Below are 55,335 nucleotides of genomic sequence, written 5' to 3'. Positions count from 1 at the left end.
CCAGGGTGGAGCTCAGCACGTTCACCGGCTGCGGCCCCTCCGACGAGATCACACAGGCTCGTGCTCCGCTTCCGATGAGCGCGCTCGGTGGCACAACGTAGGCGGAGATTGGCTCAGCGAGCGATGCCTGCGCGGTGATCTTGACCTCCCCTTCAGTGCTTTTCCACGCGGAGTACTGGGGAGAAGACTGAATCGCTGCCAGGAGTTGAGGGTCTGTGGCGTCGAGGTTCGCATCGTTGAGCGGGACCGCGGCGGACTCGAAAACCAGCGTTCGTGGTCCGGGAGCGGCCTGGCGATCGAGTCCATCGATAGCCACTGACACGAGGCCAACCTCGGTCTGCGCGATCTCGCCAGGAGCGGTGATCTCTTGGCCGAGCTGCGCGGTGCACGTCGCGACGGTAACGCTGGAGGCGGGGATCCACACGATGTCGCCGCGGCGGATGCCGTCCGCTTTATCGGCCAATCCCGCCCGCTGCTTGAAGGCAGAGATGGCGCGCGCTGTCGCTTGACCGTATTCGCCGTCTGCACTGACGTCGAAACCCAGCGCGCCGAGAGACTCTTGAAGTGACTTGACGTCATCGCCTTTGTCCCCCACGGCGAGGTCTCGCCAAAGGGGCACACGAAGTGCGAGGTACGGGATGGGTTGGCCGTCGACGGCGACTGCGATCTCGCCCGAGGAGACTTTCGTCCCCGGTGTGCAGCGAGTCTCGGTGACGACGCCAGCGCGGTTCACGGTGAGGGATGTGGCGACACCCGCGGAAGGAATGAGAGTCACCTGCCGGGGATCGTCGAAGGTGAGAGGGGTGACCGCGACATCGGATGCACCGGTGTCGGATGCGAGGCTCCCCGGAACCGGCGACGGCGCAACCATGTATCCCACGCCGAAACCGACACACACCAGAGCCACGACCCCGACAACGGTGACCCCGGCGTACCGCCACCTAACCATTGCCGCCTACTCGAAGCATTTCGCGGAATCGGGATTGGTGTTGGGGTCGAAATCGTAACCCTCCCACTTGGAACCTGGCTCGTTCGCGGTACGGAGCCCGTCCGGATTGTCGATAACGAGGTCTAAGAAATCCTGTGCGGTGAAGTTGCTCGGCGCAACACCCTTCTCGATGAAGCACTTCGCGATCCGCTCCTCCGCGGAGATGTTCTCCGGGTTGAGAAGCTGATCCACGTACAACGGCTCGATCAACTCCATACTCCCGACGCGGCACTCATCCTGCATGCTGTCGTACAGCTCCAGGTCGCCTGACGCTTCGTAACTGTAGTAGCCGCCGTCTTCGATGAGGGAGACCGTCGCGCCAGCTTCTGTGAGGCAACGGATGTATATCTGCGCCGCCTCCTCATACTCCGCTCGGCTGATCCCACCGTCCTCGAAGACGCGCTTCTCGAAGTCACTCCGAGCACTGTCCTTTGCCGAAGCGAGTTCCGCAGCCCACGGATCTTTCTCAGATTGGTCAGCGGCACATCCGGCCACGCTCAGCGCAGCCACAACGAACGCAACCGCGCTGAGCATGCGTCGCATCAGATGGAGGTCCAGTTAGTGGTCGCGCTGCCGGTGTTCAAGCGGTAGTAACTACCGGCATTGGTGCCGACCGACGACGAAGCGGTGGCCTTCGTGGTGCTCCAGCCGCTGTCGTAGTACTTGACACCGGACGACGTGTACCGAACGTGCCGGGCTTGCACTTTGCTGCAGGAGACGTTGTAGCCCTCCGCCTTGGTCTCATACTTCAGGCCGTACCCCGTGCACGTTGCGGCCTGAGCACTCGAAGCACATACGGGGATCACTGCGAATCCTGCCACCAGAAGTGTTGCGGCGGCCGCGGTGGCGAGCCGACCACGAATCGCCTTCGTCATGATCGTCATTCCTGCTCCATCGGTCGTAACTGTCTTGCGGACCCGCAAGCAGGCCCACACTGGCATAGACGGCGAAGGAGTGCTGTCGCGGCATGTGGATAACTGAACTGGGTCGGGAGCTGCGGGTAGCCGCTCTCCAGGATCGAGACCGCGGATAGGCGGGGGAGTGACGGCCCGCGTCATCGCGACCGGCGCGTAGAGGTCGTCCGTGAAGGTGGACTACGCACGAACACCGGGATGGCCCCGCGTTCTCGGTCGTCGACGAGCTACGTGAGGGGGAAGGCGCTGATGCCCGTGAACAGGCTCACTCAGAATCCCTCGGGCTCGCGCGGTGTGTAGGCGCCCTCCAGCTCGGCGAGCTCGCGCTCCTCCAGGCGGATGCCGGCCGCGGCGACCGCATCCTCGATGTGCTGCGCGCGCGTGGCCCCCACGATCGGAGCGGTCACCGCCGACTGCTGCGCGACCCACGCCAGGGCGATCTGCGCCCGGGAGACTCCGCGTCCGTGTGCGACCCGGGCGACGGCGTCGACGATCGCGCGGTTGGAGTCCGCCTCGCGCTGGTAGAGCGTCGATCCGAAGGCGTCGGTCTTGGTGCGGTCGGTGGTCTCGTCCCAGTCGCGCGTGAGCTTGCCGCGCGCGAGCGGCGACCAGGGCAGCACTCCGACTCCGGAGTCGAGGCAGTACGGGTGCATCTCCCGCTCCTCCTCGCGCTGCAGGAGGTTGTACTGGTCCTGCATCGACACGAACGGGGTCCAGCCCTTCTGCGCGGCGACGTGCTGCGCCGTCGCGAACTGCCACGCCCACATCGACGAGGCGCCGATGTACCGGGCCTTGCCCGAGCGCACGACGTCGTGCAGCGCCTCCATGGTCTCCTCGATGGGCGTCTCGGGATCCCAGCGGTGGATCTGGTACAGGTCGACGTGGTCGGTGCCGAGGCGTCGCAGGCTCGCGTCGATGCCCGACAGGATGTGCGCGCGACTGAGGCCCGCCTGATTCGCACCGGCGCCCATGCGCCCGTGCACCTTGGTCGCGATGACGATCTCGTCCCGGTTCGCGAAGTCGTTCAGCGCGCGGCCGACGATCTCCTCGCTCGTGCCGTCGGAGTAGACGTCCGCCGTGTCGAAGGTCGTGATCCCGGCCTCGAGCGCCTGCCGGATCAGCGGCCGGCTCGTCTCCTCGTCGAGCGACCACGGGTGCGTGCCGCGGTCGGGGGCGCCGAAGCTCATGCATCCGAGCACGATCTTCGAGATCTTCAGGCCGGAACGGCCGAGCCTCACGCTGTCATCTGCCTCGAGCATCCGTCATCCTCCCGTGTCGGTGTCTGTTCGATGCTCTCACGCGGAGCACGGTCCGGGCACTGTGGCGGGCACCGGGCGCCCCGCACCAGTAGCGGTGCTCAGGAGGGCCGACGTCGTGCGAGGAGCAGCGCGGCGCCGCCGCCGAGAACGAGGACAAGGCCGGCGCCCAGGATGCCGAGCGGCAGCGCACCACCCGTCGTGGCCAGTCCCTTGACGGCAGGAGAGGCGTCGGCCGTCGCGCCGCCGGTTCCGACGTTCGTCGAGCCGCCCGGAGTGGAGACGGGGAGGAGCGCTGCGGACGTGAGCGAGACGTCACCGGACCCTGCCGCGTTCAGCGCGGTCACGCGGTAGTCGTAGGCCTGTCCCGGCACCGCGGCTGTGTCGCGAAAGCTCGTGGCGGTCGTACCCGTATCGGAGATCAGCACCGTGAAGACGCCGCCGACGGCACGCTCGATGCGGTAGCCGGTGACGGGCGTGCCGCCGTCGGAGGCCGGTGCCGTCCACGTCAGGTCGATGCTTCCCGCTCCCGGAACGGCAGTGAGCATGGTCGGGGCGGACGGCGTGAAGACGACCGCGTCGAGCGTCAGCGTGTAGGCCCGAGACGAGGACGCCGCGATGCCGCTGACCGTGCTCGACGCCGTCACGGTGAAGGGGAAGGCGCCCGAGACGGTCGGCGTGCCGGCCAGGACGCCGGTCGCGGGGTCGAGGGTGAGGCCCGCGGGCAGTGCGCCCGTCGTGACGGCGAAGCTCGGTGCCGGTGTCCCGCTCGCGGCGATCGTCGTCGAGTAGGGGATACCACCCGTGCCGGAGGGAAGGGAGAGGGTCGTCAACTGGGGGAACGTGTCCAGGGCGATGACGGCGACGTCGTTCGATCCGAGCATCGCGTACAGCGTGCGATCGTCGGGGGAGATCCGCAGCGACCACGGCTGGCCGACGGTCGGGATGGTCGCGGTGCGAGTGCCCGTGGCGGTGTCGACGACCGAGATCGTGTTCGACAGCCGGTCGGCGACGTAGGCGCGGCGCCCGTCGCTCGTGAGCGCGACATCGACCGGGGTCGATCCCACCGTGGCGACGAATTCGACGGCTCCGGTCGCGGTGTCGATGGCGTTCAGGGAGTAGCCGCCGACGCCGTAGAGCGTCGACCCGTCGGGCGACACGGCCATCCCCTCGACGCGTTCCGAGACGAACTCGCGGGGCAGCGGTGCGAGGACGGAGCGCGTGGTCGCGTCGATCACCTCGATGTCGTAGTCGTTCGGCGCGGTGTGGCTGACGTAGGCGATCGCTCCGTCCGGCGAGAACGCGATGTCCCGTCCGCCGTCCCGGCCGGCGATCTGACCGGCGACGGTGTCGGTCGCGGTGTCGATGACGGTGATCGCGTTCGCGGCGTCGGCGTAGCTAGCGACCCAGATCTCCGAGGTCCCCGGCCGCAGCGTCGCCGCGAACGGGCTGTTGCCGACCGGCACACCGGTGATCTGCGCCAGCGTCTGCGCGTCCAGCACCCGCGCTTGGGGAGCGGCGCTCATCAGGTCGACCGCGTACACCTTCGATCCGTCGGGCGAGACGGCTGCCCCGGTGAAGACGCTCCCGGCGAAGCTCGTCGTGGCGACGATCGTGTGTGATGCGGTGTCGATCGCCGTCACGGTCCCCGATGTCTGCACGACGTAGAGGCGCGAGCCATCGGGAGACAGCACCGAGCCGTATGCCGTCGAGCCGACGGGCACATCCTCGATGAGGTCGATCTGTGCATCGGCGCTCGCCGCGGTCGCCGGCGCGGCGGCGACGACGCCGAGCGCGAGAACACTCGCGATGACGAGACGGGCGGAGAGCGCGCGGAGACGGAGGTGGCGCGTCGTGGGTGCGGGCATGACGTGAATGATCGAACTCCCGTTGTCCGGTCGGAGGAAGGACGCCGGTCGTCGACCACAGCATCGGTCGATGCGCATCCCCGCCCAATATATCGGGTATCGGACAGCACTCTCAGAGACGGTCGAAAGCGTCCTGGATGGCGACCGCCGCCGCGCCGCGCGCCCAGGCCGTGAAGCCTCCCTCGTCGACGTGGAGGCGAACCGCGGAGGCGCGCGGATCGCGACCTTCGGCGATGGCGGAGCGCACCTCGTCTTCGGCGACCGTGAACAGCCGCATGCCCTCCCCGGCGAGCACGATGTCGGCGTGCAGCGTGAGGTTGGCTGCGAGTGCGATCAGCCGGCCGAGAGCGCGAGCGCTCGCGCCGACGATGGCGGAGGCAGCGGGGTCTCCGGCGGCGGCGAGATCGAGCACCTCGTCGTAGTCGACGGGGTGTCGCAGTGCGGTCGTCGCCTGGGCGGCGATGGAACCCGAGGTCAGCATCGCCTGAGAGCATCCGCGATGCCCCTCCTGACACAGCGGTCCATGAGGTTCGAGCGGGATGTGCCCGCCGAGGCCGATGCCGGCGTCGACGGTGCGGACCACCTCGCCGTGCGCGATGAGTCCGTAGCCGACGCCCGCGCCGATCGTGATCACGGCGAAGCCGTCCAGCCCGCGCCCGACGCCGAACCAGCGCTCCGCCTCAGCGAGGGCGACGATGTCGTTCTCCAACCGCACCGGCAGGCCGGTCGCGTCCGCGACGAGGTCGCCGATCGGCACGGACTCCCAATCGAGGAACGGGGCGTACGTCGCGATGCCGCCGTCGGTCTGGCCGCCGATGCTGATCCCGATCCCGACGAGCGGGGCGACGGAGGTCGCGAGCCTTTCTCGACCGGCGACGATCGCCGCGACGATCGCCGACGGCTCATGCGAGGGAAGGGGTACGACGATCTCGTCGAGCAGTCGGGCGCGCACATCGGTGAGCACGACGTGCGCGTCGTCGGCGGTCAGCTTCACACCGAGGAAGGAGCCGAGCGAGGGCGACACGTCGAGGGGTCGCGAGGGGCGACCCACGCCGTCGACGACGTCGTCGAGCTCGATGAGGATCCCGCGGTCGACATAGGGCTTGGTGAGGCGGGTGAGGCTCGCGGGCGAGAGGCCCAGTCGCACGGCGAGTGCCGATCGGGAGATCGGTCCGTGAGTCAGGACAGTGCGCGCCACGGCGGCGTCGGTGCCGGTGTTCATATCCCTCCCTATTGATTCCATCCTGGCAGATATCCAGGGGCGCCGTCGGCGGGAAGGCCCTCTTGACCCTGCTTTTATTTCCGTGTTAAAACTAATTCATGCATTCCAACGATGTGAGCACAGCGGCCACCCGCGCCGGCGGCGACCGGACCCGCGAGGTCCTGCACCTGCGCCGCGGCGGCACCAGCGTCGTGATCGACCTGGCCTCACCGCCCGTGATCGTGCACTGGGGGGAGGACCTCGGCGACGTCTCCTCCGCGACACTCGACGCACTCGCGGTCGCCGCCACGCCGCAGCGCGTCTCCGGCGGCCTCGACGTCACCCCCGTGCTCTCGCTCCTGCCGACGCCCGGTCACGGCTGGCTCGGCACGCCCGGCCTCGAAGGACACCGCTCGGGCACCGGAGTCTCCGCACGCTGGCAGCTCGCCGCCGTCGATGCGACGGGAGACACCGCCCGCATCTCCCTCGTCGACGACGAGAGCCGGCTCGCCGCCACCGTGGAGCTGTCGGTCGGCGTGTCAGGTCTCTTCCGCCAGCGCCTCACGCTCCGCAACAGCGGCTCCAGCGACTACACGGTGCAGCGACTCACCGCGGCGTTCCCGCTGCCGTGGGACGCCACCGAGATCCTCGACACCACAGGGCGCCATCTGCACGAGCGCTCGCCGCAGCGCCACGATGCGACCTTCGGCACCTACGTGCGAGAGTCCCGTCGGGGTCGCCCCGGGGCCGACGCGACGCTGCTGCTCACCGCGGGACGCCCCGGCTTCGGGTTCGAGAGCGGTCGTGTGCACGGCATCCACGTGGCCTGGAGCGGCAGCCACACCACACTCGTCGAGCGCGTTCCCACGGGTGAGGCCTTCCTCGCGGGCGGCGAGCTGTACGGGCCGGGCGAGATCGTGCTCGCGCCGGGCGACGCCGTGACGACGCCGTGGGTGATCGGCTCCTGGGGCGACGGCCTCAACGAGCTGTCCTGGCGCTTCCACGACGAGCTGCGCTCCCGTCCGCAGCATCCTCGCCGCCCCCGGCCCGTCACACTCAACACCTGGGAGGCCGTGTACTTCGACCACGACCTCGGCCGCCTGACGGCTCTCGCCGACGCCGCGGCCGAGGTGGGCGTGGAGCGCTTCGTGCTCGACGACGGCTGGTTCCTCGGCCGCCGCGACGACACCGCGGGGCTCGGCGACTGGCACGTCGACACGTCGGTCTGGCCCCGAGGCCTGCACCCGCTGGTCGACCACGTCCGCGGGCTCGGAATGGAGTTCGGGCTGTGGGTCGAGCCCGAGATGGTCAACCCCGACAGCGACATCGCGCGGGAAAACCCGGACTGGATCCTGCGCTCGCGCGTCGACCTCCCGCCGGTCGCCCGGCAGCAGCAGGTGCTCGACCTCTCGCACCCCGACGCCTACGCCTACATCGTGGCGCGCCTGCACGCCCTGCTCGACGAGTACCCGATCGCCTACCTGAAGTGGGACCACAACCGCGATCTCGTCGACGCCGGCGGCGGTCCCGGCGCGGGCTCGCACGTGCACGCGCACACCCTCGCGGTGTACCGGCTCATCGACGAGCTCAAGGCCCAGCATCCAGGTCTCGAGATCGAGAGCTGCGCCTCGGGAGGAGCGCGCGTCGACCTCGGGATACTCGACCGCACCGATCGCATCTGGACCAGCGACTGCATCGACCCGCTCGAACGTCTCGACATCCAGCGATACACGGGGCTCCTCGTGCCGCCGGAACTGATGGGCGCCCACATCACCAGCGACGTCGTGCACTCCACCGGCCGCACCGTCGATCTGGACCTCAGCGCGGGGATCGCCGCGCTCTCGCACTTCGGCATCGAACGCGACATCAGCACCGAGACGGATGCCGATCGCGAGCGGATTCGCGCATGGGTGGCGTTCGTCAAGCGGGTACGGCCGCTCGTCGCCACGGGACGCGTCGTGCACGTCGACGGCACGGATGCCGGGATCGACGTGCGCGGCGTGGTCGCGGCCGATGCGACGCACGCGGTGTTCACCGTGACGCAGGCGGCCACGTCCGTCGCCTACCCGGCGGGGCGCGTGCGCCTCCCCGGACTCGACGACGACCGCCGCTACCGGCTGCGCGTGAGCGCACCCGCGGGCGGGGTCTCCGATGCCGGTCAGTCCCCGCTCCTGTGGGCGCAGAGCGACGGCATCGTGCTCACCGGCCGGCAGCTCGCCGTGACCGGCATCCGTCCGCCCGTGCAGCACCCGGGGCGGCTCACCCTTCTCGAACTCACCGAGGAGTCCTGAACTCTCAGGACTCCCACCGGGGCGGCCCGTCCGCCCACTCGCGCAAGGAGGCGCACATGAGATCCATCCATCCGGTCCGCGTTGCCGTGGCGGTCGTCGCCGTCGCCGCACTCGTCGGGACGCTGGGAGGCTGTTCCGCGACCGCCGACTCCGGCGTCACCACGCTGAACTTCTTCCAGTTCAAAGGTGAGGCCCGCGAGGACTTCGACGCGATCATCGAGAAGTTCGAGGCCGAGAACCCCGACATCCGCGTCGTGCAGAACCAGGTGGCCGATGCCGACACGATCATCCGCACCCTGCTCGTGAAGGACAAGGCGCCCGATGTCATCACCCTGAACGGCAACGGCAACTTCGGACGGCTCGCGCAGGCGGGGGTGTTCTACGACTTCTCCGACGAGCCCGTGCTCGACACGATCAACCCCGCGGTGCAGGACATCCTCGCCGACCTCGGGAACAAACAGGGCGAGGTCAACAGCCTCGGCTACGTCAACAACGCGAACGGCATCATCTACAACGCCGACATCTTCGCCGAGCAGGGCATCGAGGTGCCCGAGACCTGGGACGAGCTCATCGCCGCCTGCGAGCAACTGCAGGATGCCGGCATCCAGCCGATCTACGCCACGCTCGCCGACTCCTGGACCTCGGTGCCCTCGTTCAACGGGCTCGGCGCCTACGCGGTGCAGGACGGATTCTTCGACGAGATGCGCTCCGAGGGAGAGGACGTCGGTCCCGACTCGCCCGCCTCGTTCGAGCAGGACTTCCAGCAGCCGCTCGACCGCGAGCTGCAGCTGTACTCCTACGCGCAGGACGGCTACCGCGGCGCGACCTACGACGACGGCAACGGGGCATTCGCGCGCGGTGAGGCCGCGATGCTGCTGCACGGCATCTGGGCCGTCAACGGCATCAAGCAGGTGAACCCCGACATCAACGCGGCGATCTTCCCGTATCCGACCGACTCGGCCGATGACCGGCTCATCGTCTCGGGCGTGGACGTCACGGTCACGATGGGCCGCGACACCCCGCACCGCGAGGAGGCGCTGCGTTTCATCGACTTCCTGTTCCGCCCCGACATCATCGAGGAGTTCGCGGCCTCGCAGAACATGATCCCCTCGGTCGAGGGCGCACAGCTCAGCGACGATCTGTCGCTGCAGTCGGTCAAGCCGTTCTTCGACGACGGACGGATCACCGGCTTCCTCGACCACCAGATCCCACCCGGCATCCCGCTCGCCGAGTTCGTGCAGGAGTCGATCTTCACCGGCGACGCGGACGCGACGCTCGCCACCCTCGACAACGAGTGGCGCAAGATCGCCGCTCGCACGATCCCCGTGACGGAGGACTGACATGAGCACTCTCACCGAAGCGGTCCGCTCATCGACCTCGGGCGGCGGACGTCGGCCCCGCGCGGTGCGCACGCGCACCACCTCGCGCCGCGCCCTGTCGGCGTACTACTGGATGATCTGGCCGTGCGTGATCGCGTTCGCGGCGTTCCACACCGTCCCGATGCTCGTGGGCGTGTTCTTCAGCTTCACGAACTACGCGGGGTACGGCGACTGGAACTTCGTCGGCATCTCCAACTACCTCAATCTGTTCAAGGACGACCGGGTGTGGGGGGCCTACGGGTTCTCGTTCCTGTTCGCGATCGCGGCCACCGTTCTCACGAACGCCATCTCCCTCGCGATCGCGATGGGGCTGAACGCCAAGATCAAGGCTCGCAACTTCTTCCGCGGCGTCTACTTCGTGCCGTACGTGCTCGCGATGCTCGTGATCGGCTACGTGTTCCAGTACCTCTTCACGAACTCGCTGCCGAAGCTGTTCCCCGGCATCCCGCTCCTGGCCGACAACATCCTGTCGAATCCCGATTGGGCGTGGACCGCGATCGTCGCGCTCGCCGTGTGGCAGGGATGCGCGTTCACGATCATCATCTACCTGTCGGGTCTCCAGACGATCCCGTCGGAGCTGTACGAAGCCGCCTCGCTGGACGGCGCCTCGACCTGGCGTCAGTTCTGGTCGATCACCTTCCCGCTGATCAGCGCGTTCTTCACGATCAACGTCGTGCTGAGCCTCAAGGGCTACCTGCAGGTCTTCGACCCGATCGTGGCCCTCACCAACGGCGGCCCCGGCACGTCGACCGAATCGGTCACGATGCTCATCTTCAAGGGCGGCTACGCGGGCGGCGAGTTCGCCTACCAGACGGCCAACGCGGTGATCTTCTTCATCGTGATCACGGTCGTCTCCCTCCTGCAGTTCCGAGTCCTCCAGCGCCGAGAGGCGGATGCCTGATGTCCACCACGACCACACCGCAGATCGCCCCGTCGACGGCCGCGATCGTCGTCCCCTCCCGTCGCCGCCGCCGCTCGGCCGTCGACGACGGAGACACCCGCCGCACCAACTGGTGGGCCACCGCGGTCATCGCCGTGTGCGCGCTGACCGTGCTGATCCCGCTCTACCTCGCCGTCGTCGTCGCGCTGAAGAGCCCCGACCAGCTCGTCGGCGGTACCGGCTTCGAATGGCCGAACCCCGTGCGCTGGGAGAACTTCGCCGAGGCCTGGGAGCGCACGCAGTTCCCCCAGGCGCTCATGAACACGGCGCTCATCACCGTCGGATCCGTCGTGTTCACGATGTTCACGAGCTCGATCGCCGCGTACGCCCTGGCCCGCAACATGCACCGCCCCTTCTTCAAGGGGGTGTTCTACTATCTGCTCGCCGCCCTGTTCATCCCGTTCCCGATCATCATGCTGCCGCTCGTCAAGCAGACCGCGCTGCTAGGGCTCGACAACCAGGTCGGCGTGATCCTCCTGTACACGATCTACGGCCTGTCGCTGAACGTGTTCATCTACTCGGCGTACATCCGGTCGATCCCGATCGAGCTCGAAGAGGCGGCGCGCATGGACGGCGCCTCGACCTGGCGGGTGTTCTGGCAGGTGATCTTCCCGCTCCTCACCCCGATGAACGCCACGGTCGGAATTCTCACCTGCGTGTGGGCGTGGAACGACTTCATCCTGCCGCTCGTGGTGCTGACCGACCCCGGGGCGCGCACCCTGCCGTTGGCGCAGTACGTGCTGCAGGGGCAGTACAACACCGATTACACGGTCGCGTTCGCGTCGTACCTCATGGCGATGGCACCGCTGCTGATCGTGTACATCTTCTCGCAGCGCTGGGTGATCTCCGGCGTCACCCGCGGATCGATCAAATAGCGGGCTACCGGGGCGCAGGGCGGCTGTCAACCGCCCTGCGCTCGCCGCGGAGTCGCGGGACGATGGAGCCTCGAACCGATCGAGGAGGACATCATGTCGAACATCGACGCACTCGCGAACAGCTTCGAGCCGGAGATGCAGGGGGTCCCGCGCGTGGACGAGCCGGCGAACAGGTTCCCCACCGACACCGCGCAGCCCGAGACGCAGGGCGAGGAGCCGCTGAACGCCGAACTCGGCGACGACGGTCAGGGCGACCTCGCTCCCGAGGACGAGGGAGCGCAGCACAGCGGCGAGGCCCCGGCGGATCTCCGGGACGGCTCGGAATGACTCGGGCCGACGGCATCCCCGGGGGCGAGTCGGATGCCGAGGAGAGCATCGCCGCGCACCTCGCGGAGCGGGGCGGGGACGACGCCGAGGCACTCGGCGACGTGCCCGCCGGCGGTGCCGGCGCGGACTCCGGCGGTGGCAGCGCGGTGCGCGTCGATCCGGCATCCGAGTCCGAGGTGAAGGACGAGTCGGTGCACAACGACGAACCGGGGATCGGAACCCGTCGTTCCTGAGTCTGTGGCGCAGTACGCTGACCCGGTGACAGACGCACTGGACGACGGACCCTTCTTCCATGGCACCAAGGCTGATCTGCAGCCCGGTGAGCTTCTGACCGCGGGCTTCCGGTCGAACTACCGACCGGAGATCGTCATGAACCACATCTACTTCACGGCGCTCCGTGACGGGGCCGGCCTCGCGGCCGAGCTCGCTCCCGGCGATCGGGAGCCCCGTGTCTACGAGGTCGAGCCGATCGGCGACTTCGAGAACGATCCGAACGTGACCGACAAGAAGTTCCCCGGCAACCCGACCCGGTCGTACCGCAGCGCCGAGCCGCTGCGGGTCGTCCGCGAGGTCCTCGACTGGACCCGATTGTCGCCCGAGGCGCTCGCCGACTGGCGCGAGAGGCTCGCCGCCCTGCACTCCGACCCGCGCGCCGAGATCATCAACTGACGCCGGGGCGGGGTTCGGCTTGGAGGTCGTTGAGCGAGGAGCGCAGCGACGAGACGAAACGCGTCAGCGGGCGCGGCGGGCGAGGACGCCGAGCACCCGGTCGACCACGACGTACACGAATCCGACCGCGACGAGTGCGACCGTGAGCGCGGCGATCCAGGTGAGGACTCTGCCGATCCCGAGGGAGTCGACGTCGAGGAATGGATACGGATACCGGTCGCCGCCCACGAACTCGCCGCCGAGAGCGCCGTAGATCACAGACCACGCGAGGTACGCGAACGGGATCAGCGTCCACAGCAGCGGGTCGACCCAGCGGAACGCGCCCTTGGGGACGAACAGCAGCCAGTCCGCGATCAGCAGGGCCGGCGTCACGATGTGGATGAGCGTGTCGGTGAGCGAGTAGATGTCGGTGTCGCCCGCGTCGATCCGCGTCGGCACGAGCACGACGACGTAGATGAGCATCGTCACGGTGATCGCCATCATGACGGCACCGCCCCAGCGGGCGCTCGGCGTCGAGGTGCCCCGAGGGCCGGAGCTCCGCAGATCGCGCGCCGTGCGGAGGACGAGCAGCAGCATCCACACGAGGCAGATCAGGTCGCTGATCATCGTGAAGTAGAGGAAGCTCGTCCACGACGGATCGCCGGTGAGGAGGTCGGCGTTGCGCACGACGCCGGTGAGGATGACGACGAGCGCGACGATCCGGTAGGCGAGCGCCAGCGGGCGCAGGTTCACGGCGGCTCCGGCGAACAGACCCGGCCGCTCCCGGGATGCTGGAATATCGGTGGCCGTGGGCGGAGTGGCGACGGCTTTCGACATGCTTCGAGGCTACGCGCCTTCGGGGTGGACCGCGCACTCGGTGCGGACCCCTTGCGGACCGTGGTTCAGGCGGCTACCGGCGGTTGACCTGAGTTCGGAGTCCTGAGCGCGCCTCGCGTCGGTCAGCGCCGCACACCGGCCCCGACGCCCGGGACGATGACGCACTTCAGGACCTTCTCCGCGCGGGAGGCGAGCAGGTCGAACGCGTGAGGTGCCTCGGTCAGCGGCACGGTGTGCGTCAGCAGATCGGCCACCGAGATCCTCTCCGTCTCGATGAGCTCCACGGCGCGGCGGAAGTCCCGAAGGGTATGCGAGAGGGATGCGCGGATGGAGAGCTCGCGCTCCATCAGGCGCCACGCGTCGATGCGAACGGGTTCGCCGCTCACGCCCAGCACGATCACGCAGCCGCCGGGTGCGACGACGTCGACGGCATCCTCCACGGCAGCCGCATGCCCGGCTGCCTCGAACACGACGTCGAGCCGTCCCGCCCACTCCGTCGCCTCGTCGAGTTCCGCCGTCGACGCGAAGGCCGCGAACCCCGCATCCTGCGCGATCCGCCGTCGGAACGGGTCGGGTTCCCGCAGCGCCGCCCGCACGCCCCGTTCGGCCAGAACGCGCAGCAACAGCTGCCCGATGGCGCCGCCGCCGATGACTAGCGCGCGCGAACCTGGCCGCGGTGCTGCCAGGTCCACGGCATGAATCGCCACGGCGAGGGGTTCTGCGAGAACGGCGTCGAGGTCGCTCGCCGGGCCGGACAGCCGCACGCATGCGTCCGCCGGAGCGACGAGCATCTCCGCAATGCCTCCGTCGTCCTGCAGACCCAACGCCACGGTGCGTCGACAGACGTTGGACCTCCCCCGTCGACACAGATCGCACTCGTCGCAGGTGAGATTCACCTCGACCGCCACGCGATCCCCGGGTGAGAGCGAGGCAACGTGCGGCGTGGTCTCGACCACCTCGGCGAGGATCTCGTGACCCAGCGTGACCGCCTGACGGCCCTCAGGGACCCGCACCGAGACAGGGCCCTCGAGCCACTCCTCGAGATCGGTGCCGCAGATCCCCGCGGCGAGGACACGCAATAGGACATCTCTGCGATCGTCGAGCGAGGGGACGGGCACGTCGTCGAGGCGGATGTCACGTCGACCGTGCCAGCGGAGCGCGAGCACGGATCAGACCGCCGAGGTCCGGATCGACGTCCCCGGGGAGTGGAGGAAGTCGGGGCGCAGCGTGATGCCGTGCCCGGGCCCGCGGCTCGGGCGGATCATCCCGTTCTCGATCTCGGGAAGACCGTCCGCGATGTCCCGATACCAGCCGTGGTAGAACGCGCGGGCGACCTCCTGCACGTGGCCGTTCGCGACGCCGGTGACGAAGTGCGTCGCCACGGCGAGCGACACGGGCCCCGTGCAGTCGTGCGGTGCGACCGGGATGCCGGCCTGCTGAGCGAGTGCCGCCACCTGCAGCCCGGCGGTCACCCCACCGCCCCAGCCCAGATCGAGGATGGCGACGTCGATCGCGCTCGCGTCGAGCAGCGGCTTGTAGGCGTTGAACCCCGCCCCGACGTTCTCCCCGACCGCGATCGGCACATCGGTGTCCGCGCGTAGCCTTCCGAGTGCGGCATAGTGGTCGGGACGGATCGGGTCCTCGGCCCACGCAAGGTCGAAGCGCTCGAGTTCTTTCAGCAGACGGGTCGCGCCGCGAGGCGTCCACAACGAATGCAACTCGACGTACAGATCGAGGTCGGCACCCACCTCGCTGCGGATCTCGTCGAGCACCGAGAGTCCGAATCGGAGATCGGCCCGGTGATCGCCATGACTGCTCTCGGCCGCCAGGTCGAACGGCCATACCTTCATGCCGCCGAATCCCGCATCGACGAGCTCGCGGGCGAGTTCACCCGGTCGGTGCAGGAACGACCACAGGTCTTCGTAGGGTCCCCGGGCTCGGCCGTCGCCGATTCCCCAGTTCGTCGAGGACTGGCGTGACTCGGCGTTGACGTAGTCGGTGCCGGCGCAGGTGTTGTACGTGGCGATCTCGTCGCGGTACGGCCCGCCGAGCAGCTCGCGGAGCGGGACGTCGGCTCGGCGGCCGAGGAGGTCCCACAGGGCGATGTCGATCGCCGAGTTGCCGCGCACCTCAGCCCCCGACCCGGAGTATCCGACGTAGCCCGCGAGCAGGCGTGCGATCGGACCGGGAGCGGCATCGTGATGACGCAGCAGCGCGGGCGCCGCCACGTCATGGATGTACGCCTCGACCGCGGACGCCCCGTAGAAGGTCTCGCCGATGCCGACGGTTCCATCGCTGGCGTGCAGCACCACCAGCGTCACATTCGACTGGAGGGACGTGCGCAGTGTGTCGATCCGGACGATCCGCACGGGACCGATCTCGTGTGTCTCGCCGACCAAGGATGCGGATGCCTGGGCCATGGTGTCCTCCTTCATGCGGTGCGCTTGGTGGCGGCCGAGCGCCTCGCTGCCATGCTGAACATCTGCTTGCGGCGCAGCACATCGAGACCGGCGGCTGCGACGAGCACGAGTCCGATGACGAAGTTCTGCCAGATCGGATCGACGCGCAGCAGCACGAGGCCGTTCGTCAGGACACTGAGCAGGATCGCGCCGAGCACGGCTCCCGGAACGGTGCCGATCGCGCCGTAGATGCTGGTGCCGCCGATCACGGCCGCGGCGATGACCTGCAGCTCGTATCCCTGCCCGAAGGTCGGCGAACCCGCACCGAGCCGGGAGGCGAGCAGTGCTCCGGTCAGCGCCGCCGAGGCGCCGCCCAGCACGTACACCGAGATCGAGATGCGTCGCACGCTGATGCCGGCGTTGCGGGCCGCGTTGATGTTCCCGCCGGCAGCGCGGATGCTCCAGCCGTAGTTGGTGAGATTGAGCGTGACGTGTGCGACGAGGATGATGACCACGCCGACGAGGATGATGACGGGGAACCCGCCCACGGAGCCCTGGCCCCAGTACGTGAAGTCGTCGCCGAGCTCGCCGATCGGGTTGCCGCCCGTCGACGCGACCACGGCCGCGCGCACGGCGAACAGCGAGCCGAGTGTCGCGATGATCGGCGGGATCTTCCAGAGGTTGATGATCAGTCCGTTGACGAGTCCGATCGCGGCGCCGACGACGGTGCCGAGCGCGAACGCGACGACGAAGTTCATCCCCGCCGCGGAGGCTGCCGCCGAGGTCATGGCGCCCGCGACGAGCACGGAACCGACCGAGAGGTCGAGGCCGCCGTTCACGAGAACGATGCAGGCGAACGCCGCCGGGATGGCGATGAACGTCGCGTCGCGGAGGATGTTCACCCAGGCTCCCGCGCTCAGGAACTGCGGCGACTGGGTGGCGCCGATCAGCACGAAGAGCAGGATCGCGACGCTCAGCGCGAAGGACGGGCTCATCAGCAGCCGGCGGACGGCGGAGAGCTGGGTGTCGGCCTTCAACACGTCCGTCGGGTCGGGCAGCGCAGGCACTGGCGCTGCGGTCGAGGATGTGGATCTCATGGTCATTCCTTGTCCGTGCTCGTGCCGTCGCCGGACGGCTCGTCGTCGGCGGCCATCGCTCCGGTGATGAGGGCGACGACCTCGCTGCGGTCGGTGGAGGCGACGGAGCGCACTCCCTGGGTGGCCCCGAGACGGAGCACGTGGATGCGGTCGGCGACCTCGAAGATGAACTCGAGGTCGTGGCAGACGAGGATGACCGCCTTGCCGCGCCCCTTGAGGGTGCGGATGATCTCAGCGACCTGCGCCGTCTCCCGCACCCCTAGCGCGGCGGTCGGCTCGTCCATGAGGATGATCGGGTTGTCCTGCCTCACGGCGCGGGCGATGGCCACGCCCTGCCGCTGCCCGCCGGACAACTCGCCGGCGGGCACGCGAACGCTGGGGATCCGCACCTGGAGATCGCGCAGGATCTCCGCGGACTGCGCGAGCATCTGCTTGCGGTCGGCGAACAGCCCGAAGCGGCGCAGCGGCTGGCCGAGGAACATGTTCGCCGCGATGTCGAGGGTCTCCACGATCGCGAGGTCCTGGAAGACGGTCGACACGCCGTGCGACCGCGCCCGGCGCGGGTCCGCCTTCTCGATCCTCTCCCCGTTCACGAAGAGCTCGCCGCTGTCGAGCGGGTAGACGCCCGACAGCAGCTTCACGAGAGTGGACTTCCCAGCGCCGTTGTCACCGACGATGGCCAGCACCTCGCCGCCCGCGACGTGGAGGGACACGTCACGCACGGCCGAGACATGCCCGAAGCTCTTCCAGGCGTGCTCGATGCGCAGTTCGGCGGGCGGGTCCGCCACGGGCGGGTGTTCGGGTGCTTCTGCAGCAGTGCTCATGGTGCGATCCCCTTGACTCAGAGCGACGGGATGACGTCGGCGGGGCAGCCCGCGTAGGGCAGGTCGTCGGCCGTGACCGGGTCGACCGCGATGCCCCACGACTGCGGGGCGTCGTCCTTGCCGGACGCTTTCGCCTTGATGAGGTCGGTGGCGAGGGTCGTCGCGTCGAACCAGCACTGGTTCAGCGAGGCCTGGATCCATCCGTCCTCGATCGCGCTGATGGTGGTCTCGACCGTGTCGATGCCGAGCACGAACACGTCGCCCGGCTCCTTGCCGGCCTCGCCGAGCCCGGTCGCGACGCCGCCGGGGCACTGGCCCTCGACGCACCAGATGGCGGTGATGTCGTCGTTAGCCTGCAGCATGCCGGTGATCTTCTGCGCGGCCACGGCCGAGTCGGAGTTGTCCGACTCCCATGCGGCGACCTTCATGTCGGGGTACGTCTTCGCGATGTAGTCCTTGAACGCGGTCACCTGGGCGAGCTGGTTCGGGGTGGTCTGGTCCGTCGAGACGATGCCGACGACGGCATCCTCGCCGACGCCCTCGGCGATGGTCTGAGCGGCGGTCTCGCCGAACAGCACGTTGTCGGTGCCGATCGAGTAGTCGGACACCTCGTCGACGCAGCCGATCGTGACCATGACCACGCCGGCGTCCTGGGCGCGGGTGATCACGGACTCGAAGGATGCGGGGTCGGTGTTGCAGAAGATCACGCCGTCCGCGCCGTCGGTGATGGCCTGCTCGATCTGGCTCACGTTAGTGGCGGTGTCGAGCTTGGTGGGTCCCACGCCGGTGGCGCGGTAATCGCCGTCGGCTGCCTCGTCTTCGAACTTCTGCATGGAGTCGGCCCATGCGGGATACGACGTCAGCGGGTTGACGTACCAGATGTTGGTCTCGCCGCTGGAGTCCGGGCCGCCGCCGGCCGAACAGCCTGCGAGCGCCACCCCCAGAGCGGCGGTCACGAGCACGGACGTGATGATTCGGGTCTTCATCGGGGCCTCCTTTGGCACCTGTTCTCGTCGGGATCGACCGCGGCGGGAGGAGAGCGCAAGTACTCCGGCCCCGCCCGCGGAACTGGTATGACATGTCGTACCAGTGGTATGATCCATTCTCTGAACACCCATGTCAACGGTGCTGTACCGGAATATCGCTCAAAGAGGAGAGATCGATGACAGAAGCCGCTTCACCGCGAGGCGAGACCAGGCCCATGGCGCTCATCACGGGCGGCGCCGGCGACATCGGACGAGCCACGGCCACGGCGCTGCTGGCCGACGGCTACGACTGCACCCTGATCGACCTCCTCGACACCGATCGCGGTGTGGACATCGCTCGGGCCATCGCCGCGGGCCACCCCGACGGTGCTGTGGAGTACCGCCAGGCCGATGTCACCGATGCCGCGGCCCTCGGCGACCTGTTCACCGACCTCCCGCGCATCGACCTGGCGGTCTGCAATGCGGCGATCGTCACGGCTCAACCGTTCCTCGACGTCGACGCGAGCGAGTGGCGCCGCCAGATCGACGTCAACCTCACCGGCGCGTTCCTGACGGCGCAGGCGGCGGCGCGCCGCATGGTCGCCGACGCCGTTCCGGGGGCCATCGTGTTCGTCAGCTCCTGGGTGGCCTCGCGTCCCTGGCCCGAGATCGTCAGCTACGCGACCTCGAAGGCGGGAGTGGAGCAGCTGATGCGTCAGACCGCGCTCGAGCTCTCCGCCCACGGCATCCGCGCGAACGCCGTGTCGCCCGGGATCGTGAGGGCCGGCATGGCGAAGATCCAGTACGAGACGGAGCCCGGCTATGCCGAGCGCGCTGCGCGGTCGAGTCCGTTAAACGTGATGCAGGAGGCCGCCGACATCGCCCACGCGGTAGCATTTCTCGCATCGCCCGGGGCGCGCATGATGACCGGTTCGGTGCTCCTGATCGACAGCGGAAGCTCCCTCGGGACGCTGTGATCGGCGCGACCGCGGACGCTCAGTGACAGTTCCGATGAGAAGGGATCGCCCGTGACGACGACCTCCGCGACGCGCGGTACCTTCGGGACCAAGTCCGGCATGCTCAGCGCTCTCGAGAGCCAGTTGGTGACCGGGCGTATCGCGCCAGGCCAGAAGCTCCCGTCGGAGCGGGAACTGGGTATCGAGTACCGCGTCTCCCGCACCGTGGTGCGCGAGACGCTGAGTGGACTGGCAGATCGTGGGTACATCGAGATCATTCCGGGACGAGGGTCGTTCGCCCGCCCTCCGGAGGCCACCGATCTCGCGCAGCCCATGGTGCGCATCGCACAGCAGGAGGGCGTGACCTCGCGGGATCTCGTCGAGGCGCGCAAGGTGCTCGAGTGCGCGGCCGCATCCTCGGCGGCACACTCGGCCACAGCCGACGACATAGCGACGCTGAACGAGGCGCTGGCCGCCCATCTGCGCGCCGACGGCCTCGACCAGCGTGTGTCGACCGATCTCGCCTTCCATCGCGCGATCGCTCGCGCCAGCGGCAATCCCGTGCTCGAGGTCATGTTCACGGCCATCGGAGAGCTCGTGTCCGACCTCATGTATCGCAGCCACAGCGATCCGCAGGTGCACGCCGCCGGAGACCCGCTGCACGACGAGATCCTCGCGTGCATCCGGTCACGCGACGGAGTCGGGGCTGCGGAGGCGATGCGCCGTCACCTGGACCTCGCGCTCCAGCTGTACGGCCCGGATGTCGACGAGCCCATCCGGGACGTCTTGCGGCGTCGGGGAATCGCCTCCGACCATACGGGCGACTGAGCCTCTCTGATTAGAGGGCGGCCTGCGGCGGTCAGCGCTGCACGGGATCGCCGTCGCCGCCCGAGAGGAAGCGGTCGAGGTCGCGACGCGTGGGCGCGGCCTCCCAGTCGCCGGGCACGAGGCAGGCGAGGGCGCCGGAGGCGTTCGCTCGTCGCAGCGTCTCGGCCGTGTCGAGTCCGTCGAGCAGACCGCTGAGGTAGCCCGCGACGAACGCGTCTCCGGCTCCGACCGTGTCCAGGGGTTCGATGCGGAAACCGGGCGCTTCGACCACGGCGTCGGCCGTGACGACCGCGGCGCCCGCAGGGCCGAGTTTCACGACGGTCGTGGCGCATCCGGCCTCCCGCAACCGGGTCGCGGACTCGGCGGTGCTCGTGCCGGGGTAGAGGATCGCGAACTCCTCCTCGCCGCCGAACACGATGTCGGCGCGCTCGGCGATCGCGCGCAGGATCGGACCGGCGACCTCGGCGGCGGCGAGCTTCGAGCGGTAGTTCACGTCGAAGGTCACGCGGACGCCGGCGTCACGCGCCCGGTCGATCGCGGCGTGCACGGCATCCGCCGCCGACGCCGAGAGCAGCGGGGTGATGCCCGTGACGTGCATCAGCTCCGCCGATTCGACCCAGCCCTCGGGCAGGTCGTCGGGATGCAGACGCGACCCGGCGGAGCCGGCCCGGTAGTAGTGCACGGCGGTGGATGCCGCGGAGGGGCGCTCCTTCACCATGAGTCCGGTCGCGGCCGCGGGGTCTATCACAGCGCGCACGTCGACGGCCTCCCCGCGGATCTCGCGGACGACGCGCTCGCCGAGGGAGTCGTCGCCGACACGGCCCAACCACGACGAGGAGTGGCCCAGGCGCGAGAGCCCGATCGCGACGTTGCTCTCCGCGCCGCCGATGCCGAGCGCGAGCGCGTTCGCGTGCTTCAGCGACCCGATCTCGGTCGAGCGGACGAGCGCCATGGTCTCGCCGAACGTCACCACCGCGGCGACAGGCGAGCCGCTCACCGGGCGCAGACCTCGACGAAGGCGGCGGCGCGGTCGCGCAGGGCGCCGAGGTCGCCGCCCGTGAACGCGTCGCCGAGCAGCGGACCGCCGACGCTCACCGCCGCAGCGCCGGCCGCGAGCCACGCCTCGGCCCCCGCGAGGTCGACGCCGCCGGAGGGCACGACCTGGATGCCGGGGAACGGCCCGCGGAGGTCCTTGAGGTATCCGGGACCCACCTGGCCCGCGGGGAACACCTTGACCGCCGAGGCGCCGGCAGACCACGAGGCGAACAGCTCCGTGGGCGTGAGCCCACCCGGGACGATCGGCACACCGGCATCCCGGGCCTGCGTCACGAACGAGCGGTCGGTGATCGGCGTGACGATGTACGCGGCTCCCGCGGCGATCGCCCCGCTCAGCTCCTCGGTGTCCGTGACGGTTCCCACGCCGAGGTCGACGACGTCGCCGAAGCGCTCGATCAACCGCGGCAGGTGCGCGAGGGTGTCGGGTGTGGTGAGCGTCAGCTCGACGCTGCGGATGCCGGCATCCACGAGCACCTCGAGCACGGCGTCGTAGTCCGCGGCGCGCTGTGCGCGGGCGACGACGACGAGCCGCGACTCGAGCGTGCGCGCCGGAAGCGCCACGCGGCCGGCCTCACCAGTCATGCACGGTCCCGTCGAGCAGACGGTTCACCGGCAGGTACGCCTTCGTGTACTCGTGGCCGGCCGCGGCCGTCTCGTCGAGCTCGACTCCCAGGCCCGGCGTCTCGCCCGGGTGCAGGAAGCCCTGGTCGAACGTGAACGACGTCTGGAACACCTCGAGCGTCTGCTCGTTGTGGGGCATGTACTCCTGGATGCCGAAGTTGTGGATCGCGAGGTCGAGGTGCAGCGCCGCCGCCATGCCGACCGGCGAGATGTCGGTCGGACCGTGGATGCCGGACTTGATGCCGTAGACCGCGGCGAAGTCGAGCAGCTTCTTCATGGCCGTGATGCCGCCCGTGTGCGTCACCGCCGAGCGGACGTAGTCGATCAGGCGCTCGGTGATGAGCGCCTGGTAGTCGAACACCGAGTTGAAGACCTCGCCGATCGCGAGTGGCGTGGTGGAGTGCTGACGCACCAGGCGCAGAGCCGTCTGGTCCTCGCCGGGGGTGCAGTCCTCCAGCCAGAACAGGTCGTAGGGTTCGATCTCCTTCGCGAAGCGTGCGGCCTCGATGGGCGACATGCGGTGGTGGCCGTCGTGCAGGATGCGGAGGTCGGTGCCGAAGTCCTCGCGGATCTGCGCGAAGATCCCGGGCATGTGGTTCAAGTAGTTGCGGGTGTCCCAGGTCTCCTCGCTGGGGCGCGCGCCCGAGCGCTTGGCGGGCTCATAGTCGTAGCGCACGCCGGGACCGGCGTTCGAGACCCCGTAGATCTGCCCGAGGCCGGGGACGCCGGTCTGCACGCGCACGGCCGTGTAGCCGAGTTCCTGATAGCCGGCGATCGCGTTCTTGAGCGCCGCGTAGTCGGTGCCCGAGGCGTGCGCGTAGACGCGGACGCCCTCGCGGCTCGCGCCTCCGAGCAGCTGGTACAACGGCATCCCGGCCTTCTTGGCCTTGATGTCCCACAGCGCCATGTCCACCGCGGCGATCGCGGCCATGGTCACGGGGCCGCGACGCCAGTAGGGTCCGCGGTAGAGGTACTGCCAGGTGTCCTCGATACGGTCCTCATCGCGGCCGACGAGCATCGACGCGACGTGGTCCTCCAGGTAGGAGGCGACAGCGAGCTCACGGCCGTTGAGGGTCGCGTCTCCCCAGCCGACGATGCCGTCCGAGGTCGTGATCTTGAGCGTGACGAAGTTGCGCCCGGGGCTGGTGATGATGACGTCGACGAGCTCGATGGTCATGGTCTTCTCCTGGAGGTGGTGAGGGCGGAGGTGGTGGGGGCGCGGCCGTTCGGGTCGGCCGCGCCCCGGTCGGGAGGGGCGGTCTCGGTCAGACCGCGTCGCGCGGGTCGGTCAGGTCGCGACCGGCCACCTCGGGCATGATGATCGACGCCACGAGCGCGCAGAGCGTGAAGAAGCCGAGCATGACGATGATCGGGATGAACGAGCCGGTGGCGGCCGACACCCAGGCGGCGGCGATGACGGGACCGGCGCCGGTCGCGACGATCGCGGCGATCTCGCGGGCCATGGCCGTGTACGTGTAGCGGTTGCGGGCACCGAAGATCTCGGGGAGCGTGAGGTTCTCGAGCGAGGCGAAGCTCATGACCGCGAGGTTGTGCAGCACGACGTAGCCGACGAACACCTGCAGCGTGTCCTTGCTGTTGATCATGAGCATGGTCGGGACGATCACGATCAGGGCGATGACCGCCCACACCATGTACATGCGCTTGCGGCCGAAGCGGTCGCCGAGCCAGCCCGACAGCGGGACCGTGATGAACGCGACGAGCGACGACACGATGACCGCGTTGACGCCGATGCTCTTGTCGAGCAGCAGCACGACCGTGATGTAGCTGATCAGGTAGGTCTGGATCATGCCCGAGTTGCCGGCCTGGCCGAAGCGCAGCAGCAGCGCGATGACGAACGCCTTGATGGGCTTGCGCTGCATCGCCTCGAGGGTGCGGATGTCGTTGGTCTCGGTCGCGAGCTGGATGGTCTCCTCGCGCGACAGGGCCTTGCCGTCGACGACGTCCTCGCGCTCCTCGAAGACCGGGGTCTCCTTGAGGTTGAAGCGCACCCAGATCGCGAACAGCATGATGACCGCGCTGGCGAGGAACGGGATGCGCCACGCCCACTCGATGACCTGGTCCTCGCTGTACGCGACGAGGAGGATCGCCCAGATGCCCGAGGCGAGCAGCGTGCCGCAGTTGGTGCCGAGGGCGACGAGCGAGGCGATGATGCCGCGGCGCTTGGCCGGGGCGTACTCGGCGAGCATGACGCCCGCACCGGAGATCTCCGCACCCGCGCCGAAGCCCTGCGCGATGCGCAGCACGACGAGCAGGATCGGCGCGAGCACGCCCACCTGCGAGTACGTCGGCAGCACGCCGATCAGCGTGGTCGCGAGGCCCATCAGGAGGATCGTGTAGAACAGGACCTTCGTGCGTCCGGTCTTGTCGCCCATGCGGGCGAAGAAGAACGCGCCGACCGGGCGGGCCACGTAGCCGACGCCGTAGGTGGCCATCGCTGCGACCACGGCCACGGCGGGGTTCTCGGAGGAGAAGAAGAGGTCGGCGAATACGAGTGCGGCTGCCAGGGAGTAGAGCTGGTAGTCCATGAACTCGAGCGCGGTGCCGAGCCAGCCGGAGATCGCGGCACGGACGAGGTCCTTCACCGACCTCTTCGCGGTGGGATCGGCGGCCGTGGCCGTCGTCTGCTGTTCTGACATGGGAGGTACTCCTTCGGACCAGGAACGGGTGATGTGCGCGTCGGGCGCGCGTTCGGGTGTGACTAGAGGGACAGCAGGACCTTGGCCGAGGCCGAGGAGTCGCGGGCGAGCTCGAAGGCCGGGACGGCGTCGGATGCGGGGAGGACGTGGGAGATCACGGAGTCGAGGGCGTCGGACTCGGCCAGCAGGCTGATCGCGTCGTCGATCTCGGTGGAGAAGCGGAACGCCCCGCGGATCGTGAGCTCCTTCGCCAGCATCGGCGCGAGGTTCACGCCGATCTCGGAGTTCGCGAGCATCCCGACCTGCACGACCATGCCCGCGCGTCGCGCGGCCCGGACGGCCTGGGTGAGGGCGACGCCCACTCCCGAGCACTCGAACACGACGTCGTAGGACTCGTCGTCGATCGCGTCGCGGCCGACGAGGGAGACCTCGGTCGCGCCGAGCGACTGCGCGCGGGCCAGCGGCTCCTCGCGGACATCGCTCGCCCCGACGACGGATGCTCCGGCGTGCACGGCTGCCGCGACGACGAGAAGTCCGATCGGGCCCGCGCCGATCACGAGCGCACGCTTCCCCGTGAGGTCGCCGGCGAGGCCCACGGCGTGGATCGCGACGGCCAGCGGTTCGGCGAGCGCCGCGCGCTCGAGCGGCAGGGACGCCGGGAGCACGCGGATCATGTGGTCCTCGACGAGGAGGAACTCGGATGCTCCGCCCTGACGGTGCGGATGCGCGGCCGCGCTGCCGAAGTAGTCGCCGCCGGGACGCAGATGCGGACGGTCCTCGAGGCCGGGAACGGAGGGGCCGTAGCGCGCGGGGTGCACCGTGACCGGCGTGCCGGGGGCCAGACGGCCCGACGGGTCGAGGTCGACGACGCCGGACAGCTCGTGACCGGGGGTCAGCGGCTCCTGGATCGTGTACTCGCCGTTCGCGCCGTGGAAGTAGTAGTGCAGGTCGGATCCGCAGATGCCGACGTAGTTCACCCGGAGGCGGACCTCTCCGTCGCCGGGGGTCGGGACCTCGCGGTCCTCCCAGCGGATGTCCTCTTTGCCGTGGATGGCGAGAGCCTTCATGGCTGCATCTCCTTCGTGGGGGTCAGGGGCGAGCCGACCGCGGTCAGCGCGTCGTCGATCGCGGCATCCACACCCTGCCGCCGGATGGTGTCGGTCAGCGCGCCGACACGGTCGATGAGAGCATCCTGCTCTGCCAGCTCGGTGCCGAACAGGTGCAGCTCGCCGATCACGCGGCGGGCCAGTTCGCGGCCGTCGTGTGCGGTGGCGGCGAGAGCGGCGAGGCGCTCGCGCGCGGCATCCGTCATGGCGTCGGCGTGCAGGCCGGGGTCGAAGCCGGGCAGCGGGGCGATGCACGACAGGTAGCCCGCGACCGTCAGCGCGATGAGGTGCGGCATCTCGCCGCGCGACAGCGCCAGGAGGGCCGGCTCGGGGATGCGCTGGCGCAGCTTGACGGATCCGTCGGTGCCGACCTGGCTCGTGCGGTGACCGAGCGCCGTATTCGCGAAGCGCTCGAACAGCTCGTCCTCGTAGGCGCGGACGTCGACGCCCGAGGGGAGCTCGATCGACGGCTCGTACTCGTCGCGCATGATCCCGCGGGCTGCGCGATGGATGCGCTCGATGCCGACGGCCGCGGGGATCGTGGCCGCACCGCTCAACGCGCCGAGGTAGGCGATGAGAGAGTGCGTGCCGTTGAGCATCCGCACCTTCATCTGCTCGTAGCGGCCGACCTCGTCGGTGAACACGGCGCCGCCGGCTTCCCAGGCCGGACGACCGGCGGCGAAGGAGTCCTCGATCGCCCACATCGTGAACGGCTCGGCCGGCACGGGGATGTCGTCGCGCGCGCCGAGGAGCGACGCCACGCGCGTGCGGAGCTCGGGGGTGGTCGCCGGGACGATGCGGTCGACCATGCTCGAGGGGAACGTCACGGAGCGGTCGAGGAAGGCGAGCGTCTCTGCGCCCTCGGTGCCGGGAAGCTCCTGCAGGAACTCGCGCACGAGCTTCTCGGTGTGCTTGCCGTTCGCGGCGAGGTTGTCGCAGCTGAGGATCGAGATCGGCGCGCCGTCCGCCGCGCGGGCCTGGAGGCCGCGGGCGAGCTGCCCGATGGTCGAGCGGGGCGCTCCGCCGCGGAGGTCCGCTCGCACGGTCTCGTCGTCGAGGTCGAGACGCTGCGTGGCGGGGGAGTAGCTGTAGCCGTTCTCGGTCACCGTGAGGGTCACGATGCGGATGCCGGGGTCGGCGATCTGCGCCACGACGCGTTCGGGGCGGTCGGCCGCGACGAAGGCGTCGGTGTGGACTCCGGGGACCGACAGGGAGGTGGTGTCGGGCGAGATCGTGGCGACCGTGTAGAGGAGGTCCTGGGCGTGCATCGCGTCGACGACGGTGCGCGAGCGGGAGGCGACGCCGACGATGCCCCAGTCCCCACGGTCGGCCTGCAGAGCGGCGGACGTGTACACCGCCTGGTGCGCGCGGTGGAAGCTCCCGAGACCGAGGTGCAGGATGCCTGCGCGCTGCGGCCGGGGGTGATCGGCGATGATCGTCATGTAAAGAAGTGTGTATCAGTTGTACAAACTTGTCAAGCGGTCTTACATCGAAGCGCAGGACCATAGGATTGCACGAAAGACGGAGGGGCGGACGTGGCAGCGACACTGACGGACGTGGCACGACACGCGGGCGTGTCCATCGCGACCGCCTCGCGCGCGTTCGGCGAACCCGACCGCCTCGCGCCCGCGACGCTCGATCGAGTCCTGGAAGCCGCGACCGAGCTCGGCTACTCCACGCCGCAGTCCGCGGCGACCGCGACGCGTACCTTCGGTGTCATCCTGCCCGACGTCGCGAACCCCGTGTACGGCACGCTGCTCAAGGCCATCCAGGGGCAGGCCTGGCACGGCCGGCACCGCATCGTCGTGTTCGACGCCGATGAGGACCTCCGCCGGGAGCGCGAGCAGATCGAGCAGGCGCGCAAGCTCGACGGCATGCTCCTCTGCTCGCCGCGCCTCCCCGACGCCGACGTGCTCGAACTGGTCGGCGACACCCCCTGCGTCGTCGTCAACCGGCTCATCGACGGTGCGTCGTGCGTGGTCATGGACACCGAGCACGGCCCCGCGCAGGCCATCGAGCACCTCGCTGCGCTCGGCCACACGCACATCGCCTACGCCTCGGGTCCGCGTGGCTCCTGGGCCGACGTCCGCCGCGCCGACACCGTCGCAAGGGCCTGCGAGCGCCACGGCATCCGCCTCACCCGACTCAGCCACCAGGCCGCGTCGATCCAGGGCGGACGCGCGGCGGCCGCCCCCGCCGCAGCCAGCGGCGCGACCGCCGTGGTCGCCTACAACGACCTCGTCGCGCTGGGACTCGAGGCCGGGATGCTGGAGCTCGGCCGCCGCTGCCCCGCCGACATCAGCATCGTCGGGATCGACGACATCGATCTCGCGGGCGCCGTCACGCCCGCCCTCACGACCGTGCGGATGCCGATCGACCGCAGCGGAACCGTCGCCGTCGACCTGCTGCTGCAGCGGATCGCCGGAGAGGCCATCGACGAAGTGCCGCCGCTCCCCTCGCAGCTGATCGTGCGCGCGTCGACCGCCGCACCCGCCGCCTGACCAGCCGACGGAAGGACCGTCTATTTCTGCCATACGGCAGAAACAGACCGCGCATTCCTGCCACACGGCAGAAATAGACGGGCGGGAGCGGATCAGGCGTCGGCGAGCGCGCGATCGACCGCGACCTCGACGTGCAGGGCCGTGGTCGGGAACACCGGCACCGGAGAGTCCGCGGCCGAGACGAGCAGCTCGATCTCGGTGCAGCCGAGGATGATCCCCTCCGCGCCCTGCGCCACGAGCCGATCGATGACCTCGGCGTAGCGCTGTCGAGACTCCTCGCGGATCTCGCCGTGCACCAGCTCGTCGTAGATCACGGCGTGCACGAGCGCCCGGTCGTCGGCGTCCGGCACCACCACCGACAGCCCGTGCGCGGAGAGACGCTCGCGGTAGAACGGCTGCTCCATCGTGAACGCCGTGCCGAGAAGGCCGACCGTCGTCACGCCCGCCGCCGCGACGGCCTCCGCGGCGACATCCGCGATGTGCAGGAAGGGTATGCCGACGGCATCCTGGATCTGCTCGGCCACCAGGTGCATGGTGTTGGTGCACAGCACGAGGATCTCAGCGCCCGCCGCCTCCAGGGCTCGCGCCCGTGCCGCGAGGAGGTCCCCCGCGGCGGCCCAGTCGCCGCGCACCTGCATCGCCTCGATCTCCGCGAAGTCGACAGAGTCGAGCACGATGCGCGCGGAGTGGTATCCGCCGAGCCTCTCCTGCACGCGCTGGTTCGCGAGGCGGTACCACTCGAGCGACGACTCCCAGCTCATCCCGCCGAGCACGCCGATCGTCTTCATGCGCGGTCTCCCGTGTTCCCGTCCTGCGCCGTGCTCTCGCCGAACTGACGCTCCCAGTCGCGCAGTTCGCTGCGTCCGATGAGCGAGTCCAGCGACACCTGGAACAACAGGCCCTTGCGGCCGTTGACCTGCTTGATGTTGTCGACGATCTGCGTCGTGACCGCTGTGAGGGCCTCGCGCACCTCCGCGATCCGCTCGTCCGGCGCATCCCACAGGTCAGGACGGGTGAGCAGGTCGAGGAGGTAGTCGGGTTCGAGAGCCGCGACCAGGCGGGCGAGCTTGTCGGAGTACTCGGCCTCGGCCAGCACGCTCTGGTCCTCGCCCGCCCTGGCGTCGAGGCGGAGGAACAGCTGCTCGACGTGCGAGGCGAGGGTGTCGATTCCGGCGGCGGTCTCGCCCGCGATCGCGTTGCCGGAGACCGATGCGTAGGCCGGGCGCAGTTCACGGAGACGGTCGATGCGCAGACGGATGCCGGCGGGGATGGGGTCCGTGGAGGCAGCAGGAGTCGCTCGGCCTCGGCGGCGACGGATGACGAGAGCGATCGCAGCGCCCGCCGCGGCGAGGAGCACGACGCCGCCGATCAGACCCGGTACGAGCAGATCGGCGCCTCCCGTGCCGCTGCCCCCTCCCGGGGAGGTCGGCGTCTCGGCGGAGATCTCCTGCACGGTCTCGACCAGTGCGTCGGGGAGGGAGCCGGCCGACGCCTCGTTCTCGTTCGCGATGCGCAGCGCCACCTCTCCGTCGATCGCCGAGGAGTCCGCCTGCAGATCCGAGCCCACGGCGAGGATCACGGTGTCGTGATCGCCCGCGGACGTGAGGCGCTCGAGGATGTAGGTCTGATACGGGAGGTTCCGCCCGGCCGCCTCGGGCAGCACGACGACCGCGATCGACCCGTCGGAAGGAACCACGCTCGCGAGCTGATCCTGGAGCGCCGTGTGGCCTGCGACCTCGGAGTCGACGTACACGCTCTGGGTCGCGATCTGTTCCAGGGCGTCGTCGAGCCAGGGGTTGCCGGATGCGGTGACGGAGGGCATCGCGTACTCAGAAGTTGTTGATCACGGACGCGAACACCAGGTCGATCCGCTCGGCGTCGGACGCGTCGAACATCTGCCCGCCGGTCGCGTCGGCGATGCGCTGCAGCGCGGACGTGTCGGCGCCCTCTCCATACGCGATCGGGAATATGCGCACGGGAGCATCGTCGCCGCCCTCCTTCGTGCTCTTGCCGATCTTCGCGATGAGCGAGTCGAGCGACACGCTCGAATCGGTGTCCTCCCCGTCGGAGAGCACGACGATCGCGTTGATGCGACCGGGCTCGGCGCGCTCGCTCATGGCCTCGTAGGCGAGCAGGATCGAGTCGTAAAGCGGGGTGCCGTTGCGTTGCGCGTAGCGCAGATCGTCCAGCGAGGAGTCAAGCTTCTCGCCGTCCGAGCCGAGGGCGGTCACGTCGCGCAGCACCTCTATGCCTTCTCCGGCATTCGAGGAGATCCCGGTGGTGAAGGCCCACACGCCGATCTCGTCCGTGGACCGGAAGTGGTCCAGGGTCGTCTGCGCGCCCTCGATCGCGCCGTCGAGACGCGAGCGGCCGTCTCCGATCGGATCGTCCATCGATCCGGAGATGTCGATGAGTTCGAGCACCGACGAGGGCTTGCGCACCTGGGTCCACTGGTCGATGGCCGTGGAGATCACGTCGACGTCCGGCTTCGGCAGCGTGACGGCGGGGAGAGCCGGGTCGACGCCGAACTTCGCGGTGAACAGGTCGCCGAGCGGCACCGATTCGTCGAGAGGGCGGAAGCCGTAGTCGGGCAGGATCTTCTGTGCGGCGGTCGTCTGCAGGAACGCCGCGAACGCCTCACCGGCCGTGCGCTGCTCGGGCGTCACCCAGTCGGCGCCGAGCACCGTGACCGGGTTGTCCGACCACATCGAGCCGCCAGCGGGGTACACCGCCACCAGCTTCGTCTTCGGCGGGGTCAGGGTCTCGCCGGGCTGCACGGTGTGGGAGTCGGGGTTGCCCTGGTTGTAGTTGAGCAGCGAGGTCTCCTCGAGCGCCACGGCCGACACGTACGCCGACCCGTTCGACCCGTTCTGCGTCTCGTCGTAGAGCGTCGAGAGCACGTTGCCGGTCGTGTCGCCGTAGTGGATCACGCACTCCTCGAAGACCCGCGAGAAGTCGGCGGACGCGTCGACGTCGGCCGCCGTGAGCCCCTCGGTCTTGCCCGTCGCCTCGTAGGACTGCATGAGGATGGTCGACAGGCCCGTCGTCGACGTGTTCGGGTTGGTCTTCGAGATCTTGAACGCGCCCCAGATGTCCTTGCCGACGCTGCCCCAGCCGGCGGGGTCCTGGCAGAGGTTCTCGAGATCGGTGATGCTGATCGAGGTGTCCGGCCAGCCGAGCGCGGTCGCCATGGGCTCCGGCATCCCGAAGACGACGGGTGTGCGGGTGAACGACACGGGCTCTCCGACGAGGTTCGCGGAGGCCGCCGCGGCGACGCGGTCGGTCCAGACCGTGGAGGCGGGCGACCACAGCGTGGGCCACAGGGCGCGGTCGTCGCTCGGCCAGTCCTCGCCCGAGGTGAGGAAGCGTGTCGCGTTGCCAGAGGAGACGTTGGTGGGACGCACGGTCGCGCACGTGTCGAGGTCTTCATGCTCGGGCGAGTCCTTGAAGGACTTCGCGAGCTCGTCGAGCATGTTGACCTTCTCCGACGAGGTCGCGACCGTGATGTGCGTGCAGCCGTCGTCGGGGAAGGCCTGCCCGCCGCCGCCCTCGGAGCCGCCGTCGTCTCCTCCGGCCGTGCAGGCCGTGAGCACCAGCGCCACGGCCGCCGCGAGGGCGAGAGCCGCGGGCGTGCGTCGTGCGGGTGTGCGTCGTGTGGTGCGAGGCGCGCTCATGCGCCCAGAGTACCCGGTGGTCAGGCGTCGACGGACGACCCCTGCAGGGCGTGCACGACCGGCGCGAGCTCGGGCTGAGTCACGGCGTCGCCGAGCGTCCGCTCGAGCGTCTCGTCGTGGATCGGGTGCGCCTGGTCGTACAGTGCGCGACCCGCGGCGGTCAGCTCCGTGTAGATGCCTCGACGATCGTCGGCGCACAGGATGCGGGTGAGCAGGCCCCGATCCTCGAGGCGTGTCACGAGTCGCGTCGTCGCGCTCGGGCTGAGCGCGGCCGCGCGGGCGAGCTGCTGCATCCGCATGTGCCAGCCGTCCTGCCGGCTGAGGGCGTCGAGCACGGTGTACTCGACCACCGACAGACCGACCGAAGCCCCGAGTGCGCGTTCCAGCTCGGCGTCGATGATGCCGTGCAGTGCGGCGAGGGTGCGCCAGCCGCGCGCGCGTATCTCGACGGCGTCGTCCGAGATGCCCATATGTCCTCCGAGTGTGTGCGGACGCGGTTAGTTGCTTGCGCGGTATAGTTGCGTGTGCAATGATTGTGCCTCGGACGCAATAACCCGCGTCTGCAACTACTTTAGCAGAGGACCACGGAACGCACCCATGCCACTCGGACTCATCGCACTCGCCATCGGCGCCTTCGGGATCGGACTCACGGAGTTCGTCATCATGGGCCTCCTGCCCGAGGTCGCCCACGATTTCGGGGTCGCCGAAGCCACGGCAGGCTGGCTCATCTCCGGCTACGCGCTGAGCGTCGTGGTCGGCGCACTCGGACTCACGGCCGCCACGACGCGACTGCCCCGCAAGCCCGTCCTGCTCGGACTCCTCGTCCTCTTCATCCTCGGCAACGCGCTCACGGCCATCGCTCCCGACTACTCGACCGCCATGGCCGGGCGCATCGTCGCCGCCCTCTGCCATGGAGCCTTCTTCGGCATCGGCTCCGTCGTCGCGGCGGAGCTCGTCGCCCCCGCGAAGAAGGCTCGCGCCATCGCCATCATGTTCACGGGCCTCACCGCCGCGAACGTCCTCGGCGTCCCCTTCGGCACCTTCATCGGCCAGCAGTACGGGTGGCGGTCGACGTTCTGGGTCATCTCCGGCATCGGCGTCCTCGCCTTCATCGGCATCGCGGTGCTCGTGACCGCGCCTCGCAGCACCGGCGCGCAGGTCCGCCTCGGCCACGAGCTCCGCGCCTTCCGCTCCGGCCAGGTCTGGCTCTCGCTGATCGTCACGGCGCTCGCCTTCGGCGGCATGTTCGGCGCCTTCACCTATATCGCCTACACGCTCACCGGCGTCTCGGGCTTCGACGCCGCGGCCGTGCCCTGGCTGCTCGTGCTGTTCGGCGCCGGTCTCGTGATCGGCAACTGGGTCGGCGGACGCCTGGCCGACGGCGCACTCGACCGCACGCTCCTCCTCTTCATCGGGGCGCTGCTGGTCGTACTGGTGCTCTTCGGGCTGCTCGCCTGGTCGCAGCCGGCGACCATCGCGATCCTCGTCGTCATGGGCGCGTTCGGCTTCGGCACCGTGCCGGGACTCCAGACCCGCATCATGCACTACGCCGGCGGTGCCCCCACGCTCGCCTCCGGCGCGAACATCGGCGCCTTCAACGTGGGCAACGCCCTCGGCGCCTGGGCCGGAGGCCTCGGCATCTCGGCCGGTCTCGGCTACACCTCGCCGATCTGGATCGGCGCCGTGATCACGGCATCCGCTCTCGTCGTCATGGTGATCGCGGTCGTGACCGCGCGACGGCCCCTCTCGACGGCATCCGGCTCGCTGCGCACGGTCACCGTCTGAGCGCTACTGCGCGCGCATGTACTCCTCGGCCGCCTGCACCTGGGCGGCCGAGGGGCGGATGCCGGTGTAGAGCACGAACTGCTCGAGGGCCTGAAGGGTCGCGACCTCGGCTCCCGTGATGACGACCTTGCCGGCTGCGCGCCCCGCGCGGACCAGCGGGGTCTCGGCCGGAAGCGCGACGACGTCGAACACCACCGACGCCGCGGCTATCTGCTCCTCGGCGAACGAGAGCCCATGCTCGTCCGCGCCGCCGGCCATGCCGATGGGGGTGATGTTGACGATGACGTCGGCGGTGGCATCCGCGGCATCCGCGACCCAGGCGAAGCCGTACAGGTCCGCGAGCGCGCGCCCGCGCTCCTCGTTGCGCGCGGCGATCGTAACGCGGCGGAAGCCGGCGTCACGGAAGGCTGCGGCCGTCGCCTTCGCCATCCCGCCCGAGCCGCGAAGAAGGACCGTGGATGCCGGGTCGAGGGCGTTCCGTTCGATGAGCTGGGCGATCGCGCTGTAGTCAGTGTTGTAGGCCGTCAGCACGCCGTCGTCGTTGACGATCGTGTTCACCGAGTCGATCGCGGTCGCCGAGGGGTCCATGCGATCGACGAGGGCGATCACGTCCTCCTTGAACGGCATGGAGATCGCGCACCCGCGGATGCCGAGGCCGCGTACCCCGGCGATCGCCTGGGCGAGGTCCGTGGGCGCGAACGCCTTGTAGATCCAGTTCAGTCCGAGCTCCTCATAGAGGAAGTTGTGGAAGCGCGTGCCGTTGTTGCTCGGCCGCGCGGACAGCGAGATGCACAGGGTCATGTCCTTGTTCAGCATGGTCACCGAACCAGGGTAGACCGCGTCACGTATCCGGATCGCCGTCGCCGCCAGACGTGGGAGCGGTCTCATACGACGCGCGCGGGCGTCAACCCCCTATGGCGGCAGCACCGCTCCTCCCCTATGGTGAGAGTGCGTGCACAGGGGATTGATCGTCTCCGTCCACCCCAGACGACGGACTGCCTTCCCCAGAGGCAAAGGCGATCCGTGCATGCGATTGGGCCCCCTCGAGTCGCTCAGTCCCCAATGCGCCACTCGAGGGGGCCGCTATCTTCTCGGAGATTTTCGACCTTTTTTCGCGTTTGTCCCCCAAATGGGGGACAAAACGCCCTCGGAGGGGTTAGGGTGGATTCTGACGCACCCTCCGGTCGTCTTCGGCCCTCATCGCTCCCCCCGCGGTGAGGGCCACACCATTTTCCGGGCTCCGCGCCGACGATCAGCGGATGACGCTCGTGCAACATTTGGGTTACGGGCTGAAACCAGGACTTCCGCTCAGCGCGTGCTCCACTAGCGTGGAGCACGTCGGGGCATCCTGCGTCGGCTTCTTTTTCAGCAGAACAGGCAGTAAATGGCTACTCAGGGCACGGTCAAGTGGTTCAACTCGGAGAAGGGCTTCGGCTTCATCTCCCCCGACGACGGCGGCGCTGACGTTTTCGCGCACTACTCCGCCATCCAGTCTTCCGGCTACCGCTCGCTGGAGGAAAACCAGCGAGTCGAGTTCGACGTGGCGCAGGGCCCCAAGGGCCTGCAGGCCGAGAACATCCGCCCGGTCTGAGACCGGTCGACTCGAGAACTCCCCGACCGGGGCCGCAGCGATCGCGGCATCCGGCGGGGAGTTCTGTGCTTTTCGCGGGGAGTGACCCGGGTCGCGGCATCGTCGTGCCACGCGGTCGCCGGGACTGCGAGGCTCGGCGGCGACCGCGGATCGCTCAGCCGAGCAGCAGCGTGCGCAGCTCGTCCGGCGTGCTCACGCGGAACGCCGCGTCGTCGCCTTCGTGCGCGTCGCTGAAGCCCCAGTCCACGAACACGACGGGCACGCCGTTCGCGGCACCGCCCTCGACGTCGTGGTGACGGTCGCCGATCAGTACCGGACGTGAGACGTCCGCTCCGCGCTCGGCCAGACGCCGCAGCGCCTCGGCGACGATGTCGGTCTTGGAGGCCAGAGTGGCCTCGTCCGGGGTGGCGCCGACCGTCGTGAGGAAGTACGGGCGCAACTCGAAGAAGTCGACGATCGCGTCGACCTGGATCTCGGGCTTGGAGCTCGCGGTGGCCTGCGGCACGCCGGCGTCATGCAGGTCGCGGATGATCGCGGGCACGCCGGGGTACGTCGCGATGTCCGTCGTGTAGCCGTCGGCCTTGCCCAGCTCCCGATAGAAGGCGACGGCCTCGGTCGACTGCTCGGGTGTCATGCCCGCCTGAGCCTGGAACGATTCGAACATGGGCGGCCCGATCCAGTGCGTCAGCTCCTCGCGGGTGGGAGCCGGACGGCCGAAGTGCGTGAGGGCGACGTTCAGCCGTCGGAGGATCCCGACGGAGGCGTCGACGATCGTGCCGTCGACGTCCCAGAGCACGCACGAGTAGGGGGAATGCACCATGCCCTCCAGCCTATGGGCACTTCCCCTGCACAGATTCCGCTCGCACGGGCTTATCCACGGATGCCGGGATGCCGGATCTCACACGGCTACGGTCGTGACATCTCCGCGGACGCGGAGCAGGATGGGGGCATGTTCGTGTCGATCGAGGTCATCACCACGCTGGCCAGCGCCTTCGCGGTCATCGCCGCGTCGCTCGCAGGATTCGCGTGGGTCGTGAAGCGCATGGATGATCGGTTCGCGCAGCAGGACGCCAGGATCGACGCGAAGTTCGCGGCGCAGGATGGGCGGATCGACGCGAAGTTCGCTGCGCAGGACGCGCGCATCGAGGCCCGATTCGTGGAGCAGGATCACCGCATCGATGCGCGGTTCGCGCAGGTCGATACGCGGTTCGCGCAGGTCGACGCGCGGTTCACGCAGGTCGATACGCGGTTCGCGCAGGTCGACGCGCGGATCGCGCAGGTGGCTGCCGATGTCACGGCGTCTCGGAGCGAGGTCGGCGAGCTCCGAGACGACGTCGTCGAGATCAAGATCGGGATCGCGCGGCTCGAGGGGCCGCCGCGGCGGCTGCTGACCCCGGTCTAGCGGCGGCCGCGGTCAGAACAGCCGCGGGATGCCCGACTCGATGCCCTTCATGTCGTCGTAGTCCAGGACGAGGCAGCGGATCCCGCGATCCTCGGCGAGCACGCGGGCCTGCGGCTTGATCTCCTGGGCGGCGAAGATGCCGGTGATCGGCGCGAGGTGCGGGTCGCGGCCGAGCAGTTCGAGGTAGCGTGTGAGCTGCTCGACGCCGTCGATGTCGCCGCGACGCTTGACCTCGATCGCGATCGCCGCGCCCTCGGCATCCCGCACCAAGAGGTCCACGGGGCCGATCGCCGTCGGGTACTCGCGCCGCACGAGCGTGGTCCCCTCGCCGACGAGCTCCACCTGCTCCGCGAGGAGCCGCTGCAGGTCAGCCTCCACGCCGTCCTTCTGCAGGCCGGGGTCGACGCCGAGGTCGTGGTTCGAGTCGTGGAGGATCTCGTAGATCTGCACGCGCAGCGCATCGCCGGTCTTCTTGTGCGTGACGCGCCACACCTCCGTGACGCCGGCGCTGGCCTCCTCCTCCCCGGGCTCCTCGGGCGAGAGCGAGCACGGCGGGCTCATCCAGTTCAACGGCTTGTAGCTGCCGCCGTCCGAGTGCACGAGCAGGCTGCCGTCGCCCTTGTGGACGAGCAGGCGCGTGGCGAGAGGAAGGTGGGCATTCAGCCGCCCGGAGTAATCGACGGAGCAGCGGGCGATGACGAGACGCACTCGACGAGCCTAACGGCATCCGTCGTCCGCGATGTCAGGCCGCGGCGACCGGCGTCTTCTCCTCCTCGCGCAGCGGGCGGGCCGCACCCGAGAACAGGCCGGACAGCACCGCTAGCACCACGAGGATGAAGAGCGTGTTCAGGAGACCGATGTGCTCGCTGATGACGCCGAGCACCGGGGGACCGCCGAGGAAGGAGATGTAGCCGATCGTGGCGGCCGCGCTGACGCGGGCCGCCGCCTTGGCCGGGTCGTCCGCCGCCGCCGACATGCCGAGCGGGAACCCGAGCGAGGCGCCGATGCCCCACAGCGCCGCCCCGAGGAACACGAGCGGGAGAGTGGGCGCGAGGATGAACAGCAGGATGCCGGCTGCCGCCGTGAGCGCGAGGACGCGCAGCACGATCACGCGGCCGAGGCGGTCGACGAGCGGTCCGCCGAAGACGCGGACCGCTGTCATCGCGACCGAGAACGTGGCGAGGGCCGCGGCTCCGAGCGCGGTGCCGCCGCCGTGATCCTCCGCGACGCCGAGAGCGAGCCAGTCGTTCGCGCCACCCTCGGCGAAGGACATGCCGAGCATCACGACTCCGATCGCGTAGGTGCGCGGCTCTCGCCAGGCCGAGAGCGCCACATGCATGCGCTCTCGCCAGTGGGGCTTGTCGACCTCGTCCGCGCCGCGGTCGAGGGCCTCCTCCCGGCGCGGCACGTTCGCGATGCTGACGATGCCGATGGCGAGGATCAGCACCGCGACTGCGAGAGTGTGCCCGAACACGTCGATGCGCAGCTGGGCGGCGAGAGCTCCGGCCCCCGCGCCGATCACGGTGCCGAAGCTGAAGAAGGCGTGGAACAGGGGCAGGATCGTCTTGCCCGCGTGCTGCTCGATCGCGGTCGCCTCGACGTTCATCATCACGTCGATGCAGCCGTTGCCGAGCCCGAACAGCACGAGGCCGATCAGGACGACGGGGTAGGACCCGAAGACGTTCGCACCGATCCCGATCAGCGCGACACCCGAGGCGAAGGTGACGATCGACGTCATCATGCCGAGGCGCGCGCCGGTGCGCGCCATGATCGCGGGGCTCGACGAGATACCGATGATCGAGGCGATGCCGGCGCCGAGCAGCAGCATGCCGACCTGCGCCTTGTCGATCTCGAGCGCGATCTTGAGGTCGGGCACGCGGGACGCCCAGGTCGCGACCGACAGGCCGCTGGCGAGGAAGATCGCGAAGGTCGCGGTGCGCCATCGCACATACTGCGATCGGGTGAGGGCGGTGTCCATCCGCACAGCATATCGAATCGATTCGATCCTCGGGGTCGAAGTCGGGTTATCCTCGGAGTATGACGAGTCAGGAGCCCGCGCGTCGGGCCACCATCGCCGACGTCGCCCGTGAGGCGGGCGTGGCCACCTCGACGGCCTCCGTGGTCTTCAGCGGCAAGGCGAACGTCGCGCCAGCCACTCGCGAGAGGGTCCTCGCGGCGGCGGCCGAACTCGGCTACACCGGGCCCGACCCGCGCGCCGCCTCGCTCCGACGCGGACGCAGCGGGATCGTCGCCGTCGTGCTCGAGGGGCACTTGCGCGCCGCCTTCCTCGACCCCGTGACCACCGCCATGATGGACGGCCTGACCGACGGGCTCGCCGAACTGAGCGCGGGCATCCTGCTCATGCGCGACGAACCGGGCGACGACGGGTCGCCGCTGTCGAGCGCGCCCGTCGACGCGGTCGTGCTGATCGGATGCTCGGGTCGCACCCGCGCGTCGCTCGACGTCGTCCGTGGCCGGGGCCTGCCGGTCGTGGTGATCGAGGGCGACGCGGGGGAGGGCATCCCGCGCATCACCCTCGACAACTCCGCGGCGGCGGCAGACGTCGCGCGACACCTTCACGACCTCGGGCACCGCGATGTCGCCCTCGTGACGCTCCCCCTCGACCAGGAGCGCGAGCGCGGCCCGGTGACCCCCGAGCGCATCGCGAAAGCGACGGTCGACGTCACGGTCGATCGCCTCGCCGGCATGCGAGAGGTCTTCCCCGATGCGCCGGCGGTGTCGGCGGGCGGCAGTCTGATCGACGAGGGGCTCGCGGTCGGACGGTTGCTCCTCGAGGATCCGGCGACACGCCCCACGGCGGTCCTCGCGCAGAGCGACCTGCTCGCGGTCGGGGTGATCCGCGCCGCCGAGGAGCTCGGTCTCCGCGTTCCGGAGGATCTCTCGGTCGCGGGCTTCGACGGCATCGACGCCGACGGCCTCGGCGATCTCCTGCTCACCACGAGCGTGCAGCCGGCCGTCGAGAAGGGCCGGGCGGCGGGCGAGCAGGTCGCACGGATGCTGCGGGGGGACGCCGGCGTCACACTGCACCTGACGTGCCGGTTCCGGCCGGGGACGACGACGGCCGCACCTGCGCGATGAGTCGCGCCCCACGACGCGACTAGGAGTGCGTCGGCCCCAGCACCAGAGGAGTCGAAGCGAAGTCGAGGATCGTCCAGCGGCCGCACTCCACGATGCGGTCCGGCACCGCGGCCGCCGGGAGCTCCCACTGCACGGTCTGCGAATCCTGCAGCAGGAACGTCACCTCGCGCGCGTCGAAGTCGGTGCGGTTCACGAGCCAGGCGTAGCCGTCGAGCCGGTGGTCGACCTGCACCAGCTGCGCGGGGTCCTTCAGATGGAGCTTCGGTAGTCGCACGGTCCAGAACTGCCCGGCGCCGATGCGCGGGGAGGCGTCGACCCAGTCGGTCACGCACGCGAGGTCGGCATCCGGTCGCTCGACGGCACCCGCGAGTCGAGGCACGCTCAGCCCGCCGGCGACGAGGACAGCGGCCGCGGCGACCGCTGCCGCCTGCCGCCGCAGTCGAGCCGGGATGCGGAGGGTCTGCGGGTGCGCCACGAGCGCGAGCACCGGGGCGAAGGCGAGCGGCTGCAGATAGCGCGCGGCGTGGGTGCCCAGCGCGATCGCGCCGATCAGCACGACGACCGGCAGGGTCCACGACGCGACGGCGATCAGTCGCGATGCGCTGTCGGCGGCTCGCACCGTGCGGACGACGCCGAGGGCGAGAAGAGCGACCACCACGAGCAGCGCGATCACCCCGAGGGGGTCCTGCAGACGGTCCGCGAAGAGCCTGCCGTAGTACTCGATCGATTCGCGCCACTGCCCCGGCTGCACGTAACCCGCACCTGTGTTCGCGATCCATGCCGACAGGGGAATACGCAGTGCGAAGCCGGCCGCCACGCCCACGATCACGGTGACGACGAGGGCGAGTGAGCGTCGACGATCGACGGCGCGCGCTGCATCGACGAGGAGCATCGCCAGCAACGGCGCAGCGAGCCACGCTGCGTAGAGCGGATTCGACGCCGTCGATACAGCGGCGACGCCTGCGAGCAGGACCGGGAGCAGGATGCGGTGGACGCTGCCGTCGCGCATCCGCCGGACCAGACCGATCGAGAGCACGACCGCGACGACCGTGGACGAGTAGTACGTCGTGGTGAGCTGCAGCGAGGCGAGCTCGAGCGCGTCCCGTGATGCGGAGGTCTCCGTCAACGCGAGCAGTCCGAACACCGCGACGGCCACGACCGACCACGCGACGGGGGCGCGTCCATCGCGGGCGCGACCGCCAGCCGTGCGGACAGCGCCGTACAGCGCGAGCACGTTCAGCACCGCGCTGACCGCGAGAAGTGCATCGACCCCGACCGGGAGCACCGCGTCGAGCGCGGTGAACTGCGCCGTCTCGGGCAGGAACAGCACGCTCGACATCGCCCAGTCGATCGGATCGCCGGCGAGCAGCGACCGCGCCACCAGGGCCACGATCACCGAGTCCCCATCGCGGAAGAGCAGCTCGGCCCGAGCCGAGGACGCGACGGCACCGGCCGCGGCGAGGGCGATCGCGAGCGCCAGCACCCATCCGGTCAGCTCCCGCACCCACGTCCGCGTCACGGGCCTACTCTGCCACGCGACCGCCCGCGGGACCGCCCACCCGACGACGCCGGCGCCCGTGCGAGGACGTCGCCTCAGGAGGTGCGCTGCGTGGCGAGGTCCCACACCTGTTCGAGGGGGGCCGTGCCCTCGGCGCCATCGGCGTCGCGGAACAGCTCCACGAAGCGGCCGATGTCGGCCTGCCAGGCATGATCCGCCGGATCGTCGGCCAGCGCGGCGACCGCGGCATCCCAGTCGTCGCACTCGACGAGGTGGAACAGCCGGTGGCCGGAGCGCCAGATCGTCCAGTCCCGGATGCCGATGCGCGCGAACGTGTCGGCGAGGGCATCCGGGATGCGCTCGTGGTTCGTGCGGTAGTCGTCGATCGCACCTTCGCGGATCTCGGAATGCAGGGCGATGCGCATGATGAGGCCTTTCGTCAGGGGCCACGGAGAGGGCCGATATCGACCGTACGGCCTAACGGGATCCTTACGGCAGGTAAACTGGATCTCGACACCCGCCCGCCTGCGCCGAGATCTCCCGGCCGACGAGCCCCGAGGAGCCGCTTATGCTGACGCTCCTCGCCGTGTTCCTCCTCGGCTCGCTCCTGATGCCCGTGCTGGTGCGCTGGCTGGGCGCGCAGGCGTTCGCGATCGCCGCCCTCATTCCCGCAGCGGCATTCGTCCACGCCCTCGTCATGACGCCGCAGGTGCTCGACGGCCCGGCGCCGTTCGCGTCGATCTCGTGGATCCCGCAACTCGGACTCAACCTGTCCATGCACATGGACGTCCTGGGGTGGGTGCTGACGCTCATCGTCACGGGCGTCGGGGCGCTCGTGCTGCTGTACTGCCGCTGGTACTTCCACGACGACTCGGCCGGGATCGGCCAGTTCTCCGCCGTGCTGCTGGCGTTCGCCGGAGCCATGTACGGCCTCGTCCTCACCGACGACATCGTGATGCTGGTGATGTTCTGGGAGGTGACGAGCATCCTCTCGTACCTCCTGATCGGCCACTATCGCCGTCGCGCCGCGAGCCGCCGTGCGGCCCTCCAAGCCCTGCTCGTGACGACGCTCGGCGGCCTCGTGATGTTCGTCGGCGTCGTGCTCCTCGTGGTCGACGCCGGGACGACGAGCATCCGAGAGATCCTCGAGCTCGCGCCGACGGGACCGATCGTGGATGCCGCGGTCGTGATGCTCCTGATCGGCGCCCTCAGCAAGTCCGCGATCTTCCCGTTCCACTTCTGGCTCCCCGGCGCCATGGCCGCACCGACGCCGGTGAGCGCCTACCTGCACGCGGCCGCCATGGTGAAGGCCGGCATCTACCTGATCGCCCGGTTCGCCCCGATCTTCGCCTTCACCGGTCCGTGGCGGCCGATCATCATCTCCCTCGGTGTGGTCACGATGCTGCTCGGCGGCATCCAAGCGCTCCGCGAGACCGACCTCAAGCGCATCCTGGCGTTCGGAACGGTGAGCCAGCTCGGCTTCTTCGCGATCGTGATCGGCTACGGCACGCAGGCGAGCGCGCTCGCGGGTCTGGCGCTCGTCATCGGGCACGCGCTGTTCAAGTCCGCGCTGTTCCTGATCGTCGGCGTGATCGACCGTCAGCTGTCGACGCGAGACATCACCGAGTTGAGCGGCGTGGGTCGCCAGGCCCCGGTCATGGCGACCGCGGCCTTCATCTCGGTCGCGTCGATGGCAGGGATCGCTCCGACCATCGGCTTCGTCGCGAAGGAGTCGACGCTCACGGCGCTTCTCGACGACGCGATCGGCGGCTCCCCGTGGGGTCTCGTCGCGATCATCGGGGTCGGCCTCGGTTCTATTCTCACTGCGGCATATGGACTGCGCTTCCTCTGGGGTGCGTTCTGGTCGAAGCGCGACGCGATGGGTGATCGCATCCCCGACACGATCTGGCCGGATCCGCCGGTGGGCTTCCTGTCGGCCCCGATCATCCTCGCGGGCGTCACGATCGCCGCAGGCATCGGCGCTCCCGCCCTCGACAAGGCGCTGCAGGGGTACGCCCTCACCGCGACGCCGGGGCTCGACCATGAGGGCGCCGCGGTCGAGGGCCCGGGTCACCTCGCGCTGTGGCACGGCCTCGAGCCGGCGCTCGGCATCTCGGTCCTGTCGATCCTCCTCGGTGCCGCGGTCTTCCTGCTGACCCTCCGCACGGGCTGGGACCGCAAGTCCCGGCTGCTCCCGTTCACCGCCGCCGACGTCTACTACCTCGTGATGCGCGGCGTCGACCGCCTCTCAGTGCTCTCGACCTCGCTCACGCAGCGCGGTTCGCTGCCTGTCTACGTCGGCACGATCTTCGTGGTGTTCGTCGCCGCCGAGATCACCGCGCTCCTCGCGAGCGACGTCGACCGCTTCCAGCTCTCCGCGTGGCACACGCCCGTGCAGATCGTGGTCGCTCCGCTCATGGCCGCGGCCGGCGTCATGGCCGTCCGCGCGCAGAAGCGCTACACCGGCGTCGTGCTCGTCTCGATCACAGGCCTCGGCATGGTCGTGCTGTTCGCGACGAGCGGCGCTCCCGACCTCGCGCTCACGCAGATCCTCGTCGAGACCGTCACGATGGTGACGTTCGCGCTCGTGCTGCGTCGTCTGCCGGCGCGGATGGGCGAGCACAACGCCTCCGTCGGGCGCATCCCGCGGGCGCTGCTCGGCATCGGCGTGGGTCTGACGATGGCTCTCGTGGCGATCGTGGCGACGCAGTCGCGCGTCGCGGACCCGATCTCCGAGATGTTCCCGAAGCTCGCGTACGAGATCGGCCACGGCAAGAACGTCGTGAACGTCGCGCTCGTCGACCTCCGCGGGTGGGACACCATGGGCGAGCTCTCGGTGCTCGTGCTCGCGGCGACCGGCGTCGCCTCCCTCGTGTTCGTCACGCACCGCGCCGACATGCTCGCCTCGACCAAGACGCTGCCCAAGACCCGCCGTCGCCGCACGCTCAGCCGTCCGCTCGTGGAGACGACCGAGGGCGTGCGCTTCCAGACGAACGAGAACCAGAGCAGCCCGCGCGCCTGGCTCGTCGGCGGCCAGAAGATGAAGCCCGAGAACAGGTCGATCCTGCTCGAGGTCATCGTGCGCGTGCTGTTCCACACGATCATCGTGGTCTCGATCTTCCTGCTCTTCGCGGGCCACAACCTGCCGGGCGGCGGCTTCGCCGGCGGCCTGGTCGCCGGCATGGCGCTCGTGATGCGCTACATCGCGGGCGGTCGCTGGGAGCTCGGTGCCGCGGCCCCGACCGACGCAGGAAGACTGCTCGGCACCGGCCTCATCCTCGCGGTCGGCACCGCGATCGTGCCGCTGTTCTTCGGCATGGCGCCCCTCACCAGCACGTTCTGGGAGTGGGAGATCCCCGGCATCGGGCACATGGAGTTCGTCACGTCGACGATCTTCGACATCGGCGTCTACCTCGTCGTGATCGGCCTCGTGCTCGACGTGCTCCGCAGCCTCGGGGCCGAGGTCGACCGGCAGACGCAGGAGCTGCGCGAGCGGGGGGTGAGCATCTGATGGATGTCTCCCTGACCCTGATCGTGATCATGGCCGTGCTGTTCGGATGCGGCGTGTACGCGATGCTCGAGCGCAGCCTCACGCGCGTGCTGATCGGGTTCCTGCTTCTCGGCAACGCGACGAACATCCTGCTGCTGATCGTGATGGGCGTTCCGGGTCGTGCGCCCTTCTACGGAGCGGAGGGCGATGTGAGCGATCCGCTGCCGCAGGCCCTGACGCTCACCGCGATCGTCATCACGTTCGCGGTGTCGGCCTTCCTGCTGGCGCTGATCTACCGCTCCTGGCAGCTCGGACAGGCGGACACGGTCGAGGACGACGAGGCCGACATCGCACTGCGCGAGCGCACGGATGCCGACGAGGACCTCATGGACGACGAGGCCGACATCGACGACGACGAGGCCACGACGGACTTCGTGGGCGTGCAGACGGCGCCGATCACGGTGCTGCACATGCGCGACCACCCGGCGATCCACGACGACGCTCCGGTCGACCGCGCATACGGCTCGTACGCGGCGGACCGCGGCGACGGCATCGACGAGAGGCCGACGGGCGCGGATGCCGCGGCATCGATGCTCGCTCACGAGTCGGCGCCACCCGATGAACCCGACGACGACTCGGCGGCGGACGGCGAGGAGTTCCGCACGGACGCCGACGCCCACGCCTCGGACGCGCACGAGACCGACGCGGCGGACGCCGCCCGCGACACGGCGTCCGACACGGCATCCGACGACAGTGCACCTGAGCACACCGACGACAACCCTGGGGAGGATCGCTCATGAGCGCACTCGTCCCCCTGCTCGTCGGTCTCCCGCTGCTCGGCGCCGCCATCACGCTCGTGTTCGGCCGCAACGCGCGCCTGCAGGTATTCGTCACGGTTGCGACGCTCGCGGCGGTGTCGGTCATCGCGGCGGTGCTGCTCGTCGCGGTGGACGCGGGAGCCCCTCTGGCGGTCTCGGTGGGCGGCTGGCCCGTCCCCTTCGGCATCGTGCTGTACGTCGACCGGCTCGCCGCGCTCCTGGTGCTCGTGTCGAGCATCGTGCTGGTCGCCGTCCTCCTCTTCTCGATCGGCCAGGGCGTCGCCGACGGTGCCGACGAGACACCGATCTCGATCTTCAACCCCTCGTACCTGATCCTCGCCGCCGGCATCTTCAACGCCTTCATCGCGGGCGACCTGTTCAACCTCTACGTCGGCTTCGAGATCCTGCTCGTCGCGTCGTACGTGCTCATCACGCTCGGCAGCACCGAGTCGCGCATCCGCACGGGCGCGGTCTACATCGTCGTCTCGCTCGTGTCGTCGATCCTCTTCCTCGCGTCGATCGCGATGATCTACGGCGCCCTCGGCACCGTGAACATGGCCCAGATCGCCGAGCGGATGACCGAGTTGCCGCAGGAGACGCAGCTCGTGCTGCACCTCATGCTTGTGGTGGCCTTCGGCATCAAGGCGGCCATCTTCCCGGTGTCGTTCTGGCTGCCCGACTCCTACCCGACGGCTCCCGCGCCGGTCACCGCGGTGTTCGCCGGATTGCTGACGAAGGTCGGCGTGTACGCGCTGATCCGCACCGAGACGCAGCTGTTCGCCGACAACAGCATCGACACGCTGCTGCTCATCATCGCCCTCGCGACCATGATCGTCGGCGTGCTGGGTGCGGTCGCGCAGGCCGAGCTCAAACGCATCCTGTCGTTCACTCTCGTCAGCCACGTCGGGTACATGATCTTCGGTCTGGCGATCGCGACCCCCGCGGCCATCGGCGCGACGGTGTACTACATCGTGCACCACATCATCGTGCAGACGACCCTGTTCCTCGCGGTCGGACTCGTGGAGCGACGAGCCGGCAGCACCTCGATCCTGCGCGTCAAGGGACTGCTCAAGGTGGCCCCGGTGATCGCGGTGCTGTACTTCATCCCTGCGATCAACCTGGGCGGGCTGCCCCCGTTCTCGGGCTTCATCGGCAAGTTCGCGCTGTTCGAGGCCGCGGCCTCGGTGGGGACACCGCTCATGATCGTGCTGATCGTCGGCGGCATCGTCACCTCGCTGCTGACGCTGTACGCGCTGATGCGGGCCTGGAACCTCGCGTTCTGGCGCGAGGAGGAGGACTCCACCGAGACCGAGGGACGCATCTCCTACCTCGGCAACGCACCGGCCGCGGACGAGCAGCAGGAGCGTCGCCGCATCCCCAGGATCATGACCGTCGCGACGGCGGGCATGGTCGGGGTCACGGTCGCGCTGACCGTGTTCGCGGGTCCGCTCTACGCGCTGTGCGACCGCATCGGCGAAGTTCTCCTCGAACCCGTCAACCTCGTGCAGCTGGAAGGCGAGGTGGACGGATGAGCCCCGACACCGGTCGTCATCTCTGGCGCGACCTCGGCGTGCAGCTGCCGTTCCTCGCGTGGCTCGTCGTGCTGTGGATGCTGCTGTGGAGCCAGTTCACGGTGCTGGCGTTCCTCACGGGGCTCGTCGTCGCGGTCTTCGTGACGCGCGTTTTCCGGCTGCCGACGGTCGAGCTCTCCGGCCGTGTGAACGTCTGGTACGCCGCGGTCTTCGTCGTGCAGTTCCTGTGGGCGATGGTGCGCGGCGCGATCGCGGTCACGCTGCAGGTGTACGACTTCCGGCGGCTCCCGGGCACGGCCATTATCGCGGTGCCGCTGCGCTACGCGGACGATCTCATGATGACCCACGTCTCGGTCGTGTCGTCGCTGATCCCGGGGTCGCTCATCGTCGAGGCCGACCGCGACCGGCAGGTCCTGTATCTCCACGTGATCGGCGTGCACTCGATGGAGGACGTCGAGAAGCAGCGCCAGGGGGTGCTGCGCTGGGAGCGGCGGATCGTGCGTGCGCTCGGCGCTCCGTCGCAGTACCGTGCCCTCAAGGCCGACGAGCGCGCGGCGAAGGGCGGTGTCCGATGAACCTCCTGCTTCTGGTGATCATGGTGGTGTTCGGGGTCGCCGCGATCCTCACGATCCTCCGCATCGTGCGCGGTCCGTCGATCCTCGACCGCGCCGTGGCCTCCGACGTGCTGCTGACCGAGGTGCTGTGCGTGCTCGGCGCCGAGATGGCGATCAACGGGCACACGCGGACGATCCCCGTGATGCTCATCATCGCCGCGATCGGCGTGTTCGGCTCGATCGCAGTGGCCCGCTTCGTCGCGAGAAGGGACAACACGACGCCATGAACGTGTTCGAACTCGCCCTGCCGGACGCGGTCGTCGACACGACCGTGCTCGTCCTCATCCTGCTCGGCGCCCTGCTCTGCCTGTCGGCGGCCATCGGCATCCTGCGCTTCCGCGACGTGCCCTCGCGTCTGCATGCGGCGACGAAGCCGCAGGTGCTCGGACTCGTTCTGATCTGTCTCGCGATCGCGGTGTCGATGGGTACCGTCGGAGGCATCCTGGTCGGGCTGCTGCTCGTCGCCCCGATCGTGCTGATGCAGTTCGCGACGGCTCCCCTCTCCGCGCATATGGTCGGACGGCAGGCGTACCGCAACGGCACGACCGACGAGCGCAGCCTCGTGGTCGACGAGCTGGCCGAGTCCAAGCAGACCCCGCCCGCTGCGGGCTGACCAGCGCGCGCTGACCGCGCGCGCTGACCGTCCGCTGCCGGAGCCGCGGAGGCCGACCTGCTCAGAGGCCGTCGGCGAACTTCTGGATCAGCTCGGCCGCCGGCTCGGAATCGCTGATCAGCGTGCCGTGGCCGTGGTCGGGGATCACCTGCAGATCGGCGCCGGGGATCTCGTCGATGATCTCCTGGCACCAGCTCATGGGTGCGAGCGGATCGCTCTCCCCGCGCAGCACGAGCACGGGGGCGTCGATGCGGCGGAACGCCTTCTCCGGGGCGTGCGCGATCGTCGCACGCATCTTCCGGAACAGGTGCGGACCGCCGCGGAGGTATTCGCGCGCTCCGCGCCAGATCACCAGCGGACGCTCGCCGACGAGATCGGTCAGCAGGTAGCTGGCTTGAGCGGCGATGTTCCTGGCCGCCTTGTTCACGGTCGGCCCGGCGAGCACGACGCCCTCGACCAGCGACGGATGCCGTGCGGCGAGCTCTGCGGCGATCTGGCTGCCCATGGAGTGGCCGATCACGACGACGGGTCCCTCGCCGGCGTGACGCAGGTAGGCCGCGACGAGGTCGGCGTGACGTTCCATCGTGAGGGTGCGCTTCGGCTCGGGCGCCTCTCCGAAGCCGGGGAGGTCGAGCGCGATCACGCGTCCCCGCAGCCGCTGCACGACGTCGAGGTAGACGCTGCGCCCCATGCCGATGCCGTGCAGCAGCAGGAACGTGTGCGCGCCCTCGCCGAACGTCTCGGAGATCAGGGTGGCCCCGGCGTGCTCGAACTCGAGGAGCGTGACCGGGGTGCCCTTCGGGGCGAGGTAGGAGGATGCCACCTCACCACGCTAATCCAGCGCGCGGTGCGCGACCAATCGGCCGTGACGAGGGAGCGCGCCGCGGCGTGTGAGGATGGAGGGTGACCTCGCACGACCCCGTATCCACCCCGGCCAGGGCCGGTGTGCTCGCACGACTCGCGGCGGGTCTCGACGACCCGGTGCTGCGCGCCCTGGTCGCGGCGACGGCGGTGTCGCGCATCGGTCGCGGCGTGTTCTTCGCCGTCACGGTGCTGTTCTTCACGCAGATCATCGGGTTGTCCGCCGCTCAGGCCGCAATCGTGCTCGCGATCTCGAGTGGCTGCGGAGTGCTCGGTTCGCTGCTCGGCGGGTGGCTCGCCGACCGCTGGAGTGCACGGCGTCTCGCGTTCGCGTTCGAGGCGCTCGGCGGTGTGATGCTCGCGGCCTACGCGTTCGCGGGGGACTTCGTGTCGGCGCTGGTCCTCGCGAGCCTCAGCGGGTTCCTCGACTCGATGGGGCACTCGTCGCGGTCGGCGATCATCGCCCGCGGCTTCGTGCCCGAGCGGCGTGTGCATGCGCGCGCGGTGCTGCGCACCGTGACGAACGTCTCGATCGCGGCCGGGTCGGGTTTCGGCGCGATCGCGCTGGCGTTGGGCACCCCCGAGGCGTACCGGATCGTCATCGCGAGCGGCGGTCTCCTGTGTGCGCTGGGGTCGCTGCCCCTCCTCCGGCTGACCTCGTCGGTCGACGCCCCCAGCCGTGCGTCGATCCATGACGTGCGCACCGAGACCGGGTCGATCGACACGGATGCCGCATCCGCGTCGCGCCGCGACTGGAACCGCCGCTCCCCGTGGCGCGACCCCCGGTACCTGCTGTTGAGCGGGCTCTCGGCCGTGTTCGGCATGCAGTTCGGCGTGGCGGAGTTCGGCGTGCCGCTGTGGATCACCGAGTACACCGAGGCCCCCGAGGTGGTGGTGTCGGTGCTGCTGATCGTGAACACGACGCTCGTGGTCCTGTTCCAGGTGCGGGCGTCCCGGGGCACGCACGATCTGCAGGTCGCGGGCCGGGTCACCATGATCGCCGGATGGTTGATGGTCGGCGCGTGCCTGGTCTACGCGCTCGCCGCGGGGCTGCCGGCATGGGTGGCGATCATCGTGCTCGTGGTCGCGATGGTGGCGCACACCTTCGCGGAGATCCTGTCGCAGGCGGGTGCGTGGGGTCTGAGCTTCGAGCTGGCCGACCCCGTGCGCGCAGGCGCATACCAGGGCGTCTTCGGCATGGGCTTCTCGCTCGGGGCGCTCGCGTCGCCGATCGTCGTCAACGCGACCGCGATCACCTACGGGCTCGCGGGCTGGGGGATGCTCGCCGCGATCTTCCTGGCGGCGGCGGTCGGCATCTGGATGATCGCGCGCCGCGCCGCGGCATCCGTCCGCACGGCGGCCTGAGCCGCCGCATCCTCCCCGCTCAGCCGATGAGGCTGGGCTGCAGGTCGCGCAGCGTGCGGCGATGCGTCATGCGCGTGACGCCGATCGCGGCGAACACGAGCGCGCCGACGAGCCACAGGCCCAGCACCGCGAGGTCCCATCCGGCGCGGGCGAGGTCGCCCCCGTACATGAGCTGCCTCATGGCGTCGACCACGTACCCGAGCGGCAGCACGTGGTGGAGGGCGGCGAGCGGTGCGGGCAGCGTCTGCCACGGGAACGTGCCCCCGGCGGTGACGAGCTGCAGCACCATCAGCACCAGGCCGAGGAACTGTCCGACCGAGCCCAGCCACACGTTCAGGGCGAGGATGATCGCCGCGAACGTCGCAGAGGCGGCGATCAGCACACCCAGGGTGCCTATCGGGTTGTCGAAGGTGAAGCCGAGGGTGATCGCGAGGATGCCCATGAGACCGAGCATCTGCACTCCGCCGAGTGCTGCGGGGGTGAGCCAGCCCGCGAGCGTCACGCGGATCGGGGAGTGCAGCGCGGTGACCGCCCGTCGGGAGATCGGCTTGACGATGAGGAACAGCGCGTAGATGCCGATCCAGGCCGACAGCGCGGCGAAGAACGGGGCGAGGCCAGCGCCGTAGTCCTCGGCCGAGGCGACCTTGTCGCTCGACACCTTCACGGGATCGGCGATCGTGTCGGCCTGCTGGGTGCGCAGCTCAGGGGAGGATGCCGGGATCTGCGCGACGCCGTCGGCGAGGCCGTCGCGCAGCTCGGCGGTGCCGTCCGCGAGCGTGCCGAGTCCGTCGCGCAGCTGCGCGGCGCCGTCGTTCGCGGCCGCGGCGCCCGTCGCGACCGTGCCCGCTCCGCTCGACAGCTGCGCGGCCCCGGATGCTACGGCGGCGGCTCCGTCGGCGAGTTGGTCGACCTTGCCCACGGCCGACTGCACGGTCGTGTTCCCCTCCTGCAGCCGGGTCGCGAGAGGGTCGAGCGTCGTGAGCACCTGGTCGATCTCGTCCTGCGTGAGACCGCGGTCGGCGAGCAGCGTCGCGATATCGGTGCGCACCTGCGGCAGGGCGTTCGTCGCCTGCTGCACCGCGGCGCCTGCGCGATCGGCGACGTCGGCGAGCTGCCGATTGCCGTCGCTCACCTGCTGTGCTCCGGAGGCGAGGGTGCTCGCGCCCGCGGCGAGCTGCGAAGTACCTGCGGCGAGCTGCGCGGTGCCGTCGGCGAGCGTCGCACTGCCCGACGCGGCGGTGGTCGCGCCGTCCGCGAGCTGCGTCGCGCCGTCGACGGCCGTGACGAGGTTGTCGCGCACGTCGCTGAGCCCGGTGAGGAGGCGTTCCGCGGCCTGGCTGCCGACCATCTCGGCCACCGAGCTGCGGATCTTCTCCACGGCCTGGGTTCCCATGGACGACGCGAGGTAGTTGTTCGCATCGTTGGTCTCGAGGTCGATGCGCGCTTGATGCGGGTCGTCGCCCGCGGCGGAGGTCAGGGCCGCGGAGAAGTCCGCGGGGATCGTCACCGTGAAGTCGACGGTTCCCGTGCGGAGCGCCTCGGCGGCTTCGTCGGCGGTCATCCGCTGCCAGTCGAAGGCGTTGCCCTCGATGAGGTTCTCGGCGACGTCCTCGCCGTAGTTCACGGTCTCGCCGGTTGCGGCATCCGTGCCGGTGGTGGGTTCGGGGGCGCCCTGGTCGTCGACGACCAGCGCCACCGGAACCTCAGGGAACTTCGCGTACGGGTCCTGGTTGGCCCAGAGGTACAGGCCGCCGTAGAGGATCGGCACGCACACGAGGGCGATCAGGGCGATCACGCCCATCCGGCTCGCGGTGAGACGCCGCAGCTCGGCGGCGATCATGGCGGGGACCTTCATCGTGCATCCTCCTGTTCGGCGTCGTCGGTTCCCTCTGTCGTCGAGCGAGCCGCAGGCGAGTCGACACGCGCTCCGGGCTCCTCGGGATCGGATGCCGGGGGCGCGGCGTCGCCCTCCCGTCCGGTCGTTGAGCGAGCCGAGGGCGGGACGAGACGCCCCGAGTGCTCTGCGAGTCCGGGTGCCGGGGCTTCGGTGTCGTGCGCCGGGGGACGCGTGTCGTCTCGGTCGGCGTCGTCCTCCTCGCTCGACGACCGGGGAGGGGTGTCGTCCTCGGCGTCGTCGAGCACCAGCGGCTCCACGGGACCGGAGGCGTTCACGGCGTCGAACTCGTGCATCCGCTCCAGTGCGACGGCGGCGGAACCGCCGACGATCACGAGCATGGCGTAGCCGCGGTCGGCGAACTCCATTGCGATGCGCCACCAGCCGTCGGGGTTGCCACCGTGCCGGTCGGGTGCGACGAGCACGATGCCCCGCGTGCCCTCGCGGAGCACCGCGAGCTCGCACAGGATGCGCACACGGGCGGCGGGGTCGACCGTGCCGATCGGTGCACCGGCGAGCTCCCCGAAGCCCAGCTGGTTGAGCCAGCGACGGGCGTGGATGGGCGTGGCGCCGAGGCCGGCGAACATGAGCTCCTCGCCGACCACGCCCGCGAGCGCGATGTCCGGGTGGGGGTCGCTCACGTCGGGGGCGTCGACGAGCGCGACGGTGCGGCGCAGCATCCGGTTGTCAGCGGAGCCGTCGATCGTCACCCGACCCGTCTCGGGACGCATCCGGCCGCTCGCGATCAGTCCGAGGACCGTGGGACGCTGCTCGGTCTCTGCGAGGGCGAAGCGCACGGCGCCGGTGTGGAACTCGAGGCTCGTGGCGGGGAGCGCCTGGCCGCCGCGGCCCTTGCTCACGTCGTGCAGGGTGATCTTCATGAGGGGTCCTCCTCGGAGGCGACGATCTCGGGGTGCGCGGCGAGCAGCTCGTCGGCTTCGCGCCAGGACAGGCCGGCGATGCTGAGCAGAGTGCGCACGGCGAGGTCGGCCGCGCCCGTGCTGCCGGCGTCGGTGCGGGAGACCACGGTGCGCGCGACCTCCTCGATCAGGCGCGCGAGGGTCGGGGCGGGGATGTCGGTGCGGAAGTGGCCGCTCTCCTGGCCGCGGCGCGTCAGGTCGGCGACGGTGCGGCGCAGGGGCGCGAGAGCCTCGGCGGTGTGGGCGACGTGGGCGTCGTCGAGGGCGAGGGCCGCGGCGAACTGCACGTGTGCGGCCTCGTGCCAGAGTCGGGCGGCGAGGCGCGCGAGCGCCACGCGCGGGTCGGCGTCGGTGACCGAGGCGGCGATCGCGTTGAAGCGCTGCGCTCCCGTGGAGATGAGCTCGCGGATCAGGGCGTCGCGGTCGTCGAAGTGCCCGTAGAGAGTGCGGCGGGACAGGCCGGCGCTGCGCGCGATGACGTCGATCGACGCGCGGGGGTCGAGGGCCAGGGTCGCGCGGGCGGCGTCGAGGATGCCGGCGCGGTTCTCGACCGAGTCGCGGCGGGGTGCACGGGTGGTCATGTCTTCAGGATAGCTATCCTGCACAACGCTGTGCAAGATAATCGGACAACTCACAGGATATCGACGATCGGTGGCGGCTTCCTGTCGGCGGACGAGAACGCGAGCGCCGCACGACGAAGGGGGCGGATGCCGCAGCATCCGCCCCTTCCAGGAGATCAGGTCAGTCGGTCCCGAAGTCGAACGCCGCGCCCTCGGACGCGGTGTCGACGGCATCCGCGAGCGACTCGTCGGCCGCGGAGACCGAGCCCTCGACCGCTCCGGTGATCTCGGAGGACTCGCCCGCCGTGACGCGGCCGACGAGCTCGCCCGTCGCGCCGCCGACCAGGCCGAGGCCGGCGTACTGCTCGAGGCGAGCGCGCGAGTCGGCGATGTCGAGGTTGCGCATGGTGAGCTGGCCGATGCGGTCGACCGGCCCGAAGGCGGCGTCGCCGACGCGCTCCATCGAGAGCTTCTCGGGGCCGTACGACAGGTTCGGCGAGGTCGTGTCGAGGATGGTCCAGTCGTCGCCGCGACGCAGGCGGATCGTGACGGAACCGGAGATCGTGGAGCCGACCCAGCGCTGGATGGACTCGCGCAGCATGAGCGACTGCGGCTCGAGCCAGCGCCCCTCGTACATCAGGCGGCCGAGGCGGCGACCCTGCTCGTGGTAGGTGGCGAGGGTGTCCTCGTTGAGGATGCCGTTGACGAGGCGCTCGTAGGCGATGAAGAGCAGCGCCATGGCGGGGGCCTCGTAGATGCCGCGCGACTTGGCCTCGATGATGCGGTTCTCGATCTGGTCGCTCATGCCGAGGCCGTGGCGTCCGCCGATCGTGTTCGCCTCCATGACGAGCGCCACGGGGTCGGTGTAGGACGTGCCGTTGATGGCGACGGGGCGGCCGGCCTCGAACGTGACCGTGACGTCCTCGGATTCGATCGCGACGGACGGGTCCCAGAACTTCACGCCCATGATCGGGTCGACGGTCTCGAGCGAGACGTCGAGGTGCTCGAGGGTCTTCGCCTCGTGCGTCGCGCCCCAGATGTTCGCGTCGGTCGAGTACGCCTTCTCGACGGAGTCGCGGTAGGGG

53 protein-coding genes and 1 pseudogene (2 of these 54 running past the window's edge) are annotated in these 55,335 nt (G+C 69.6%); 21 read left to right on the top strand and 33 right to left on the bottom strand.

Going from position 1 to position 55,335, the window contains the following annotated elements:
- The 6 genes from MRBLMX7_RS09755 to MRBLMX7_RS09730 form a co-directional block, all read right to left on the bottom strand.
- On the bottom strand, positions 1-907 hold the 5' portion of the coding sequence (locus tag MRBLMX7_RS09755) for a peptidoglycan-binding domain-containing protein (RefSeq protein ID WP_363368020.1). 77 nt of this gene lie to the left of the window's left edge; the window shows 907 of its 984 coding nt (coding positions 1-907); its start codon is at positions 905-907; its stop codon lies beyond the left edge, outside the window.
- Between the two features lie 48 nt (positions 908-955).
- Positions 956-1,522: a hypothetical protein gene (locus MRBLMX7_RS09750; protein ID WP_363368018.1), complete on the bottom strand. Its 567-nt coding sequence runs from the start codon at positions 1,520-1,522 to the stop codon at positions 956-958.
- 8 nt (positions 1,523-1,530) lie between these two features.
- Positions 1,531-1,872 (bottom strand): hypothetical protein, encoded by a 342-nt coding sequence (locus MRBLMX7_RS09745; protein WP_363368016.1) that lies wholly within the window; start codon positions 1,870-1,872, stop codon positions 1,531-1,533.
- A 299-nt stretch (positions 1,873-2,171) separates the two neighbouring features.
- Complete coding sequence (locus MRBLMX7_RS09740) at positions 2,172-3,161, bottom strand: aldo/keto reductase (RefSeq protein ID WP_363368014.1); 990 nt, start codon at positions 3,159-3,161, stop codon at positions 2,172-2,174.
- Between the two features lie 98 nt (positions 3,162-3,259).
- A complete protein-coding gene (locus tag MRBLMX7_RS09735; RefSeq protein WP_363368012.1) occupies positions 3,260-5,026 on the bottom strand; it encodes a putative Ig domain-containing protein in 1,767 nt (588 codons plus the stop codon).
- 112 nt (positions 5,027-5,138) lie between these two features.
- The gene (locus tag MRBLMX7_RS09730; RefSeq protein ID WP_363368010.1) at positions 5,139-6,248 is read right to left on the bottom strand and encodes an ROK family transcriptional regulator; all 1,110 of its coding nucleotides are present in this window, start codon (positions 6,246-6,248) and stop codon (positions 5,139-5,141) included.
- A gap of 98 nt (positions 6,249-6,346) precedes the next feature.
- On the opposite strand from MRBLMX7_RS09730, the gene MRBLMX7_RS09725 reads away from it, so the two are divergent.
- The 7 genes from MRBLMX7_RS09725 (at position 6,347) to arr (ending at position 12,708) form a co-directional block, all read left to right on the top strand.
- Positions 6,347-8,518 (top strand): alpha-galactosidase, encoded by a 2,172-nt coding sequence (locus MRBLMX7_RS09725; RefSeq protein ID WP_363368008.1) that lies wholly within the window; start codon positions 6,347-6,349, stop codon positions 8,516-8,518.
- A gap of 56 nt (positions 8,519-8,574) precedes the next feature.
- Complete coding sequence (locus tag MRBLMX7_RS09720) at positions 8,575-9,858, top strand: ABC transporter substrate-binding protein (RefSeq protein ID WP_363368005.1); 1,284 nt, start codon at positions 8,575-8,577, stop codon at positions 9,856-9,858.
- Between the two features lies 1 nt (position 9,859).
- Complete coding sequence (locus tag MRBLMX7_RS09715; protein ID WP_082297652.1) at positions 9,860-10,798, top strand: carbohydrate ABC transporter permease; 939 nt, start codon at positions 9,860-9,862, stop codon at positions 10,796-10,798.
- Positions 10,798-11,712, top strand: coding sequence for a carbohydrate ABC transporter permease (locus MRBLMX7_RS09710; protein WP_363368002.1), 915 nt, complete (start codon positions 10,798-10,800; stop codon positions 11,710-11,712). The genes MRBLMX7_RS09715 and MRBLMX7_RS09710 overlap by 1 nt, the downstream gene beginning before the upstream one ends.
- 93 nt (positions 11,713-11,805) lie before the next feature.
- Entirely contained in the window at positions 11,806-12,039 is a 234-nt protein-coding gene (locus MRBLMX7_RS09705) for a hypothetical protein (RefSeq protein ID WP_363368000.1), read from the top strand.
- Positions 12,036-12,272 carry a hypothetical protein gene (locus tag MRBLMX7_RS09700; protein ID WP_363367998.1) on the top strand — a complete coding sequence of 79 codons (237 nt, stop codon included), beginning with the start codon at positions 12,036-12,038 and terminating at the stop codon, positions 12,270-12,272. The genes MRBLMX7_RS09705 and MRBLMX7_RS09700 overlap by 4 nt, the downstream gene beginning before the upstream one ends.
- Positions 12,273-12,297: 25 nt before the next feature.
- Entirely contained in the window at positions 12,298-12,708 is a 411-nt protein-coding gene (gene arr, locus MRBLMX7_RS09695) for an NAD(+)--rifampin ADP-ribosyltransferase (RefSeq protein WP_363367996.1), read from the top strand.
- A gap of 63 nt (positions 12,709-12,771) precedes the next feature.
- Here arr and MRBLMX7_RS09690 read toward each other — a convergent pair whose 3' ends face one another.
- The 6 genes from MRBLMX7_RS09690 to MRBLMX7_RS09665 form a co-directional block, all read right to left on the bottom strand.
- Positions 12,772-13,524 (bottom strand): Pr6Pr family membrane protein, encoded by a 753-nt coding sequence (locus MRBLMX7_RS09690; protein ID WP_363367994.1) that lies wholly within the window; start codon positions 13,522-13,524, stop codon positions 12,772-12,774.
- A 122-nt stretch (positions 13,525-13,646) separates the two neighbouring features.
- Positions 13,647-14,690, bottom strand: coding sequence for a zinc-dependent alcohol dehydrogenase (locus tag MRBLMX7_RS09685; protein ID WP_363367992.1), 1,044 nt, complete (start codon positions 14,688-14,690; stop codon positions 13,647-13,649).
- Positions 14,691-14,693: 3 nt separating this feature from the next.
- Positions 14,694-15,944: a mandelate racemase/muconate lactonizing enzyme family protein gene (locus MRBLMX7_RS09680; RefSeq protein ID WP_363367990.1), complete on the bottom strand. Its 1,251-nt coding sequence runs from the start codon at positions 15,942-15,944 to the stop codon at positions 14,694-14,696.
- Between the two features lie 11 nt (positions 15,945-15,955).
- The gene (locus MRBLMX7_RS09675; protein WP_363367988.1) at positions 15,956-17,020 is read right to left on the bottom strand and encodes an ABC transporter permease; all 1,065 of its coding nucleotides are present in this window, start codon (positions 17,018-17,020) and stop codon (positions 15,956-15,958) included.
- Positions 17,021-17,022: 2 nt separating this feature from the next.
- Complete coding sequence (locus tag MRBLMX7_RS09670) at positions 17,023-17,844, bottom strand: ATP-binding cassette domain-containing protein (protein WP_363367986.1); 822 nt, start codon at positions 17,842-17,844, stop codon at positions 17,023-17,025.
- 17 nt (positions 17,845-17,861) lie between these two features.
- The gene (locus MRBLMX7_RS09665) at positions 17,862-18,830 is read right to left on the bottom strand and encodes a sugar ABC transporter substrate-binding protein (RefSeq protein ID WP_363367984.1); all 969 of its coding nucleotides are present in this window, start codon (positions 18,828-18,830) and stop codon (positions 17,862-17,864) included.
- A gap of 176 nt (positions 18,831-19,006) precedes the next feature.
- Here MRBLMX7_RS09665 and MRBLMX7_RS09660 point away from each other — a divergent pair, with 176 nt between their 5' ends.
- Both MRBLMX7_RS09660 and MRBLMX7_RS09655 read left to right on the top strand, forming a co-directional pair.
- Positions 19,007-19,786 carry an SDR family NAD(P)-dependent oxidoreductase gene (locus tag MRBLMX7_RS09660; RefSeq protein ID WP_363367982.1) on the top strand — a complete coding sequence of 260 codons (780 nt, stop codon included), beginning with the start codon at positions 19,007-19,009 and terminating at the stop codon, positions 19,784-19,786.
- A gap of 51 nt (positions 19,787-19,837) precedes the next feature.
- Positions 19,838-20,593 carry a FadR/GntR family transcriptional regulator gene (locus tag MRBLMX7_RS09655; RefSeq protein ID WP_363367980.1) on the top strand — a complete coding sequence of 252 codons (756 nt, stop codon included), beginning with the start codon at positions 19,838-19,840 and terminating at the stop codon, positions 20,591-20,593.
- A gap of 31 nt (positions 20,594-20,624) precedes the next feature.
- Here the strand turns inward: MRBLMX7_RS09655 and MRBLMX7_RS09650 are convergent, their stop codons facing one another.
- The 6 genes from MRBLMX7_RS09650 to MRBLMX7_RS09625 all read right to left on the bottom strand — a co-directional run bounded on the left by MRBLMX7_RS09650 (position 20,625) and on the right by MRBLMX7_RS09625 (position 27,475).
- Complete coding sequence (locus MRBLMX7_RS09650; RefSeq protein ID WP_363367978.1) at positions 20,625-21,590, bottom strand: sugar kinase; 966 nt, start codon at positions 21,588-21,590, stop codon at positions 20,625-20,627.
- Entirely contained in the window at positions 21,587-22,231 is a 645-nt protein-coding gene (locus tag MRBLMX7_RS09645) for a bifunctional 4-hydroxy-2-oxoglutarate aldolase/2-dehydro-3-deoxy-phosphogluconate aldolase (RefSeq protein WP_363367976.1), read from the bottom strand. Before MRBLMX7_RS09645 ends, MRBLMX7_RS09650 begins: the two co-directional genes overlap by 4 nt.
- A complete protein-coding gene (manD, locus tag MRBLMX7_RS09640) occupies positions 22,221-23,447 on the bottom strand; it encodes a D-mannonate dehydratase ManD (protein WP_363367974.1) in 1,227 nt (408 codons plus the stop codon). The genes MRBLMX7_RS09645 and manD overlap by 11 nt, the downstream gene beginning before the upstream one ends.
- Before the next feature lie 88 nt (positions 23,448-23,535).
- The gene (locus MRBLMX7_RS09635; protein WP_363367972.1) at positions 23,536-24,927 is read right to left on the bottom strand and encodes an MFS transporter; all 1,392 of its coding nucleotides are present in this window, start codon (positions 24,925-24,927) and stop codon (positions 23,536-23,538) included.
- A 62-nt stretch (positions 24,928-24,989) separates the two neighbouring features.
- Complete coding sequence (locus MRBLMX7_RS09630) at positions 24,990-25,994, bottom strand: L-idonate 5-dehydrogenase (RefSeq protein ID WP_363367970.1); 1,005 nt, start codon at positions 25,992-25,994, stop codon at positions 24,990-24,992.
- The gene (locus MRBLMX7_RS09625; protein ID WP_363367968.1) at positions 25,991-27,475 is read right to left on the bottom strand and encodes a mannitol dehydrogenase family protein; all 1,485 of its coding nucleotides are present in this window, start codon (positions 27,473-27,475) and stop codon (positions 25,991-25,993) included. Before MRBLMX7_RS09625 ends, MRBLMX7_RS09630 begins: the two co-directional genes overlap by 4 nt.
- 93 nt (positions 27,476-27,568) lie before the next feature.
- Between MRBLMX7_RS09625 and MRBLMX7_RS09620 the strand changes: the two genes are divergently transcribed.
- Positions 27,569-28,534 carry a LacI family DNA-binding transcriptional regulator gene (locus tag MRBLMX7_RS09620; protein WP_363367966.1) on the top strand — a complete coding sequence of 322 codons (966 nt, stop codon included), beginning with the start codon at positions 27,569-27,571 and terminating at the stop codon, positions 28,532-28,534.
- 92 nt (positions 28,535-28,626) lie between these two features.
- Here MRBLMX7_RS09620 and MRBLMX7_RS09615 read toward each other — a convergent pair whose 3' ends face one another.
- From MRBLMX7_RS09615 to MRBLMX7_RS09600, 4 genes are read right to left on the bottom strand one after another with little or no spacing between them, the layout of a single operon-like run.
- A complete protein-coding gene (locus tag MRBLMX7_RS09615) occupies positions 28,627-29,322 on the bottom strand; it encodes an aspartate/glutamate racemase family protein (RefSeq protein WP_363367964.1) in 696 nt (231 codons plus the stop codon).
- Positions 29,319-30,356, bottom strand: a complete 1,038-nt coding sequence (locus MRBLMX7_RS09610; RefSeq protein WP_363367962.1) for a hypothetical protein — start codon at positions 30,354-30,356, stop codon at positions 29,319-29,321. The genes MRBLMX7_RS09615 and MRBLMX7_RS09610 overlap by 4 nt, the downstream gene beginning before the upstream one ends.
- A gap of 7 nt (positions 30,357-30,363) precedes the next feature.
- Entirely contained in the window at positions 30,364-32,208 is a 1,845-nt protein-coding gene (locus MRBLMX7_RS09605) for a substrate-binding and vWA domain-containing protein (RefSeq protein ID WP_363367960.1), read from the bottom strand.
- 20 nt (positions 32,209-32,228) lie between these two features.
- A complete protein-coding gene (locus MRBLMX7_RS09600; protein WP_363367958.1) occupies positions 32,229-32,678 on the bottom strand; it encodes a MarR family winged helix-turn-helix transcriptional regulator in 450 nt (149 codons plus the stop codon).
- Between the two features lie 127 nt (positions 32,679-32,805).
- Between MRBLMX7_RS09600 and MRBLMX7_RS09595 the strand changes: the two genes are divergently transcribed.
- Positions 32,806-33,993, top strand: a complete 1,188-nt coding sequence (locus tag MRBLMX7_RS09595) for an MFS transporter (RefSeq protein WP_363367956.1) — start codon at positions 32,806-32,808, stop codon at positions 33,991-33,993.
- Positions 33,994-33,996: 3 nt separating this feature from the next.
- Here MRBLMX7_RS09595 and MRBLMX7_RS09590 read toward each other — a convergent pair whose 3' ends face one another.
- On the bottom strand, positions 33,997-34,815 hold the full coding sequence (locus MRBLMX7_RS09590; protein ID WP_363367953.1) for a shikimate 5-dehydrogenase: 819 nt from the start codon (positions 34,813-34,815) through the stop codon (positions 33,997-33,999).
- A 562-nt stretch (positions 34,816-35,377) separates the two neighbouring features.
- Between MRBLMX7_RS09590 and MRBLMX7_RS09585 the strand changes: the two genes are divergently transcribed.
- Positions 35,378-35,584, top strand: coding sequence for a cold-shock protein (locus tag MRBLMX7_RS09585; RefSeq protein WP_050723454.1), 207 nt, complete (start codon positions 35,378-35,380; stop codon positions 35,582-35,584).
- Between the two features lie 154 nt (positions 35,585-35,738).
- Here the strand turns inward: MRBLMX7_RS09585 and MRBLMX7_RS09580 are convergent, their stop codons facing one another.
- Positions 35,739-36,404, bottom strand: coding sequence for an HAD hydrolase-like protein (locus MRBLMX7_RS09580; protein WP_363367951.1), 666 nt, complete (start codon positions 36,402-36,404; stop codon positions 35,739-35,741).
- A 129-nt stretch (positions 36,405-36,533) separates the two neighbouring features.
- Between MRBLMX7_RS09580 and MRBLMX7_RS09575 the strand changes: the two genes are divergently transcribed.
- Positions 36,534-36,986: a response regulator gene (locus MRBLMX7_RS09575; RefSeq protein ID WP_363367949.1), complete on the top strand. Its 453-nt coding sequence runs from the start codon at positions 36,534-36,536 to the stop codon at positions 36,984-36,986.
- 12 nt (positions 36,987-36,998) lie between these two features.
- Here MRBLMX7_RS09575 and nucS read toward each other — a convergent pair whose 3' ends face one another.
- Together nucS and MRBLMX7_RS09565 are read right to left on the bottom strand one after the other, a co-directional pair.
- The gene (gene nucS, locus MRBLMX7_RS09570) at positions 36,999-37,694 is read right to left on the bottom strand and encodes an endonuclease NucS (RefSeq protein WP_050723451.1); all 696 of its coding nucleotides are present in this window, start codon (positions 37,692-37,694) and stop codon (positions 36,999-37,001) included.
- Between the two features lie 34 nt (positions 37,695-37,728).
- Entirely contained in the window at positions 37,729-38,964 is a 1,236-nt protein-coding gene (locus tag MRBLMX7_RS09565; protein WP_050723450.1) for an MFS transporter, read from the bottom strand.
- 59 nt (positions 38,965-39,023) lie between these two features.
- Between MRBLMX7_RS09565 and MRBLMX7_RS09560 the strand changes: the two genes are divergently transcribed.
- On the top strand, positions 39,024-40,085 hold the full coding sequence (locus MRBLMX7_RS09560; RefSeq protein ID WP_363367946.1) for a LacI family DNA-binding transcriptional regulator: 1,062 nt from the start codon (positions 39,024-39,026) through the stop codon (positions 40,083-40,085).
- Positions 40,086-40,104: 19 nt separating this feature from the next.
- Here MRBLMX7_RS09560 and MRBLMX7_RS09555 read toward each other — a convergent pair whose 3' ends face one another.
- Positions 40,105-41,604, bottom strand: coding sequence for a hypothetical protein (locus MRBLMX7_RS09555; protein ID WP_363367944.1), 1,500 nt, complete (start codon positions 41,602-41,604; stop codon positions 40,105-40,107).
- A 74-nt stretch (positions 41,605-41,678) separates the two neighbouring features.
- The gene (locus MRBLMX7_RS09550) at positions 41,679-42,008 is read right to left on the bottom strand and encodes an L-rhamnose mutarotase (RefSeq protein WP_363367942.1); all 330 of its coding nucleotides are present in this window, start codon (positions 42,006-42,008) and stop codon (positions 41,679-41,681) included.
- Positions 42,009-42,151: 143 nt separating this feature from the next.
- Between MRBLMX7_RS09550 and MRBLMX7_RS09545 the strand changes: the two genes are divergently transcribed.
- From MRBLMX7_RS09545 to mnhG, 6 genes and pseudogenes are all read left to right on the top strand, one after another.
- Positions 42,152-45,094 (top strand): Na+/H+ antiporter subunit A, encoded by a 2,943-nt coding sequence (locus tag MRBLMX7_RS09545; protein WP_363367940.1) that lies wholly within the window; start codon positions 42,152-42,154, stop codon positions 45,092-45,094.
- Positions 45,094-45,621 (top strand): annotated as a pseudogene (locus tag MRBLMX7_RS09540) (Na(+)/H(+) antiporter subunit C); the annotation flags it as partial. The gene MRBLMX7_RS09545 and the pseudogene MRBLMX7_RS09540, both read left to right, overlap by 1 nt.
- A gap of 248 nt (positions 45,622-45,869) precedes the next feature.
- Entirely contained in the window at positions 45,870-47,423 is a 1,554-nt protein-coding gene (locus MRBLMX7_RS09535; RefSeq protein WP_363367938.1) for a Na+/H+ antiporter subunit D, read from the top strand.
- The gene (locus MRBLMX7_RS09530; protein WP_050723444.1) at positions 47,420-47,998 is read left to right on the top strand and encodes a Na+/H+ antiporter subunit E; all 579 of its coding nucleotides are present in this window, start codon (positions 47,420-47,422) and stop codon (positions 47,996-47,998) included. Before MRBLMX7_RS09535 ends, MRBLMX7_RS09530 begins: the two co-directional genes overlap by 4 nt.
- On the top strand, positions 47,995-48,264 hold the full coding sequence (locus MRBLMX7_RS09525) for a monovalent cation/H+ antiporter complex subunit F (RefSeq protein WP_363367936.1): 270 nt from the start codon (positions 47,995-47,997) through the stop codon (positions 48,262-48,264). The genes MRBLMX7_RS09530 and MRBLMX7_RS09525 overlap by 4 nt, the downstream gene beginning before the upstream one ends.
- Entirely contained in the window at positions 48,261-48,650 is a 390-nt protein-coding gene (gene mnhG / locus MRBLMX7_RS09520) for a monovalent cation/H(+) antiporter subunit G (RefSeq protein ID WP_050723442.1), read from the top strand. Before MRBLMX7_RS09525 ends, mnhG begins: the two co-directional genes overlap by 4 nt.
- A 61-nt stretch (positions 48,651-48,711) precedes the next feature.
- Here mnhG and MRBLMX7_RS09515 read toward each other — a convergent pair whose 3' ends face one another.
- Positions 48,712-49,473 carry an alpha/beta fold hydrolase gene (locus MRBLMX7_RS09515; protein WP_363367934.1) on the bottom strand — a complete coding sequence of 254 codons (762 nt, stop codon included), beginning with the start codon at positions 49,471-49,473 and terminating at the stop codon, positions 48,712-48,714.
- Between the two features lie 80 nt (positions 49,474-49,553).
- On the opposite strand from MRBLMX7_RS09515, the gene MRBLMX7_RS09510 reads away from it, so the two are divergent.
- Positions 49,554-50,876, top strand: a complete 1,323-nt coding sequence (locus tag MRBLMX7_RS09510) for an MFS transporter (protein ID WP_363367932.1) — start codon at positions 49,554-49,556, stop codon at positions 50,874-50,876.
- A gap of 19 nt (positions 50,877-50,895) precedes the next feature.
- Here MRBLMX7_RS09510 and MRBLMX7_RS09505 read toward each other — a convergent pair whose 3' ends face one another.
- From MRBLMX7_RS09505 to argG, 4 genes are all read right to left on the bottom strand, one after another.
- Complete coding sequence (locus MRBLMX7_RS09505) at positions 50,896-52,731, bottom strand: YhgE/Pip family protein (RefSeq protein ID WP_363367930.1); 1,836 nt, start codon at positions 52,729-52,731, stop codon at positions 50,896-50,898.
- Positions 52,728-53,651, bottom strand: coding sequence for a hypothetical protein (locus MRBLMX7_RS09500; protein ID WP_363367928.1), 924 nt, complete (start codon positions 53,649-53,651; stop codon positions 52,728-52,730). The genes MRBLMX7_RS09505 and MRBLMX7_RS09500 overlap by 4 nt, the downstream gene beginning before the upstream one ends.
- Positions 53,648-54,271, bottom strand: a complete 624-nt coding sequence (locus MRBLMX7_RS09495; protein WP_363367926.1) for a TetR/AcrR family transcriptional regulator — start codon at positions 54,269-54,271, stop codon at positions 53,648-53,650. Before MRBLMX7_RS09495 ends, MRBLMX7_RS09500 begins: the two co-directional genes overlap by 4 nt.
- 160 nt (positions 54,272-54,431) lie before the next feature.
- On the bottom strand, positions 54,432-55,335 hold the 3' portion of the coding sequence (argG, locus tag MRBLMX7_RS09490) for an argininosuccinate synthase (RefSeq protein WP_363367924.1). The gene runs 542 nt beyond the window's last position; the window shows 904 of its 1,446 coding nt (coding positions 543-1,446); its start codon lies beyond the right edge, outside the window; the stop codon is at positions 54,432-54,434.

Source organism: Microbacterium sp. LMX7-1.2, assembly GCF_040675935.1.
Classification (GTDB): Bacteria; Actinomycetota; Actinomycetes; order Actinomycetales; family Microbacteriaceae; genus Microbacterium.
Note: the sequence above shows the minus strand (reverse complement) of the source record. Positions and strands in the feature narration are given on the sequence as shown.

Bases quoted from the DNA above. Each gene is read 5' to 3' on its own strand.
- MRBLMX7_RS09525 (WP_363367936.1), top strand. From the start codon at position 47,995: ATGAACCTCCTGCTTCTGGTGATCATGGTGGTGTTCGGGGTCGCCGCG.
- MRBLMX7_RS09740 (WP_363368014.1), bottom strand. From the start codon at position 3,161: ATGCTCGAGGCAGATGACAGCGTGAGGCTCGGCCGTTCCGGCCTGAAG.
- MRBLMX7_RS09665 (WP_363367984.1), bottom strand. From the start codon at position 18,830: ATGAAGACCCGAATCATCACGTCCGTGCTCGTGACCGCCGCTCTGGGG.
- MRBLMX7_RS09730 (WP_363368010.1), bottom strand. From the start codon at position 6,248: ATGAACACCGGCACCGACGCCGCCGTGGCGCGCACTGTCCTGACTCAC.
- mnhG (WP_050723442.1), top strand. From the start codon at position 48,261: ATGAACGTGTTCGAACTCGCCCTGCCGGACGCGGTCGTCGACACGACC.
- MRBLMX7_RS09505 (WP_363367930.1), bottom strand. From the start codon at position 52,731: ATGAAGGTCCCCGCCATGATCGCCGCCGAGCTGCGGCGTCTCACCGCG.
- MRBLMX7_RS09610 (WP_363367962.1), bottom strand. From the start codon at position 30,356: ATGCCCTCCGTCACCGCATCCGGCAACCCCTGGCTCGACGACGCCCTG.
- MRBLMX7_RS09675 (WP_363367988.1), bottom strand. From the start codon at position 17,020: ATGAGATCCACATCCTCGACCGCAGCGCCAGTGCCTGCGCTGCCCGAC.
- MRBLMX7_RS09710 (WP_363368002.1), top strand. From the start codon at position 10,798: ATGTCCACCACGACCACACCGCAGATCGCCCCGTCGACGGCCGCGATC.
- MRBLMX7_RS09715 (WP_082297652.1), top strand. From the start codon at position 9,860: ATGAGCACTCTCACCGAAGCGGTCCGCTCATCGACCTCGGGCGGCGGA.
- MRBLMX7_RS09630 (WP_363367970.1), bottom strand. From the start codon at position 25,994: ATGAAGGCTCTCGCCATCCACGGCAAAGAGGACATCCGCTGGGAGGAC.
- MRBLMX7_RS09600 (WP_363367958.1), bottom strand. From the start codon at position 32,678: ATGGGCATCTCGGACGACGCCGTCGAGATACGCGCGCGCGGCTGGCGC.
- MRBLMX7_RS09560 (WP_363367946.1), top strand. From the start codon at position 39,024: ATGACGAGTCAGGAGCCCGCGCGTCGGGCCACCATCGCCGACGTCGCC.
- MRBLMX7_RS09720 (WP_363368005.1), top strand. From the start codon at position 8,575: ATGAGATCCATCCATCCGGTCCGCGTTGCCGTGGCGGTCGTCGCCGTC.
- MRBLMX7_RS09615 (WP_363367964.1), bottom strand. From the start codon at position 29,322: ATGAAGACGATCGGCGTGCTCGGCGGGATGAGCTGGGAGTCGTCGCTC.
- MRBLMX7_RS09565 (WP_050723450.1), bottom strand. From the start codon at position 38,964: ATGGACACCGCCCTCACCCGATCGCAGTATGTGCGATGGCGCACCGCG.
- MRBLMX7_RS09625 (WP_363367968.1), bottom strand. From the start codon at position 27,475: ATGACGATCATCGCCGATCACCCCCGGCCGCAGCGCGCAGGCATCCTG.
- MRBLMX7_RS09705 (WP_363368000.1), top strand. From the start codon at position 11,806: ATGTCGAACATCGACGCACTCGCGAACAGCTTCGAGCCGGAGATGCAG.
- MRBLMX7_RS09670 (WP_363367986.1), bottom strand. From the start codon at position 17,844: ATGAGCACTGCTGCAGAAGCACCCGAACACCCGCCCGTGGCGGACCCG.
- MRBLMX7_RS09580 (WP_363367951.1), bottom strand. From the start codon at position 36,404: ATGGTGCATTCCCCCTACTCGTGCGTGCTCTGGGACGTCGACGGCACG.
- MRBLMX7_RS09535 (WP_363367938.1), top strand. From the start codon at position 45,870: ATGAGCGCACTCGTCCCCCTGCTCGTCGGTCTCCCGCTGCTCGGCGCC.
- MRBLMX7_RS09595 (WP_363367956.1), top strand. From the start codon at position 32,806: ATGCCACTCGGACTCATCGCACTCGCCATCGGCGCCTTCGGGATCGGA.
- MRBLMX7_RS09750 (WP_363368018.1), bottom strand. From the start codon at position 1,522: ATGCTCAGCGCGGTTGCGTTCGTTGTGGCTGCGCTGAGCGTGGCCGGA.
- MRBLMX7_RS09735 (WP_363368012.1), bottom strand. From the start codon at position 5,026: ATGCCCGCACCCACGACGCGCCACCTCCGTCTCCGCGCGCTCTCCGCC.
- MRBLMX7_RS09545 (WP_363367940.1), top strand. From the start codon at position 42,152: ATGCTGACGCTCCTCGCCGTGTTCCTCCTCGGCTCGCTCCTGATGCCC.
- MRBLMX7_RS09635 (WP_363367972.1), bottom strand. From the start codon at position 24,927: ATGTCAGAACAGCAGACGACGGCCACGGCCGCCGATCCCACCGCGAAG.
- MRBLMX7_RS09725 (WP_363368008.1), top strand. From the start codon at position 6,347: ATGCATTCCAACGATGTGAGCACAGCGGCCACCCGCGCCGGCGGCGAC.
- MRBLMX7_RS09605 (WP_363367960.1), bottom strand. From the start codon at position 32,208: ATGAGCGCGCCTCGCACCACACGACGCACACCCGCACGACGCACGCCC.
- MRBLMX7_RS09495 (WP_363367926.1), bottom strand. From the start codon at position 54,271: ATGACCACCCGTGCACCCCGCCGCGACTCGGTCGAGAACCGCGCCGGC.
- MRBLMX7_RS09500 (WP_363367928.1), bottom strand. From the start codon at position 53,651: ATGAAGATCACCCTGCACGACGTGAGCAAGGGCCGCGGCGGCCAGGCG.
- MRBLMX7_RS09690 (WP_363367994.1), bottom strand. From the start codon at position 13,524: ATGTCGAAAGCCGTCGCCACTCCGCCCACGGCCACCGATATTCCAGCA.
- manD (WP_363367974.1), bottom strand. From the start codon at position 23,447: ATGACCATCGAGCTCGTCGACGTCATCATCACCAGCCCCGGGCGCAAC.
- MRBLMX7_RS09585 (WP_050723454.1), top strand. From the start codon at position 35,378: ATGGCTACTCAGGGCACGGTCAAGTGGTTCAACTCGGAGAAGGGCTTC.
- MRBLMX7_RS09575 (WP_363367949.1), top strand. From the start codon at position 36,534: ATGTTCGTGTCGATCGAGGTCATCACCACGCTGGCCAGCGCCTTCGCG.
- MRBLMX7_RS09680 (WP_363367990.1), bottom strand. From the start codon at position 15,944: ATGGCCCAGGCATCCGCATCCTTGGTCGGCGAGACACACGAGATCGGT.
- MRBLMX7_RS09660 (WP_363367982.1), top strand. From the start codon at position 19,007: ATGACAGAAGCCGCTTCACCGCGAGGCGAGACCAGGCCCATGGCGCTC.
- MRBLMX7_RS09745 (WP_363368016.1), bottom strand. From the start codon at position 1,872: ATGACGATCATGACGAAGGCGATTCGTGGTCGGCTCGCCACCGCGGCC.
- MRBLMX7_RS09700 (WP_363367998.1), top strand. From the start codon at position 12,036: ATGACTCGGGCCGACGGCATCCCCGGGGGCGAGTCGGATGCCGAGGAG.
- MRBLMX7_RS09550 (WP_363367942.1), bottom strand. From the start codon at position 42,008: ATGCGCATCGCCCTGCATTCCGAGATCCGCGAAGGTGCGATCGACGAC.
- MRBLMX7_RS09530 (WP_050723444.1), top strand. From the start codon at position 47,420: ATGAGCCCCGACACCGGTCGTCATCTCTGGCGCGACCTCGGCGTGCAG.
- MRBLMX7_RS09645 (WP_363367976.1), bottom strand. From the start codon at position 22,231: ATGACTGGTGAGGCCGGCCGCGTGGCGCTTCCGGCGCGCACGCTCGAG.